At 70.1% G+C, this 54,394-nt stretch carries 59 protein-coding genes and 3 pseudogenes (1 of these 62 running past the window's edge); 28 read left to right on the forward strand and 34 right to left on the reverse strand.

Features of this window, described 5'->3' with window-relative positions; all coding sequences use genetic code 11:
• Positions 1 to 9: 9 nt before the first annotated feature.
• Positions 10 to 891 (reverse strand): RNA polymerase sigma factor SigF, encoded by an 882-nt coding sequence (locus AB0I98_RS31630; RefSeq protein ID WP_362947958.1) that lies wholly within the window; start codon positions 889 to 891, stop codon positions 10 to 12.
• A 244-nt stretch (positions 892 to 1,135) separates the two neighbouring features.
• Here AB0I98_RS31630 and AB0I98_RS31635 point away from each other — a divergent pair, with 244 nt between their 5' ends.
• The 4 genes from AB0I98_RS31635 (at position 1,136) to AB0I98_RS31650 (ending at position 3,950) form a co-directional block, all read left to right on the forward strand.
• Entirely contained in the window at positions 1,136 to 1,591 is a 456-nt protein-coding gene (locus tag AB0I98_RS31635; protein WP_362947960.1) for a MarR family winged helix-turn-helix transcriptional regulator, read from the forward strand.
• Positions 1,588 to 2,430 (forward strand): ATP-binding cassette domain-containing protein, encoded by an 843-nt coding sequence (locus AB0I98_RS31640; protein ID WP_362947962.1) that lies wholly within the window; start codon positions 1,588 to 1,590, stop codon positions 2,428 to 2,430. Before AB0I98_RS31635 ends, AB0I98_RS31640 begins: the two co-directional genes overlap by 4 nt.
• Entirely contained in the window at positions 2,390 to 3,238 is an 849-nt protein-coding gene (locus AB0I98_RS31645) for an ABC transporter permease (protein WP_362947964.1), read from the forward strand. The genes AB0I98_RS31640 and AB0I98_RS31645 overlap by 41 nt, the downstream gene beginning before the upstream one ends.
• 190 nt (positions 3,239 to 3,428) lie before the next feature.
• Positions 3,429 to 3,950, forward strand: coding sequence for a hypothetical protein (locus AB0I98_RS31650; RefSeq protein ID WP_362947966.1), 522 nt, complete (start codon positions 3,429 to 3,431; stop codon positions 3,948 to 3,950).
• A gap of 3 nt (positions 3,951 to 3,953) precedes the next feature.
• Here AB0I98_RS31650 and hemC read toward each other — a convergent pair whose 3' ends face one another.
• From hemC to AB0I98_RS31690, 8 genes are all read right to left on the reverse strand, one after another.
• Positions 3,954 to 4,889 carry a hydroxymethylbilane synthase gene (gene hemC / locus AB0I98_RS31655; protein WP_362947968.1) on the reverse strand — a complete coding sequence of 312 codons (936 nt, stop codon included), beginning with the start codon at positions 4,887 to 4,889 and terminating at the stop codon, positions 3,954 to 3,956.
• A 56-nt stretch (positions 4,890 to 4,945) separates the two neighbouring features.
• Positions 4,946 to 5,407 carry a GNAT family N-acetyltransferase gene (locus tag AB0I98_RS31660; protein WP_362947970.1) on the reverse strand — a complete coding sequence of 154 codons (462 nt, stop codon included), beginning with the start codon at positions 5,405 to 5,407 and terminating at the stop codon, positions 4,946 to 4,948.
• Complete coding sequence (locus tag AB0I98_RS31665) at positions 5,404 to 5,922, reverse strand: hypothetical protein (protein WP_362947971.1); 519 nt, start codon at positions 5,920 to 5,922, stop codon at positions 5,404 to 5,406. Before AB0I98_RS31665 ends, AB0I98_RS31660 begins: the two co-directional genes overlap by 4 nt.
• Before the next feature lie 38 nt (positions 5,923 to 5,960).
• Positions 5,961 to 7,544, reverse strand: coding sequence for a glycosyl hydrolase family 65 protein (locus tag AB0I98_RS31670; RefSeq protein ID WP_362947973.1), 1,584 nt, complete (start codon positions 7,542 to 7,544; stop codon positions 5,961 to 5,963).
• A gap of 78 nt (positions 7,545 to 7,622) precedes the next feature.
• Complete coding sequence (locus AB0I98_RS31675) at positions 7,623 to 8,399, reverse strand: NPP1 family protein (RefSeq protein WP_362947975.1); 777 nt, start codon at positions 8,397 to 8,399, stop codon at positions 7,623 to 7,625.
• A gap of 146 nt (positions 8,400 to 8,545) precedes the next feature.
• Entirely contained in the window at positions 8,546 to 9,508 is a 963-nt protein-coding gene (locus AB0I98_RS31680; protein ID WP_362948086.1) for an ATP-dependent DNA ligase, read from the reverse strand.
• A 96-nt stretch (positions 9,509 to 9,604) separates the two neighbouring features.
• Positions 9,605 to 10,507, reverse strand: a complete 903-nt coding sequence (locus AB0I98_RS31685; protein WP_362947977.1) for an SDR family oxidoreductase — start codon at positions 10,505 to 10,507, stop codon at positions 9,605 to 9,607.
• Positions 10,508 to 10,580: 73 nt separating this feature from the next.
• Positions 10,581 to 11,330: an SDR family oxidoreductase gene (locus AB0I98_RS31690; RefSeq protein WP_362947979.1), complete on the reverse strand. Its 750-nt coding sequence runs from the start codon at positions 11,328 to 11,330 to the stop codon at positions 10,581 to 10,583.
• A 113-nt stretch (positions 11,331 to 11,443) separates the two neighbouring features.
• On the opposite strand from AB0I98_RS31690, the gene AB0I98_RS31695 reads away from it, so the two are divergent.
• Together AB0I98_RS31695 and AB0I98_RS31700 are read left to right on the forward strand one after the other, a co-directional pair.
• Positions 11,444 to 12,133, forward strand: coding sequence for a TetR/AcrR family transcriptional regulator (locus AB0I98_RS31695; RefSeq protein ID WP_362947980.1), 690 nt, complete (start codon positions 11,444 to 11,446; stop codon positions 12,131 to 12,133).
• Between the two features lie 163 nt (positions 12,134 to 12,296).
• Positions 12,297 to 12,947: a TetR family transcriptional regulator gene (locus AB0I98_RS31700; protein WP_362947981.1), complete on the forward strand. Its 651-nt coding sequence runs from the start codon at positions 12,297 to 12,299 to the stop codon at positions 12,945 to 12,947.
• Between the two features lie 67 nt (positions 12,948 to 13,014).
• Here AB0I98_RS31700 and AB0I98_RS31705 read toward each other — a convergent pair whose 3' ends face one another.
• Complete coding sequence (locus AB0I98_RS31705) at positions 13,015 to 13,770, reverse strand: NAD(P)-binding domain-containing protein (RefSeq protein WP_362947983.1); 756 nt, start codon at positions 13,768 to 13,770, stop codon at positions 13,015 to 13,017.
• Between the two features lie 130 nt (positions 13,771 to 13,900).
• Here AB0I98_RS31705 and AB0I98_RS31710 point away from each other — a divergent pair, with 130 nt between their 5' ends.
• Together AB0I98_RS31710 and AB0I98_RS31715 are read left to right on the forward strand one after the other, a co-directional pair.
• The gene (locus tag AB0I98_RS31710; RefSeq protein ID WP_362947985.1) at positions 13,901 to 14,749 is read left to right on the forward strand and encodes a LysR family transcriptional regulator; all 849 of its coding nucleotides are present in this window, start codon (positions 13,901 to 13,903) and stop codon (positions 14,747 to 14,749) included.
• Positions 14,745 to 14,982: pseudogene (locus tag AB0I98_RS31715) on the forward strand (transposase); the annotation flags it as partial. The gene AB0I98_RS31710 and the pseudogene AB0I98_RS31715, both read left to right, overlap by 5 nt.
• On the opposite strand, the gene AB0I98_RS31720 reads toward AB0I98_RS31715, so the two are convergent.
• Positions 14,981 to 15,385 (reverse strand): RidA family protein, encoded by a 405-nt coding sequence (locus AB0I98_RS31720; RefSeq protein ID WP_362947986.1) that lies wholly within the window; start codon positions 15,383 to 15,385, stop codon positions 14,981 to 14,983. The pseudogene AB0I98_RS31715 and the gene AB0I98_RS31720 sit on opposite strands and share 2 nt — an antisense overlap.
• A 352-nt stretch (positions 15,386 to 15,737) precedes the next feature.
• Here AB0I98_RS31720 and AB0I98_RS31725 point away from each other — a divergent pair, with 352 nt between their 5' ends.
• From AB0I98_RS31725 to AB0I98_RS31755, 7 genes are all read left to right on the forward strand, one after another.
• On the forward strand, positions 15,738 to 16,163 hold the full coding sequence (locus AB0I98_RS31725; protein WP_362947988.1) for a MarR family transcriptional regulator: 426 nt from the start codon (positions 15,738 to 15,740) through the stop codon (positions 16,161 to 16,163).
• Positions 16,164 to 16,174: 11 nt separating this feature from the next.
• Positions 16,175 to 16,900: a response regulator transcription factor gene (locus tag AB0I98_RS31730; protein WP_362947989.1), complete on the forward strand. Its 726-nt coding sequence runs from the start codon at positions 16,175 to 16,177 to the stop codon at positions 16,898 to 16,900.
• Between the two features lie 288 nt (positions 16,901 to 17,188).
• Positions 17,189 to 18,430, forward strand: a complete 1,242-nt coding sequence (locus AB0I98_RS31735) for a cytochrome P450 (RefSeq protein WP_362947990.1) — start codon at positions 17,189 to 17,191, stop codon at positions 18,428 to 18,430.
• Between the two features lie 47 nt (positions 18,431 to 18,477).
• Complete coding sequence (locus AB0I98_RS31740; RefSeq protein WP_362947991.1) at positions 18,478 to 18,675, forward strand: ferredoxin; 198 nt, start codon at positions 18,478 to 18,480, stop codon at positions 18,673 to 18,675.
• Complete coding sequence (locus AB0I98_RS31745) at positions 18,672 to 19,931, forward strand: FAD-dependent oxidoreductase (RefSeq protein ID WP_362947993.1); 1,260 nt, start codon at positions 18,672 to 18,674, stop codon at positions 19,929 to 19,931. The genes AB0I98_RS31740 and AB0I98_RS31745 overlap by 4 nt, the downstream gene beginning before the upstream one ends.
• Positions 19,932 to 20,007: 76 nt before the next feature.
• Positions 20,008 to 20,373: a MerR family transcriptional regulator gene (locus AB0I98_RS31750; RefSeq protein ID WP_362947995.1), complete on the forward strand. Its 366-nt coding sequence runs from the start codon at positions 20,008 to 20,010 to the stop codon at positions 20,371 to 20,373.
• Between the two features lie 221 nt (positions 20,374 to 20,594).
• On the forward strand, positions 20,595 to 21,437 hold the full coding sequence (locus AB0I98_RS31755) for a zinc-binding dehydrogenase (protein ID WP_362948088.1): 843 nt from the start codon (positions 20,595 to 20,597) through the stop codon (positions 21,435 to 21,437).
• A gap of 2 nt (positions 21,438 to 21,439) precedes the next feature.
• On the opposite strand, the gene AB0I98_RS31760 is transcribed toward AB0I98_RS31755, so the two are convergent.
• The 4 genes from AB0I98_RS31760 to AB0I98_RS31775 all read right to left on the reverse strand — a co-directional run bounded on the left by AB0I98_RS31760 (position 21,440) and on the right by AB0I98_RS31775 (position 25,216).
• Entirely contained in the window at positions 21,440 to 22,366 is a 927-nt protein-coding gene (locus tag AB0I98_RS31760; RefSeq protein ID WP_362948090.1) for an alpha/beta hydrolase family protein, read from the reverse strand.
• A gap of 455 nt (positions 22,367 to 22,821) precedes the next feature.
• On the reverse strand, positions 22,822 to 23,187 hold the full coding sequence (locus tag AB0I98_RS31765; protein WP_362947996.1) for a hypothetical protein: 366 nt from the start codon (positions 23,185 to 23,187) through the stop codon (positions 22,822 to 22,824).
• A 142-nt stretch (positions 23,188 to 23,329) separates the two neighbouring features.
• On the reverse strand, positions 23,330 to 24,937 hold the full coding sequence (locus tag AB0I98_RS31770) for an MFS transporter (RefSeq protein ID WP_362947997.1): 1,608 nt from the start codon (positions 24,935 to 24,937) through the stop codon (positions 23,330 to 23,332).
• 105 nt (positions 24,938 to 25,042) lie between these two features.
• Positions 25,043 to 25,216 carry a hypothetical protein gene (locus tag AB0I98_RS31775; protein WP_362947998.1) on the reverse strand — a complete coding sequence of 58 codons (174 nt, stop codon included), beginning with the start codon at positions 25,214 to 25,216 and terminating at the stop codon, positions 25,043 to 25,045.
• A 98-nt stretch (positions 25,217 to 25,314) separates the two neighbouring features.
• Here AB0I98_RS31775 and AB0I98_RS31780 point away from each other — a divergent pair, with 98 nt between their 5' ends.
• Complete coding sequence (locus tag AB0I98_RS31780; protein ID WP_362947999.1) at positions 25,315 to 25,923, forward strand: XRE family transcriptional regulator; 609 nt, start codon at positions 25,315 to 25,317, stop codon at positions 25,921 to 25,923.
• A gap of 95 nt (positions 25,924 to 26,018) precedes the next feature.
• Here AB0I98_RS31780 and AB0I98_RS31785 read toward each other — a convergent pair whose 3' ends face one another.
• From AB0I98_RS31785 to AB0I98_RS31800, 4 genes are read right to left on the reverse strand one after another with little or no spacing between them, the layout of a single operon-like run.
• The gene (locus AB0I98_RS31785; RefSeq protein ID WP_362948000.1) at positions 26,019 to 26,588 is read right to left on the reverse strand and encodes an SRPBCC domain-containing protein; all 570 of its coding nucleotides are present in this window, start codon (positions 26,586 to 26,588) and stop codon (positions 26,019 to 26,021) included.
• On the reverse strand, positions 26,569 to 27,063 hold the full coding sequence (locus AB0I98_RS31790; RefSeq protein ID WP_362948002.1) for an SRPBCC domain-containing protein: 495 nt from the start codon (positions 27,061 to 27,063) through the stop codon (positions 26,569 to 26,571). The genes AB0I98_RS31785 and AB0I98_RS31790 overlap by 20 nt, the downstream gene beginning before the upstream one ends.
• A 43-nt stretch (positions 27,064 to 27,106) precedes the next feature.
• Positions 27,107 to 27,649 (reverse strand): dinucleotide-binding protein, encoded by a 543-nt coding sequence (locus AB0I98_RS31795; protein ID WP_362948003.1) that lies wholly within the window; start codon positions 27,647 to 27,649, stop codon positions 27,107 to 27,109.
• 56 nt (positions 27,650 to 27,705) lie between these two features.
• Positions 27,706 to 28,638, reverse strand: a complete 933-nt coding sequence (locus AB0I98_RS31800) for an NAD-dependent epimerase/dehydratase family protein (protein WP_362948004.1) — start codon at positions 28,636 to 28,638, stop codon at positions 27,706 to 27,708.
• Between the two features lie 135 nt (positions 28,639 to 28,773).
• On the opposite strand from AB0I98_RS31800, the gene AB0I98_RS31805 reads away from it, so the two are divergent.
• Positions 28,774 to 29,703 carry a LysR family transcriptional regulator gene (locus AB0I98_RS31805; protein ID WP_362948006.1) on the forward strand — a complete coding sequence of 310 codons (930 nt, stop codon included), beginning with the start codon at positions 28,774 to 28,776 and terminating at the stop codon, positions 29,701 to 29,703.
• A gap of 113 nt (positions 29,704 to 29,816) precedes the next feature.
• Here AB0I98_RS31805 and AB0I98_RS31810 read toward each other — a convergent pair whose 3' ends face one another.
• Together AB0I98_RS31810 and AB0I98_RS31815 are read right to left on the reverse strand one after the other, a co-directional pair.
• On the reverse strand, positions 29,817 to 30,086 hold the full coding sequence (locus tag AB0I98_RS31810) for a hypothetical protein (protein WP_362948008.1): 270 nt from the start codon (positions 30,084 to 30,086) through the stop codon (positions 29,817 to 29,819).
• A 195-nt stretch (positions 30,087 to 30,281) separates the two neighbouring features.
• Positions 30,282 to 31,139, reverse strand: a complete 858-nt coding sequence (locus AB0I98_RS31815) for an alpha/beta hydrolase (protein ID WP_362948009.1) — start codon at positions 31,137 to 31,139, stop codon at positions 30,282 to 30,284.
• 100 nt (positions 31,140 to 31,239) lie between these two features.
• On the opposite strand from AB0I98_RS31815, the gene AB0I98_RS31820 reads away from it, so the two are divergent.
• Positions 31,240 to 31,650: a helix-turn-helix domain-containing protein gene (locus tag AB0I98_RS31820; RefSeq protein ID WP_362948010.1), complete on the forward strand. Its 411-nt coding sequence runs from the start codon at positions 31,240 to 31,242 to the stop codon at positions 31,648 to 31,650.
• A gap of 21 nt (positions 31,651 to 31,671) precedes the next feature.
• Here AB0I98_RS31820 and AB0I98_RS31825 read toward each other — a convergent pair whose 3' ends face one another.
• Positions 31,672 to 32,124 (reverse strand): AraC family transcriptional regulator, encoded by a 453-nt coding sequence (locus tag AB0I98_RS31825; protein WP_362948092.1) that lies wholly within the window; start codon positions 32,122 to 32,124, stop codon positions 31,672 to 31,674.
• Positions 32,125 to 32,163: 39 nt separating this feature from the next.
• Positions 32,164 to 32,592: pseudogene (locus AB0I98_RS31830) on the reverse strand (cupin domain-containing protein); the annotation flags it as partial.
• Between the two features lie 90 nt (positions 32,593 to 32,682).
• On the opposite strand from AB0I98_RS31830, the gene AB0I98_RS31835 reads away from it, so the two are divergent.
• The 5 genes from AB0I98_RS31835 (at position 32,683) to AB0I98_RS31855 (ending at position 39,476) form a co-directional block, all read left to right on the forward strand.
• On the forward strand, positions 32,683 to 33,618 hold the full coding sequence (locus AB0I98_RS31835; RefSeq protein WP_362948011.1) for an MBL fold metallo-hydrolase: 936 nt from the start codon (positions 32,683 to 32,685) through the stop codon (positions 33,616 to 33,618).
• Between the two features lie 245 nt (positions 33,619 to 33,863).
• On the forward strand, positions 33,864 to 35,006 hold the full coding sequence (locus AB0I98_RS31840) for a Vms1/Ankzf1 family peptidyl-tRNA hydrolase (protein ID WP_362948013.1): 1,143 nt from the start codon (positions 33,864 to 33,866) through the stop codon (positions 35,004 to 35,006).
• 150 nt (positions 35,007 to 35,156) lie between these two features.
• On the forward strand, positions 35,157 to 36,020 hold the full coding sequence (locus AB0I98_RS31845; RefSeq protein ID WP_362948015.1) for a Rieske (2Fe-2S) protein: 864 nt from the start codon (positions 35,157 to 35,159) through the stop codon (positions 36,018 to 36,020).
• A 114-nt stretch (positions 36,021 to 36,134) separates the two neighbouring features.
• Positions 36,135 to 38,252 (forward strand): catalase, encoded by a 2,118-nt coding sequence (locus AB0I98_RS31850; RefSeq protein WP_362948016.1) that lies wholly within the window; start codon positions 36,135 to 36,137, stop codon positions 38,250 to 38,252.
• 123 nt (positions 38,253 to 38,375) lie between these two features.
• A complete protein-coding gene (locus AB0I98_RS31855; protein WP_362948017.1) occupies positions 38,376 to 39,476 on the forward strand; it encodes an aromatic acid exporter family protein in 1,101 nt (366 codons plus the stop codon).
• A 16-nt stretch (positions 39,477 to 39,492) separates the two neighbouring features.
• Here AB0I98_RS31855 and AB0I98_RS31860 read toward each other — a convergent pair whose 3' ends face one another.
• The 3 genes and pseudogenes from AB0I98_RS31860 to AB0I98_RS31870 form a co-directional block, all read right to left on the reverse strand.
• Entirely contained in the window at positions 39,493 to 40,521 is a 1,029-nt protein-coding gene (locus AB0I98_RS31860) for an SDR family oxidoreductase (protein WP_362948018.1), read from the reverse strand.
• A 211-nt stretch (positions 40,522 to 40,732) separates the two neighbouring features.
• A complete protein-coding gene (locus AB0I98_RS31865; protein ID WP_362948093.1) occupies positions 40,733 to 41,164 on the reverse strand; it encodes a zinc finger domain-containing protein in 432 nt (143 codons plus the stop codon).
• A gap of 15 nt (positions 41,165 to 41,179) precedes the next feature.
• Positions 41,180 to 41,512: pseudogene (locus AB0I98_RS31870) on the reverse strand (DNA-formamidopyrimidine glycosylase family protein); the annotation flags it as partial.
• Between the two features lie 146 nt (positions 41,513 to 41,658).
• Between AB0I98_RS31870 and AB0I98_RS31875 the strand changes: the two are divergent.
• Positions 41,659 to 42,180: a MarR family transcriptional regulator gene (locus tag AB0I98_RS31875; protein WP_362948020.1), complete on the forward strand. Its 522-nt coding sequence runs from the start codon at positions 41,659 to 41,661 to the stop codon at positions 42,178 to 42,180.
• A 1-nt stretch (position 42,181) separates the two neighbouring features.
• Here the strand turns inward: AB0I98_RS31875 and AB0I98_RS31880 are convergent, their stop codons facing one another.
• Positions 42,182 to 43,297, reverse strand: coding sequence for an MFS transporter (locus AB0I98_RS31880; RefSeq protein WP_362948094.1), 1,116 nt, complete (start codon positions 43,295 to 43,297; stop codon positions 42,182 to 42,184).
• Positions 43,298 to 43,375: 78 nt separating this feature from the next.
• On the opposite strand from AB0I98_RS31880, the gene AB0I98_RS31885 reads away from it, so the two are divergent.
• From AB0I98_RS31885 to AB0I98_RS31895, 3 genes are read left to right on the forward strand one after another with little or no spacing between them, the layout of a single operon-like run.
• Entirely contained in the window at positions 43,376 to 44,185 is an 810-nt protein-coding gene (locus tag AB0I98_RS31885; protein WP_362948022.1) for a helix-turn-helix transcriptional regulator, read from the forward strand.
• A 31-nt stretch (positions 44,186 to 44,216) separates the two neighbouring features.
• A complete protein-coding gene (locus AB0I98_RS31890) occupies positions 44,217 to 44,684 on the forward strand; it encodes a peroxiredoxin (RefSeq protein ID WP_362948024.1) in 468 nt (155 codons plus the stop codon).
• A gap of 55 nt (positions 44,685 to 44,739) precedes the next feature.
• Positions 44,740 to 47,088, forward strand: a complete 2,349-nt coding sequence (locus AB0I98_RS31895; protein WP_362948096.1) for a SpoIIE family protein phosphatase — start codon at positions 44,740 to 44,742, stop codon at positions 47,086 to 47,088.
• Here AB0I98_RS31895 and AB0I98_RS31900 read toward each other — a convergent pair whose 3' ends face one another.
• From AB0I98_RS31900 to AB0I98_RS31915, 4 genes are all read right to left on the reverse strand, one after another.
• Positions 47,089 to 47,523, reverse strand: a complete 435-nt coding sequence (locus AB0I98_RS31900; RefSeq protein ID WP_362948025.1) for a cupin domain-containing protein — start codon at positions 47,521 to 47,523, stop codon at positions 47,089 to 47,091.
• A 112-nt stretch (positions 47,524 to 47,635) separates the two neighbouring features.
• Positions 47,636 to 48,658 (reverse strand): non-homologous end-joining DNA ligase, encoded by a 1,023-nt coding sequence (ligD, locus tag AB0I98_RS31905; RefSeq protein WP_362948026.1) that lies wholly within the window; start codon positions 48,656 to 48,658, stop codon positions 47,636 to 47,638.
• Between the two features lie 5 nt (positions 48,659 to 48,663).
• Positions 48,664 to 49,278 (reverse strand): DNA polymerase ligase N-terminal domain-containing protein, encoded by a 615-nt coding sequence (locus AB0I98_RS31910; RefSeq protein WP_362948027.1) that lies wholly within the window; start codon positions 49,276 to 49,278, stop codon positions 48,664 to 48,666.
• Between the two features lie 32 nt (positions 49,279 to 49,310).
• The gene (locus AB0I98_RS31915; protein WP_362948029.1) at positions 49,311 to 50,141 is read right to left on the reverse strand and encodes an aldo/keto reductase; all 831 of its coding nucleotides are present in this window, start codon (positions 50,139 to 50,141) and stop codon (positions 49,311 to 49,313) included.
• 141 nt (positions 50,142 to 50,282) lie between these two features.
• Between AB0I98_RS31915 and AB0I98_RS31920 the strand changes: the two genes are divergently transcribed.
• A complete protein-coding gene (locus AB0I98_RS31920) occupies positions 50,283 to 51,347 on the forward strand; it encodes a LacI family DNA-binding transcriptional regulator (RefSeq protein ID WP_362948098.1) in 1,065 nt (354 codons plus the stop codon).
• Here AB0I98_RS31920 and AB0I98_RS31925 read toward each other — a convergent pair.
• The 3 genes in view from AB0I98_RS31925 to AB0I98_RS31935 are tightly spaced (at most 14 nt apart) and all read right to left on the reverse strand, a layout consistent with a single transcriptional unit that may run on beyond the window.
• Entirely contained in the window at positions 51,310 to 52,680 is a 1,371-nt protein-coding gene (locus AB0I98_RS31925; protein WP_362948030.1) for a glycoside hydrolase family 32 protein, read from the reverse strand. The genes AB0I98_RS31920 and AB0I98_RS31925 overlap by 38 nt on opposite strands.
• The gene (locus AB0I98_RS31930; protein WP_362948032.1) at positions 52,677 to 53,531 is read right to left on the reverse strand and encodes a carbohydrate ABC transporter permease; all 855 of its coding nucleotides are present in this window, start codon (positions 53,529 to 53,531) and stop codon (positions 52,677 to 52,679) included. Before AB0I98_RS31930 ends, AB0I98_RS31925 begins: the two co-directional genes overlap by 4 nt.
• A gap of 14 nt (positions 53,532 to 53,545) precedes the next feature.
• Positions 53,546 to 54,394, reverse strand: the 3' portion of a protein-coding gene (locus AB0I98_RS31935) for a sugar ABC transporter permease (protein ID WP_362948034.1). It continues 102 nt past the right edge of the window; the window shows 849 of its 951 coding nt (coding positions 103–951); the start codon falls outside the window, past its right edge — the gene reads right to left on this strand; the stop codon is at positions 53,546 to 53,548.

Genomic DNA, 54,394 nt, shown 5'->3' on the forward strand with positions numbered 1-54,394 from the left:
CGGTTTCGGTTATTGGTCGACGTCGGCCAATGGTTCTCCGGGGCTGCGCGGCTTGGTGGGTGCGTGTCCTGGGTTGTCGGCGGCGGCCCCGGCCAGGTGCCCCCCCCCCACGACGAGGAGTTCCTCGTGCAGCCGGGCGCAGCAGCCGCTGAGCAGCCGGGAGACATGCATCTGCGAGATCCCGAGCTGCTGGGCGATGCGGCTCTGCGTCATACCGCCGAAGAACCGCAGATAGAGGATGGTCCGCTCACGCTCGGGCAGCGCCCTCAGCACGGGCCCGGCGGCCACCCGGTCGACGACGACGTCATACGACGGATCCGGCCCACCGAGCCCGTCCGCCAGCGCGTACCCGTCCGTGCCGGGCATCTCCGCGTCCAGCGACAGCGCGGTGAAGCACTCCAGGGCCTCCATACCTGTCCGTACCTCGTCCTCGCTGAGCTGAGCGTACTCGGCGATCTCGGCGACGGTCGGAGCGCGCCCCGGAGTCGTGTGGGCCAGCTCCTTCGCCGCATGCCGGACCCGGTTGCGCAGATCCTGCACGCGGCGCGGCACGTGCAGCGTCCACATGTGGTCGCGGAAGTGCCGCTTGATCTCCCCGGTCACGGTCGGCACGGCGTACGCCTCGAAGGCCCTGCCGCGCGACGGGTCGTAGTGGTCGACGGCCTTCACCAGGCCCAGGGCGGCCACCTGGTAGAGGTCCTCCAGGGACTCCCCGCGCCCCTTGAAGCGGACCGCGATCCGCTCCGCCATGGGCAGCCAGGCCTCGACCAACTCGTCCCGGAGTGCCCTGCGCGCCGGCCCCTCGGGCAGCTGCGACAGCCGTTCGAACGCGGCCGCTGTGTCGGGGGCGTCATCATGCGGATGCTGCGTCGTTCTGCCGGCGCTACGCATCGTGCGCACCTCCCTCGGCAGGTGTGCTGGATGGACAGTCACCACGGGAGGCGCGGGCTCGGACCGGAACGAAAGGCACCGGGGACCCATCCCGGCCTCCACGGACGTGCCTCCGGTCCGAAGCACTGAAAGGTGGATTCCCCCACTCGGGGGAATCCAAACAATTTGGTGCATATCGACTCTTGACCTGACCTTGATGCAATGAGGAGGCGATTACCTCTGCTACAGAGCTAATCTCGACGGCATGGACGACGAGACCTTCCCGGAAGAGCTGGCCGACGCGCTCGTCGGGGTGCAGCGGCTGATCCGGCGCCGGCTGCGCCGGGAGATGGCCGCACCGCAGCTGCGCGGCGCCGAAGTGGAACTCCTGCGCCTGGTCGTGACCCGCCCCGGCATCGGCGTCTCGGACGCGGCCAAGGACCTGTATCTGGCGAGCAACTCGGTGTCGACGCTGGTCAACCGGCTGGCGACGGAGGGCTATCTGATCCGCGAGACGGACCCGGCCGACCGCCGGGCCGCGCGCCTGATGCCCACCCCCGCGGCGCGGAACCGGCTGCGCGCATGGCGCATCCGCCGCGCGGACCTCGTACGACAGCAGGTGGCCCGGCTCGACGAGGCGGACCGCGCGGCGCTCCGGGCGGCGATCCCGGCCCTGCGCACCCTCGCCGTCCATCTGCACGAGGAGGCCGAGGAGTCATGACCCCGGACGCATCGGCCGAACCGCCCGCCGCCATCTCCTGTACCGGGCTCACCTACTCCTTCGGCGACACGAACGCCGTGGACGGGCTCGACCTGGCCGTCCTGGAGGGCGAGTGCTTCGGGCTGCTCGGCCCCAACGGCGCCGGGAAGACCACGGCGATCCGCTGCATGACCACCCTCCTGCCGGTCCCCGCCGGCATGGTCCGCGTCTTCGGGCACGACGCCGCGAAGGACCGTATGGCCGTACGACGGCTGCTCGGCTACGTCCCGCAGCAGCTGTCCGCCGACGCCGGACTCACCGGCCGGGAGAACGTCGCCCTGTTCGCCCGCGTCTTCGACGTGCCGCGCCGCGAACGCGCCGAGCGTGTCCGGCAGGCCCTGGCCGCGGTCGGCCTCGCCGACGCCGCCGACCGGCTGGCCGGGACGTACTCCGGCGGCATGGTCCGGCGGCTGGAACTCGCGCAGGCTTTGGTCAGCGCGCCCCGGCTGCTCATCCTCGACGAGCCGACCATCGGGCTCGACCCGATCGCGCGCACCAGCGTGTGGGACCACATCAACGCCGTCCGTGCGGCCACCGGCATGACCGTGCTGGTGACCACCCACTACATGGACGAGGCCGATCAGTACTGCGACCGGGTCGGCCTGATGCACCACGGCCGCATCCGCGCCCTCGGCACTCCGGCGGAACTGCGCCAGGGGCTAGCGGCCCGCCGTGGCACGGACATGCTGCCCACCCTGGAGGACGTCTTCCGGGACATCGCCGGCAGCGGCCTCGACGACCAGTCAGGAGGTTTCCGCGATGTCCGAAGCACCCGCCGCACCGCCCGCCGGGTCGGCTGACCCCGCGTTCGGGCTGCTGCTGAAGACCCCGGAGCCCCGCGCGGGCTGGCGCCTGCTGCCCACCCGCGTCGTGGCGATGTGCGCCGTCGAACTGCAGAAGCTGCGCCACGACCGCACCGAGCTGTACACCCGCGCGGTCCAGCCCACCCTGTGGCTGCTGATCTTCGGCCAGACCTTCACCCGCTTCAAGGCGATCCCCACCGAGGGCATCCCCTACATCGACTATCTGGCGCCCGGGATCATCGCCCAGTCCGCGATGTTCATCGCCATCTTCTACGGCATCCAGATCATCTGGGAACGCGACGCCGGGATCCTCAACAAGCTCCTCGTCACGCCGACCCCGCGGGCCGCGCTGATCACCGGGAAGGCGTTCGCGGCCGGAGTGAAGTCGCTGATCCAGGCCGTCGTCGTGATCGCCATCGCCGCCGTGCTCGGCGTGGCACTGACCTGGAACCCGCTGCGGCTGCTCGGCGTCGCGGCGGTCGTGGTCCTCGGATCGGCCTTCTTCTCCTGCCTGTCGATGACCATCGCGGGGATCGTGCTCAGCCGCGACCGGCTGATGGGCTTCGGGCAGGCCATCACGATGCCGCTGTTCTTCGCCTCCAACGCCCTGTACCCCCTGTCCGTCATGCCGGGCTGGCTCCAGGCTGTCAGCAAGGTCAACCCGCTGAGCTATCAGGTCGACGCCCTGCGCGGCCTCCTCCTCGGCACCGACGCACACCTGGCGACCGACTTCGCGGTGCTCGTCGTGGCCGCCGCACTCGGCATCACCGCGGCCTCCGCGCTCCTCGGCCGGCTCGCCCGCTGATCAAGCCCGCGGACGTGATGTGCGGCACGCCCGCGAGGGCGGCCGCACGGCCCGGGAGCGGATTCTTCCTGCGCAGCGCTTGATCAGTGATCTAGGGGGCGAAATCGCTGGCCACAGCCCATTCCGCTCATTTGACAGTGCGCTGAGCGCACAGATAGGAAGCAGCTCTCTGAGGTCGAAGAGGTGCACCGTGTACGAGCCGAACGTGGTCGGGGACTGGCAGGAGTACGACGAGCAGGCCGGTCTGCGCGTTCGCGTCCACCAGCTCCGGGCGGCCGAGCCGCCGCGCGGACGTGACGACGCCGCCGAAGGGCTGACGTACTTCACTGTCCGGGTGACCGTCGAGAACCGCGGCGAGCGGCACTTCGGGATCCACCTGGAGGACGGGCAGATCGACGTGCGGGTCGGCCCCGACGGCGAGAGCGCGTTCATCGACTGGCGCAACTCGCAGTTCATCGAGGGCTTCGACGTGTACCCGCTGCGCCGCGCCACCGCCGTGCTGTTCGCGGCGGGCCCCGAAGCCGCCCTGAGCCAGGTCGACGTCCAGGTCCAGCTGCGGGTCGACGAGGAGTGGACCGACCGCAGGCTGTGGGCGGGCGGCGTCGGCCTCGACGAGGGACAGGCCGGTGCGCACACGGCCTCCGGCCGGGAGAGCCTGGCGCACCAGGTCAGCAACTTCCTGCGGGAGCAGGCGGAAGAAGGAACCGCCTGAGCGTCAGTGCGGGATGCCGTCGATGATCTCGCGTGCGCCCTGACGCAGCAGCGCCACGGCGACCGACGTGCCGAGAGTGGCGGGGTCGAGCCGCCCGGCCCATTCGTGGGCGTTGAGGCGGGTCTTGCCGTCGGGCGTGAACACACAGGCCCTCAGGGACAGTTCGCCACTCCGGTCGACCTGCGCGTATCCGGCGATCGGGCTGTTGCAGTGCCCTTGCAGAACGTGCAGGAACATACGCTCCGCGGTGGCCTCCCGATGCGTGTCCGGATGACCGAGGGCGCTGACCGCGTCGATGAGCTCGGTGTCGCCCTCCCGGCACTGCAGGGCGAGAACGCCCGCGCCGATCGGCGGCATCATGACCTCGGGGGAGAGCACCTCGCTGATCACGTCACGGCGGTCGATGCGTTCCAGCCCGGCGACCGCCAGCAGCAGCGCGTCCGCGTCACCTGCCGCCAGTTTCGCCAGCCGCCGGTTGGCGTTGCCGCGGAACGGCACGCACTGCAGCTGCGGGTGGGTGGCGGCCAGTTGGGCGACCCGGCGCACCGAGGAGGTGCCGATCCGGGTGCCGGCGGGCAACTCGTCCAGGGTGAGGCCGCCGGGATGGACGAGGGCGTCACGGATGTCGTCCCGCTTCAGGAACGCGGCGAACACCGTGCCCGCCGGGAGGGGGCGGTCGGCGGGCACGTCCTTCACGCAGTGCACCGCGAGATCGGCCTCACCGGCCAGCAGCGCGGCATCCACCTCCTTGGTGAACGCCCCCTTGCCCTCGACCTTCGACAGATCGCCGAGCCACTTGTCACCGGTCGTCTTCACCGGCACGACCTCGGTGCGCACACCGGGATGGACGGCGGTCAACTCGGCGCGGACACGCTCCACTTGGGCGAGCGCCATAGGCGAGTCCCGGGAGACGATGCGAATCAGATCGGGCACGGGCATGCGGACACGATAGACCCTCCGCGTCATCCGCCGGTCGCGGACGGCTCGACCACCGTTCAGTCGGCGACCTGGAGGCTGTACCGGAGTTTCTCCTTCGCCCGGGCGCCCAACCGGTCGTAGAAGCGGACCGCACCCTCGTTCCAGGCGGGCGTCTGCCACTGGACCTCGGTGATGCCCAGCCGCCGGGCCTCGTCGACCACCGCGTCCATCAGCAGGGGACCGAGGCCGAGGCCGCGATGGCCGGGGGCGAGGAAGAGGCAGTCCATGTGGAGGTACTCGCTCCCGTCCCAGGTGGAGATCTCGGGCGCGCAGGTGGCGTAGCCGACCAGTTCGCCGCCGGGCAGTTCGGCCACCAGGCAGCGCAGGCGCGGTGTCGGGGTGCCGAAGAGGAGCCCCGCGAGCCGTACCGCGAGGTCGGGAACGGGTGGCGCGGCGCGTTCGTAGGCCGCGTGCTGGGCGGCGAGTTCGGCCACGCGCTGCAGATCGGCGGGCTCGGCGGATCGGACGCGCGCAGTCACCGCAGTTCGCCCTGGACGGTGTCCGCGCTCCAAGCGGCGAGACGGTCCGCGACCGTCCCCGTGCCGTCGAGGACGCGCCGCGCATAGACGTCCCGTTCGTACGAAAGCACGGCCGCCTCCCACACGCACGGGGTCAGCCCGGCCCGCCCTGGCCGCAGCGACTCGGGCTGCCCCACCGGACCGGCGAACACGGCGAGATCGGACATGCATCCCTCGATCCACGTGTGGACCAGCACATAGTCCCCGTCGCCGCCCGCGTGCACGATCAGCACGGCGAGTCCCAGCGATCCCCGCAACCGGCCCAGCGCCAGGTGGTCTTCGGCGATCCGCAGCGCGGTTTCGGCGTCCCGTTCGGTCACCGTACGGCCGGGCGCCTCGATGGCGTACGACTTCACCAGGTGACCGGCGATCTCTCGCGTGCCCAACGGCCGGGTGGCGCGCCCGTGATGGCCCTCGGACAGACCGAGCAGGGACTTGGCGTCCACCGCCGAGGGGAGCCTTTCGTGCAGATCCATGCGCCCATCATCGGGTGCGGCGGCTTGATCGTCCACTGTCACGAAGGGTGCTCGCCGGGCGCCGGCAGATCGCCGTCGAGCACGAACTCGACCGTGTGATGCCCCGTCCCGTCCGCGGCCACCACGGCTTCGCCGCCGCGTCCGTCGACCATGCAGGACCGCACCCGGCTGCCGGACCCGGTCAGGGCGATGTCGAGCGTCATGCCCCGGTAGCGCAGTCCGCGCAGGCTCACCGGACCCCACCCCGCGGGCAGACAGGGACGCAACCGGAGTGCGTCCTCGGTGAAGGTCAGCCCGAACAGGCCCTCGTGCAGCAGTCGCAGATACGCCGTAGCCGACCAGGTCTGGTCGGGCTGTGACACGAAGTGCTCGGCGCGTCCGCTCCCGCCGGCCTGCCAGCCGCCGTCGACGGCCCCGCTCACGGAGTCGTACAGCTCGTGGAAACCGGTGCCGGAGAACAGCTCGGCGAGCAGGTCCACCGCGCGTGCGAACAGGTCGGTGCGGCCCGCGCCGGCGGCGGCCTGTCCGTACAGGCCGTGCACCATCGGCCAGACCATGACGTTGTGCCGCCCGGGTCTGGTGTCGTCGAAACGCGGGAAGTGCGGCCAGACGTTGACGATGCCGTGCGGCTGCCAGTGGGTGGTGTCCAGGACCTGTCGGGCCTGGTCGCGGTCCGCGACACCGAGGGCAAGGGCCAGCGCGAGCCCGGCGCCCTCCTGCGACGTGTCCGTCTGCCCGTTGCCATGGAGGAGGTAGGCGTACGTCCCGGCTTCGGGCCGCCACAGATGCCGGTCGACGGTCCGGCGCAGCTGTGCGGCGTCCGCACGCGAGGACGCCGCCCGATCCGGTTTTCCGAGTACGTCCGCCATGGCGGCCAGGGCCGACTGGGCGCCGTAGTAGAGGCAGTTGGTCGACAGGCACATCAGCCGGTCGGTGCCCGGATGGTCGAGGACGAACGAGGAGCGGACGCGGTCCGACGCGGGCGGGTCCGGGTAACCGGAGATTCCGTCGTTCATGAAGCCGGGTCCGCGGAACAGGCCGTGGGAGGCGTCGAGGTCACGCGCCCGGCGCGCGGCGAGGGTGTTGACGGACGTCTCGTACGCCTTGGCGAGGAAGGCTCGGTCGCCGGTGACGAGGTAGTGGTGCCAGGCGGCCGGGACCCACACGATCTGGTCCCACCACTGGTTGTCCTGCTGGACGATCAACCCGTCCGGACCGCGCTCGACGACCGACCACAGCGTGTTGCGGCCGACGTCCGGCGCCAGCAGGCTCACCGCGTGCCACGCGTTGACGGCCGCGTCCCGGGTCCACCGCTGTGGTGCGGGATAGCCGCCACCGGCCCGTACGACGGTGCCGGGAGGGTAGCCGAGCAGTCCGGCCCTGTCGTACACCGACGGGTCGGCGGGGACGGTGTGCGCGCCGGCCAGGTCCGTCAGCGCCTGTGCGTACAGGGCGCCGAGCCGCCGCTGGGTGGCCGGGTCTTCGAAGACGAGGGAGGGCATGGTGTACCCGTTCCCCACGGCCGCGGCTCGCGCACGCACGGGGACGGCGCCGGAACCGGCCGTTCCGAGCGCGGCCAGGAAACGCCGCCGTGAGATCCGCTGCTGCTCGTCGACCGCCATGTGCCGTCCTCCCGGACTCCCGGAGCCGGGGCGGCTCCGGGAGCTGGAGAACGAGCGGTCCGGCGATCGGTGCCGGGATCAGGCGTTGGGGTCGAACGCGATTCCGGACGGCTTGGCCGAGGCCAGGTGGGAGTTGAAGCTGCCGTCCTTCAGGCCGAAGTTGGCGCTGCCCCAGTTGGCCGCGACGAGCTTGTCGCGGACGCCCGAGGGGTAGCCGTTCCAGCCGACCAGCGGCGGGTACTGCCAGGTGCCCTCGTGGTTCTCCGGCGGCTCGTCGTTCGAGTTCGCCAGGCGGAAGCAGTGCGTGCTGATGCCGTCCTTGTGGTAGACGATCTTCGCGTGCGTGCCGTCGAAGCGGACCGACGAGGCGGCGCTGACGGTGAACGAGCCGTGGTTCGAGGTCGACACGTACTGCACCGCGTTGTTCTGCACCCACACCACGACGTGCTCCCAGTCGTGCCGGTGCCCGCCGATGCTGCTGCCCGCGACGGCCTGGTCCTTCTCGAAGTACAGGCCGTACATGTAGGCGCACCAGCCGTTGTTGCACTTGTAGCGGGAGTACCCGTTGGTGTTGTTCAGGTCCGAGGCGTCCCGGCAGCTGCCGTTCAGGGCACCGGTCGGGTTCAGGCCGCCGTTGAGAGTGCCGTCCGGGCCGATGGCCGGAGTGGAGTAGCAGCCGTCCGTGTCGTAGTCGAACGCGGGCTGATACGTCTGCTCGGCCGACTCCGCGTTGGCGGGCAGCGCTGTGGGGGGAGCCGCGAAGGCGGTGGTGGGGATGGCGATGACGAGAGCGACGGCACCGCCCAGGCCGGTGAGCCATCTCCGGCGGTGTATGGCGGACTTCTTTGACGACACTGCGTCCTCCTCTTGGTTCGGGCGCAGCCCAACGGCTGTGGGGGAAAGGGGAGTTCAGCATCCCGGACTCCTCCCTTCCGGCCAAGAGGTCACAGGCGTCCCAGTGGTGAAGCGCAGCCCAATAAACGGGAAGAGATGACGCCGTGTCACACAGGTTCGTCCGGTAGGTCCGCCGCCGACTCCTCCGGTGTGAGATCCGGCCTGAGCCGGAGCCAGGACGGCTGGCGCAGCATCCCCGCCCTGGTGCGGGTGCTGTAGCGGACCTCACCGACCAGCCGGGGCCGGACCCAGCGCGCGCCGGCCACCTGCGGGACGGGGTCGAAGGGGCAGACGTCCGATACGGCGGCCCGCAGCAGCCCGGCGAGCTGCTCCCGCTCGGGCTCGCTCCAGCCCGTGCCCACATTGCCGACGTAACGCAGCCGGCCCGCTGCCCGCTGGCCGACCAGGACGGCGCCGGGCAGGCCCGAGGCCAGGAGCCGGCCCTTGCCGGGCACCCAGCCGCCGACGACGACATCCGCACTGCGCATGTTCCGGATCTTGATCCAGAACCGGGAGCGCACCCCCGGCTCGTACACCGAGTCGAGCCGCTTGCAGACCAGCCCCTCCAGACCGTGCTCGCGCGTGGCCCGCAGGGCCTGCGCGCCATGGCCGACCATTGCGGCGGGCGTCGACCAGAACGGCCCCTCCAGGCCCAGCGCCTCCAACTCCCCGCGCCGCCGGGCATAGGAGAGAGGGAGCAAGGAGCGCCCTCCCAGGTGCATCACGTCGAACAGCACGAGATGGACCGGGCTTTGAGCAGCGAGACGGGCCGCGCGGGCGGGCGCGTGCGCCAGGCCCATCCGGGGCTGGAGCAGCTGGAAGTCGGCCCGGCCGTTGGCGTCCAGCGCCAGGATCTCCCCGTCCAGCACGGCTGGCGTGACGCCGAGCGCCGCACCCAGCGGCCGCAGTTCGGGGTAGGCGCCGGTGATCTCCTCCCCGGACCGCGCACGCAGCACCACGCTGCCGTCCCCGGCGAGATAGACCACCACCCGCTGCCCGTCCTGCTTGGTCTCGTAGGCCCAGCGGGCGTCCTGAGCGGCGGGCGGCAGGGTGCCCGGCGTGGCGAGCATGGGCGGGATCAGCGGCAGGGTGGTCACGGCTCAGTTGTCGACGGACCCGCCCGCCGCCACTCGTCCCGCCCGCGGGTTTCCCCTGAACGGCGCTGCCTACAGACTGCTCGCGGGCGTCAGCAGGTCGGCGAGGCCCACCCGGTGGAAGAACTCCGCCCGGATCCGGTCGGCCACCGCGGAGACCACCTCGCTGCCGTCGCGGCTGGGATCGACATGAACCCGGAACGGCCGTCGCCCCGCGGGCAGTTCGACGGCCCGTACGACGGCGTCGGCGACCTCCGAGACGTCCGCGTCCGGCGGGATCAGCCCGGCGAGCCGGATGTTGACGTCGTCCATCAGCGCCTTGTAGCGGGCGTCGTAGGCCGCGGCCCGGTCGGTGTCGGCGGGGGAACCGGCGTGCGCGAAGTGGTTCGTGCCGGAGGTGAAGGCGCCGGGGACCACGATCGTCGTGTCGACCCCGAACCGTATGAGCTCGGCCGCGTAGCTGACGGCCAGTGCGTCCATCGCCGCCTTGGCCGCGAAGTAGGGGGCGAGGAAGGGTGGGCAGCCGCCGCGGGTGCTGGAGGAGCCGATCCACACGAGGTGCCCCTCGCCCTGGCGACGCAGGTGGGGGAGCGCCGCGCGGTTGACGCGCTGGGTGCCGAGCACGTTGGTGTCGTAGACCTCGGCGAGCTGCTCGGGGGTGAAGGCCTCGGCCGGGCCAAGCACCATGTGGCCCGCGTTGTGGACCAGGGTGTCGAGACGGCCCTGCTCCTCGATGACGCGGGCGACGGCCGCGTCCGCGCTGTCCTGACTGGTGACGTCCAGCTCCACGGCCCGCAGGTCGACGCCGTGTTCGGCGGCGTGGGCGGCGAGTTCCGCGGCGGCCTGGGCGTTGCGGCTGCCGAGGGCGCGCATGCCCGCGTAGACGGTGTGGCCGCCAGGGGCGAGCGCGCGGACGGTGAGGGCACCGAAGCCGCTGGAGGCGCCGGTGACGAGGACTACCTTGCTGGCGTTCATGACGGGTCCTTGGGCAGTGAGAGGTGAGGAAGGGCCAGGGGCAAAGGGCTTGGTCGGCATGCGGCGGCAGAGGTCAGACGATGCCGCCGTTGGCGCGCAGCACCTGTCCGTTGACCCAGTGGCCGGCCGGGCTGACCAGGAAGGACACGACGGAGGCGATGTCCTGGGGGGTGCCCAGGCGCTCCAGTGGGGGCTGCGCGGCGAGGCGGGCGATGGTCTCCTCGTCCTTGCCGTCGAGGAACAGGTCGGTGGCGGTGGGGCCGGGGGCGACGGCGTTGACGGTCACGTCACGGCCGCGCAGCTCCCTGGCCAGGATCCGGGTGAGGGTCTCGACCGCGGCCTTGCCGGAGGCGTAGGCGCCGTAGCCGGGGAAGAGCAGTCCGACGACCGAGGTCGAGAAGTTGACGAGGGCGCCGCCCGGACGCAGCCGGCGCGCGGCCTGCTGGTCGACGACGAAGGCGCCGCGGACGTTGGTGCGGTACTGGGCGTCCAGCTCGTCGAGGTCGAGGTCCACGACGGGGGAGAGGGCCATCCGGCCGGCCGCGTGCACGACCGCGTCGACGCCGCCGTACGTGGCTTCCGCCAGGTCGAACATGGCGGCGACCTCGGCCTCGTCGGCGACGTCCGCGCGGGCGGCGACGGCGGTGCCCCCGGCGGCCTCGATGGTGTGCACGGCCTCCTCTGCCGCGTTCTTGTTGCCCGCGTACCCGACGACGACGGCGAATCCGTCGGCGGCGAGCTGCTGGGCGACCTGCCGTCCGATGCCGCGCGAGGCGCCGGTGACGATTGCGACGCGCTGGGCTGTCTGCTGCGGAGTGGTCATGACGGGTCCTTTCGTAGCGCTGCTACGTTGATTACGGATCGACGATAACACAGTTTCGTATCGCTGGTAACCCGCAACTCGTATCGATGCTACGAATGGCGTACTGTGAACGCATGGATGCGAGGGAAAAGATCCTGGAAGCGGCTGCCGAACTGCTCGCCGCCGCGCCGGTCGCCGATGTCTCGACGCGCGCCGTGTGCGAGGCGGCCGGAGTGGGGGCGCCGATGCTCTACCGGCTCTTCGGCGACAAGGCCGGGCTGCTGTCCGCGGTGGTCGACCGGGGATTCGAGCAGTACCTCGCGTCCAAGCGGGCGGCCCGCCCCAGCGACGACCCGGTCGCCGACCTGCGGAGCGGCTGGGACAACCACATGCGGTTCGCGCTGGACCACCCCAATTACTACCGCCTGATGTACTCACCCGAACTCACCGCACCGCCCGCCGCGGCCAAGGAGGCGCACGACCTGCTGCACGGCATCCTGGAGCGGTGTGCGGCGGCCGGGCGGCTGACCGTTCCGCCCGCCGTCGCGACCCGGGTGATCATGTCGGCGAACGTCGGAGCCGCCCTGTCGATGCTCACCCGGCCCGAGCAGTACCCCGATCCCCAGTTCTCGGCCCGGTTGCGCGACGCCGTGATCGATTCGCTGACCCGCCCGGGCGACGCGGCCGTACGCCATGAGGACGCGGCCGTGCCAGTGGCGGCTGCCACCCTCGCAGCCCGCTTGCGGGCCGAACAGCCACAGGAGCTGACCCCGGCGGAGGCGGCGCTGCTTCAGCAGTGGCTGGAGAGACTCTCCACGAAGTGACGCGTCAGTGGTCCGCGGGCGGCGGCTGTGCGAGCCCCACTGGTAGGCCCTTCCACGCCAGTAGGCTTCCGTCCTTGGAACTCGCCGTCGACGCGGCGGACCTGCGGCGGCTCGAGGGACTGGCCGTCGGAGGGCTGAGGGAAGTCCCGGTGAAGTGGTGATCATGGCGGGCAGGGCGATACGTGCGGAACAGGTCAACGCGACCCGCGAGCTGATCCTGACCGCGGCCGAGCGGCTGTTCGCCGAGCGGGGCGTGTACGCGGTGTCCAACCGTCAGGTCAGCGAGGCCGCCGGGCAGGGCAACAACGCCGCCGTCGGCTACCACTTCGGCACCAAGGCCGACCTGATCCGCGCCATTGTCCGCAAGCACGACGGGCGCATCGAGGAGATCCGGTCCCGGCTGCTGGCCCAGATCGGCGACTCCACCGACGTACGCGACTGGGTGGACTGCCTGGTGCGCCCCGTACCCGAACATCTCGCGGCCCTGGGCAGCCCCACCTGGTACGCCCGCTTCTGCGCCCAGGTGATGACCGACCCCGCGCTGTACGAGATCATGATCGAGGAGTCTCTCGGCTCGCCCACCTTGCGGCAGGTCATCGACGGTCTGCGGCGCTGTCTGCCCGACCTGCCGGCCGACGTGCGTGCCGAACGCGGCGACATGGCACGCCATCTGATCCTGCACGTCTCCGCCGAACGGGAGCGCGCGCTCGCCGAGAACGTCTCCACCCCGAGGGCCAATTGGAACGACGCCGCGACCGGGCTGACGGACGCGGTCGTCGGCATCTGGCTGGCTCCCGTGACACCGAGCCCCTGAGCTGAGCTTGGGTGGCCCCCAGGGATCCCCATGCCGCAGCGCCTGCGTCGGGGCGGATCAGCCGCTATTACATCCGGAAACCCGCGGGCCCTCGCACTGCGGCGGCGGCGAGTTCACTGACCCGGGCGACCGGTACGGGCACGCCGGGCGCCTGCTGGGCCCAGGCCACGAATTCCTTGGCGGTGAGGCCGGACGGCGGTTGTCCCACGTACGGGATGGCGTACAACGGGGTGTTGGGTTCGCTGCGCCAGCTGTCGACCAGTGTGCCGAGGTCTACCGCGTCGAAGCCGAGAACGTCCAGCAGGTCGGCCACCTCCTTCTTGGCGTCCGGATCGTCGCCGGAAAGTGGCAGCGCGGTGCGGTCGGGGGCTCCGGTCGGGCGGAACAGCTCCATCAACTGCTTGGGGCCGATGTTGTGCAATGCCTTCACCACCTGGGCATCCGCGAGGTGACGCTGCACCAGTTCGCTGGAGGTCAGCTCGTTGCTGTCGAGTTCCGGCACTTCGAAGTCGGAATGTGGCGCGTAGTTCATCGGGTCGATCACGGTCTTGCCGGCAAGCTCCGCCCGGGGCAGTTGCTCGTAGGCGGCCAACGGCACGGCCGCGAGGACCAGGTCACCGGCGCTTGCTGCTTCGGCCGGGGTGGCCGCGCGGGCCCGCTCGCCGAGCTCCGCAACGAGATCGGCCAGCGTCTCGGGGCCGCGTGAGTTGCTCAGGACGACGTTCAGGCCGGCGTCGACGGCGCGGCGGGCGGCCCCGAGGCCGACCATGCCGGTGCCGATGACGCCGAGGGTTGTTGTGCTCACTCTGTTCTCCGTTCGCATGTCCCCGCGTCGCGGCATCCGGCGGGTAGGGCCGCTCTGGCGGGCTCGTACCCATCACAGCCGGAGTGACCTGCGCGAACAATGACCAGAAACGCTCAGCAGCAATCACATCGTGTGATAGATCAGGCAGATGGAACTGAGAGCGCTGCAGTACTTCGTGACCGTCGCCGAGGACCTGCACTTCGGGCGCGCAGCGCAACGGCTGGGCATAGTGCAGCCGGCGGTGAGCCAGCAGATCGCCCGGCTCGAACGCGAGCTCGGCGTGCGCCTGCTCGACCGCACCTCACGCCGGGTACGGCTCACCCCGGCCGGCGAACGAGTGCTCGCTGCGGCCCGTAAGACCCTCGCTGCGGCGGCCCGGGTGCGGGTGGTTGCCGGAGAACCGGCGGCCGTCCTGCGGATCGGGGTGGCGTCCTGCGTCACCCGACGGCTTGACCGGGCGGTGGGCCGCCTGAGCGACAGCGAACGCCCCGCCGAGCCGACACTGGTCGACCTGCCGGTGGCCGCGCGACTCGACGCCGTCCGCGACGGCGAGCTGGACCTGGCGCTGGTGCGGGGCGCGCTCACCTCCGCGGCAGTGACGGTGGTGCGCGCCTGGTCCGAGCCGCTGCACGCGGTGCTCGCGCGTGAACACCCCGCCGCCTGCAAGCCCGCGGTCAGCCTGCACGACCTCGATCCGTACGGTCTGCGGCTACCTGCCCGCGACAGTGACCCGCCGATGCATGACGCGATCCTCGCCGCCCTGCCCGTGGCCCCGCTGCGGCCGCCTGCCGGGGACATGCTCAACGTGCTGTTCGAGGTGGGCCGGGATGCCGAGGGCTGGACGCTGATGCCGGCCGAGCAGCTCGACGGGTCCCGCTCCGAGCGGCTGCTCCAGCTGCCGCTCGACCCGCCGGTCACCGTCGACGGCCACGTCGTCACCTCACTGGCCACCCCAGAGCCGTGCGTGGCGTCGTACGTGGCCGCGTTCGCGGATTGAACTTCCGCCTCAAGGGGACACGCTGTTCGAGCTGACCGACGCGTTGCTGCACGCGGATGGACCGGTGACGGCGCCGGTGGAACCGCGGGAACGTCGATGTGCCGCGGCTGCGGCAGGTGCTGGCAGGGCTGCCGCAGCCCGAGGCAGCCGACGAGCGCCTGGTCCTGGCGGTGGGCGTCACCGACTGGCTCTGGCTCCGGCCGGACGCGCCGACCAGCCCGGAACGCTTGTTCAGTCAAGGACCGCGGTGGCTTCGATCTCAACCAGATGCTCGGGGACGTCCAGCGCCGCGACGCCGATCAGCGTGGCCGGCGGCACCGGAGTGACCACCAGCTTCGCGGCCGCCCTGGAGATTCCCTCCAGGAGCGGGGGCATCTTGTCGGCCGTCCAGTCGACGACGTAGAAGGTCAGTTTCGCCACGTCGTCGAAGGAACCGCCGGCCTCGGCCAGCGCGGTGGCGATGTTGAGGTAGCTCTGCTCCACCTGGGCGGCGAGATCGCCCTCGATGGTGACGCCTTCCGCGTCCCAGGCGACCTGCCCGGCGATGAAGACCAGCTTCGAGCCGGAGGCGATCGCCACCTGCCGGTAGACATCGATTTTCGGCAGTCCCTCGGGGTTTCTCAGGGTGATGGCCATGCTGTCCGTCTCCTTGTCCGGGCTCCTGAAAGCCTGTGTTCGTCAAACCAGGCAACGTGGTCTCTAGCAGTTACTCAGGAACCACAGGAGAGTGTGCGTTGACATGGAAGAACGCACTTTTCGGTGACTGGGGAACCTGATGGTGACCAAGCAGTTCGGCGGCTCGGCCGAGGATGCCGACCTGCGGCCTGCCGATTCCACGGACTGCGGGCGACGGTCGACGGGATGCGTGACTGGGCCTACCGGTACTTCTGGCACGTCGAGTCCGCCCGGCGGCGCTTCGAAGCCTGACGGTCGGTCAATGCGGAGGCGAATGCTTGAGTTAGGCAAGTAGAAGGGTAGGGTGCTCGGTATGTCGCCCTTGTCGCCGACGGTCGCCCCGTCACCGGAAGCGGTCGAGATCGAGCGGGCCCTCACCCGTGCCGCCTACCTGAACGCCAGTGCCCGGCGGCACGCCGTGCTGACGGCGCTGGCCCAGCTGCTCGCCGTGGAGGCATCCCATGTCACCCGGCAGGTGCGGCAGTTGGAGAGATCCGGTCATGTCGAGCGCGTCCGCGACCCGGATGACAGACGCGCACTGCGCGTGCGTCCGACGCCCCTCGGTATGGACGCCGTCGCCCGCATCCGTGACATCGGCACACGCGGCATGCAACTCGCCCTCGCCGACTGGTCGCCTGAGGAACTGCGGCAACTGGCCCTGCTCTTCGGGCGGATGGTCGACGCCCTCCTCACGTACGCCGCCGACGAGGGCCAGGCGCCCCATGCCCCTAGAGGCTGACGGACGTGTCCATGGATGAAGGCATCAGCCCGAAACCGGTACTCGCCCGAGGGTCCGGTCAGCGCGTCCTGATCGCCGCCGGCGAACCCGACACCACCGAACTCCTGACAACCACACTCACCTTGGCGGGCTACCGCATCAGCGTGGCCGACAGCGGGGCCTCCGCGCTCGCCCGGGTCCTGGAGAGCCGGTTCGACCTGGTGGTCTTCGACGCCACCCTGCCCGACGTGCCGGGCCTCGGCCGGGAACGCAGACCGCCCGCCGAGCTCCGCCCGCCGGTCCTGTTCCTGACGGCGTACGACACCCTCGACACCCTCCTGCCCGAACTCGGCCTGGGTGAGCGGGACTACGTCACCAAGCCCTTCCGTGTGGCCGAAGTCCTCGCCCGCGCCCGGGTCCTGCTGCGCGGCACCGGCCCCGCGCGGGCCCGTGACTGCGCCCTCCGTCACCAGGATCTGTCCCTGGACGACTCCCTGTGCCAGGCGCGGCGCGGGACTCGCGTGCTCGCCCTCACGCCCGCGGAGTACCGGCTTCTCCGCTACCTCCTGGTCAACGAGCACCAGGTGCTGACCAAGGAGCAGATCGGCCGTTACGTCTGGGGCGACTTCCGCGGCGACAACGCCATCGAGCAACTCGTCTCACGGCTGAGGCGCAAGGTGGACCGCGACGCCCCCGCGCTGATCCACACCAGGCGGGGCTTCGGCTACTGGCTGGGCGGCGAGGAGGGCGGAGCCTGACGGGCTCCGAGAGCAAATCGGGTGGCGTCGGCAGGCCCTTTGTGCGGGCGGTGTCGCGACGGGTGGCGCCGCCCGTTTCGCCGTTGCCGGAAAGATCTGGTGCCGTCAACTTCCTTGTTCGATAGGGGAGTTAGACGTGGACGAGATGTGATCCGGGTCACGTCAGCCTTCTGTCAGGGAACTGACCGGAAGGCGTCAGCCCAGCCTGTTTGCATGTGCTCATCGAGGCCTCGACGACTTGATCCCGGCGCTCCGCCTCCCACGGAGCCCCCACCACCGAGGAGAGCCATGGCCGACACCCTGACCGGCGCCCCGTCCGACACGGCCCCGGAGGCACCCCACTACCCCATGCAGCGCGATGCCCGGTGCCCCCTCGCGCCGCCGCCGGCCGTGCATCCGATCCGGGAGACGAAACCGATCAGCAGGGTGCGGATCTGGAACGGCACGACCCCCTGGCTGATCGCCCGGCACGCGGATCAGCGCACCCTGCTCACCGACCCGCGGGTCAGCGACGACGACCTCGACCCCGGTTTCCCCTACGTCAACGCGCACCGGGCGGACATCGCTCCCCGCACCCCGCGGCTCATCACCAACACCGACGCGCCCGAGCACACCCGGCTGCGCCGCTCGGTCAACGCCCCGTTCATCGTCAAGCGGATCGAGGCCATGCGGCCGTACATCCAGAAGCTCGTCGACGACCTCATAGACGCCATGCTGGCGGGGCCGAACCCCGCCGACCTGCTCACCGCGGTCGCGCTGCCCCTGCCCTCGCTGGTGATCGCCGAGCTGCTCGGAGTGCCGTACCAGGACCACGACTTCTTCCAGCGCAGCAGCAGCCTCGTCCTGGACAGCTCGGCGGACCCGGCGGAGGCACGGCGGGCGGGCGGTGCGCTGAGCAAGTACCTGGACGACCTGCTCACCGAGAAGCTGGACAACCCCGCCGACGACGTGGTGTCCGAGATGGGCGGCAAGGTCAAGGCGGGGGAGATGACCCACTCCGAGGCGGTCCATATGGGCGTCGCCATGCTGATCGCCGGGCATGAGACCACGGCCACCATGATCAGTCTCGGCACGCTTGCTCTGCTGGAGAACCCCGACCAGCTCGCCCTGTTCCGGGAGACCGACGACCCCAAGGTGATCGGGGGCGCGGTCGACGAGCTGCTGCGCTACCTGTCCATCGTGCAGACCGGAGTACGCCGGGTCGCCAAGGCGGACATCGAGATCGGTGACCAGGTCATCCGCAAGGGCGAGGGCATGATCTTCGACCTGCACGTCGCGAACTGGGACCCCGAGGCGTTCCCCGAGGCCGAGCGGCTCGACATCACCCGCTCCGCCCGCCGGCACCAGGCCTTCGGCTACGGCCCCCACCAGTGCCTCGGGCAGAACCTCGCCCGCCTCGAACTCCAGGTCGTCTACGGCACCCTCTACCGCCGTGTCCCCACCCTGCGCCTCGCCGCCCCGATCGAGCAGCTCGCCTTCGACCACACCGGGACTACATACGGCGTCAAGTGCCTGCCTGTGGCCTGGTGACCGACCTCCAGTACGGCGCAGCATCCCCACGAACGAAGGAAGCAACCATGCGAGTGGAACTCGACGAACCGAAGTGCGTGGCCTCGGGCCAGTGCGTCATGGCCGCCCCCGACGTCTTCGACCAGCGGGACGACGACGGTGTCGCCATCCTCCTGGAGGAGCACCCCGGTGAGGAACTGCTCGACGAAGTGCGGGAAGCCGTCGCGATCTGCCCGGCCGCCGCCATCCGACTGGTGGAGCGGTGAACCGGATCCTGGTCGTCGGCGCCTCGGCCGCCGGGCTCGCGGCGGCCGAGACGCTCCGCCGCGAGGGCTACGACGGCACGATCACCCTCGTCGGCGACGAACCGCACCTGCCGTACGACCGCCCGCCGCTGTCCAAGCAGCTGCTGAGCTCGGAGTGGGACGCGGGACGGCTGGATCTGCGCACCGCGGACGACCTGGCCGCCCTGGGCCTCGACCTGCGCCTCGGCGCGGAGGCCGTTCGCCTCGAACTCGCCGAGTACACCGTCCACTTGGCCGACGGCTCCAAGGTGCCGTACGACGGTCTGGTGATCGCCACCGGAGTACGGCCGCGGCGACTGCCCGGCGAGGGCGCGCATGTCCTGCGGACCCTGGACGACGCCCTCACGCTGCGGGACCGGCTGGGACCCGGGCGCCGGCTGGTCGTGGTCGGCGCGGGCTTCCTCGGCGCGGAGGCCGCCGCCGTGGCCTGGCGTTTCGGCGCCCGGGTGACCCTGCTGGAACCCGCCCCGGTGCCCCTGGCGCACGCTGTCGGCACCGAGGTCGGGCAGGTCCTGTCGCGGGCCCACCGGGACCGTGGCGTGGACCTGCGCTGCGGGGTGCGGGTCACGGAGGTGACCGAGGACGGGGTGATGCTCGACGGCGGTGAACTGGTCGAGGCCGACGAGGTGTTGGTCGCGATCGGCTCGTCGCCCAATACGGAGTGGCTCGACGACAGCGGGCTGACCGTCGGCGATGGCGTGGTCTGCGACGAGTACTGCGAGGCCGCGAAGAACGTGTACGCGGCCGGTGACGTCGCCCGCTGGTACAACCCGCTGTTCGGGACGTCGATGCGGATCGAGCACCGTACGAACGCCGCCGAACAGGGCATGGCAGTCGCGCGCAATCTGCTCCGCGCTTCTTCAGGCGAGGCGCGCAAGCCGTTCGCGCCGGTGCCGTACTTCTGGTCCGACCAGTACGACATGAAGGTCCAGGCGCACGGATTCCTGCGCGGTCACGACGAAGTCGCCGTGGTGGACGGCGACTTGGCGAAACGCCGGTTCCTGGCCGTGTACCGCACCGGTGACCGCGTGTCCGGCGTACTCGCGGTCGGTATGCCGCCCCGGGCCGTCCGGCAGTGGCGGACGGCGATCGCATCCGGTGCCGAGTGGCACGAAACCGTACCGGCCGAGGCGTCCGCCTCGACCGAACCGAAGGAGTCCGTTGTCGAGGCCATGGTTGCCGTCGTGACCCCCAGGGCGGGACGCGAACGTTGTTGACGCCTGAGCGGGGTCTTTGCCTACGGTGGAGCGCAGAGCGCAGGAAGATTGCGGGACGCCCAGACGTTGTCCGGGCATGAAGATCAGCGAAGCGTCCAAGGTCAGCGGCGTGAGTGCCAGGTCTTTGCGTTACTACGAGGACGAGGGCTTGATCGTTCCTGGGCGATGCGGCAATGGGTACCGGGACTACTGCCGGTCCACCATCGACCGGGTCCGTGTCATCCGCTCACTGCTGGAGTCCGGGCTGCCCGTGCGGTTGATCAAGGAAGTCCTGCCTCACCTCACTGCCGAGGCTGACGCCGACGCGGAGGCGGTGTGCGCGGAATTCCTGCAGGAGGTGCAGAGGTATCGCGATCGCCTCGCCGCACGCATCGTGAGTCTCAGCGATCAACGGGCGGCACTCGACGCCTACTTGCTAGAGGCTCGCCGGACTGATCGATGACCGTGACTTGACCTTGACATCGGTGTGAGGCTTCTACGGTCCCGTGCATGGAGATCGATGAGCAGCGGCACACCGCTGAGCAGACGATACGGGCACTGGTCCAGAGGTCGCGCCGAGGACCAAGGGACCTGACCCTCACGACAGATCACCCCCTCCCCGCCCCAGGGCCCGGCGAGTACCTGATCCGAGTGGGCGCGGCGGGGGTCAACTTCGCGGACGTGATGCAGACCCACGGCACCTACGGAGGAGGTCCGCAGGCGCCCTACGTGGCGGGTTTCGAGGCCGCCGGCGAGATTCTGGAGGTCGGCCCGGGAATCGAGAGCCCGCTCCCACTCGGCACCCGTGTCGTCGGCACGGGACCGGGCGCCTTCGCGCAGTACATGACGATGCCGGCCGCGGGGGTGCTTCCCGTCCCTTCCGGCTGGAGCGAAGCCGAAGTCCTGGGCCTGGTGCTGAACTGGGCAACCGCATTGGCGGCGCTGAAGCCGTTGGGCGAGATCAAGTCAGGTGACGTGGTGCTCGTTCATGCCGCGGCCGGAGGCGTAGGGCAGGCCGCTGTCCGCCTCGCCCGCCACTACGGTGCGCGCGTGATCGCCACGGCGTCACCAGCCAAGCACGACACCGTCCGAGCGCTCGGCGCCGACGAGGTCCTGGACCGCGCGCACCCCGATCTGGCCGAGGCGATCACCCGTCTGACCGGCGGTGGTGATGTGGTCCTTGAATCGGTGGGACGTGCCACGTTCGAGGCCAGCCTGGCGGTCGCCAAACCCTTCACTGGTCGCGTCGTCGTGTTCGGCGCCGCTTCCGGCGATGCCGGCCTCAGCACGCACGACCTGATCTTCACCCACCAGGTCCAAGTCAAGGGCCTGCACATCGGCGCGCTGGCGGCCGCGGCCCCGTCCATCTATCGATCGTTGCTCGTCGAACTCGAGGCACTCATCGCCCAAGGCGTATACCCGCCAGGCGCCCCCCAGGTTCATCCCCTGGCCGAGGGACCGACTGTGCTGTGGCAACTCGAAGCGGGCCAGAACCTTGGCAAGCACGCCCTCGATCCCTGGCGCTGAGGTCAGCGGCCCGGCTTGAGGGCGTGCAGCAGCAGGGGCAGGGAACGGTGCAGTTCGCGCTCCCAATAGGGCCAGTCGTGGGTGCCGGGTCCGTAGAAGTCAGTGGTGAGCCGCACTCCGGCGGCCTTCAACCGGCCGGCGACAACGTGGTTCATGTCGTTGAGCAGTGCCTCGAGATCGTCGTGGGCGCCGGGCGGGTCGAAGGGGCCGGCGGTGCCGTTGCCGCTCGACAGGAAAACGGGGATCGAACGCAGCCGGTTCGCGAGGTAGTACGGGTCGTGCGCCTCCCAGATGGCGCGCTGGGCCACCGGATCGCCCCACAGGGCGAGCGGGTCCACGCCGAACTCGGTCAACAGGTCCATCAGTCCGTTCGGGAAGTCGCCGTACAGGGGATGCACCACGCCGCTGTAGCTCGCCGCTGCCCGGAACATGCCGGGATGGTGCGCGGCGTAGAGCAGAGAGCCGAGGCCGCCCATGGACAGCCCGGCGATCACCCGGCGGTGGCCCGCACCGTAGCCGTGCTCCAACAACGGGCGTAGCTCGCGCAGGTGGAAGGTCTCCCACGCCGGCGAACCGCCGTCGCCGTGGTTCCACCAGTCGCTGTACCACCCGGCCGGTCCGCCCTCGGGCATGACGACCAGTGTGTTGCGCAGCTGCGGCAGCGACGCGACGTCGGTTTCGCGGGTCCAGCTGTCATACGTGTCGCAGCAGCCGTGGAGCAAGAACAGCACCGGCCACCGCTGGTGCTTCCGCCGCTCGTCCCAGCCGTCCGGGGTCAGCAGACGCACCTTGGCGGTACGCCCCAGAGCGGGCGACGAAACAGTCAGGTCGAGCAGGCGGGGCCCGACCTTCTCCTCTGCCACGACCCGGGCGCCACCCTCGCCCTTGCCGCCGACAGCCGCGGTCGCGGTCCCCGGCAGGACCGCCATGACCAAGGCGACCAGGGCTGTCCAGATCAACAGACGGGTATGGCGAGGGTGCACAGCGAGCCTCCACTCCCAGCGAACCGAAACCGGCTACGCATCAGTACCACCGGGGAGCGTACGGACGGCTGGGGCAGGGGTCACTACACTAGGCAGCTGAAGTTCGGCGAAAGGGCCGTGTTTCAGCCGTAGTTGAGTCGTGAGAGTCGCGTGGGTTGTGCCGTCGGGGCTGCCCTGGACTGCGTCCGCGCCACTCTTGCTGGATGCTGGCCCGTTGCCGAAGCAGGGCTCAGCTGCCTGCCCGCCGGGTCAGAGGGATGCCAGCCAGGCCGCCGTGTCATGGGGGTGGCCGAAGCGGAGGGTGTCGAGAGGGGCGAAGCGGGGATCGCGGACACGGTGCTCGACTTCGCGGCGGCGGGCCCCGTGTTGGGACCAGGCCCACCAGGCTGGGTGCTCCCGGCTCAGCCAGCCCGTCCAGGTTTCCCTGTTGCCGCCGAAGAGGCCTCGCGTCTGAGGCTGCGCCGGAAAGAACGGCGCAGTACGCGGGGCATGATGACGCGTTTGGGATAGTCCAGCCAAATCACGGTGTCGGCCCGGTCCCAGAGCAGGTCACGGACTTCCGGATAGCCGAGCGAGTCAATGATCCAGCGAGGCTCGGCGGTGAGCCTCGATACGTCTTCGGCCAACTTGCTGTTGGTGGCCCAGTTGGGGCCGTTGAAGTACAGCGCGTCCATCTCGTGGTAGGGCAGCCCCAGACGACTGCTCAAGGTCTGGGCGAGCGTCGATTTGCCCGCACCGGTGACACCCGCCACCAAGATCCGTTCCACGGGTGAACCCTATCCCGGCGCCCTGGGAGGAACGCTCCTGCGCCGCTGAGTTGGGGCAGGGCGGCGGCAGACAATGCCCGCCGCCGCCCTGCCTTGGATCCAAGAGGCCCTCTGTTCAAGCCGGCCGCTGTGTCCTACGCGATCACCGCGCGACGATCGCCTCGGCGACGTCGGCCTCGACATCGTCCACCGCCACGAGGGTGGAGTTCTTCGGGCCGCGCAGGGCGATGTAGACGAACAGCGCGGTCATGACCGCGACGCCTGCCCACATGGCCTGCTGCCAGCCGTCGACGAACGACTGCTGGGCGGCATCGACGATCTGCTGCGCGTGCGGGCCGCTGCTGCCCGAGACCTCGACGGCGTTGGCGACGCCTTCGCGGGCGGTGTCCGCGGTCCCCTGGGGGACGCCGTTCAGCCGGTCGTCGATCGCACTGCGGTAGCCGGCGGACAGGAGCGCGCCCAGCATGGCGACACCCAGCGCGGTGCCGAATTCGCGGGTGATGTCGTTGAGTGCGGAGGCGACGCCCTGCTTCTCACGCGGCAGCGAGCTGGTGATGGCCTCGGTGGAAGGCGTCATGGACAGGCCCATGCCGATGCCCATGGCGAGCATGCCCGGCAGGATGGTCAGGTAGCCGCCGTCCACGGAGACGAACAGCGCCATCAGCACCAGGCCCACACCGGCCAGGGCGATGCCCACGGCCATGGTCGACCGTGCGCCGATGCGGGCGGCCATCGTGGGGGCCAGGCCGGAGGTCATCATCATCATGACGGCCATCGGCATCATCGCCACCGTCGACAGCAGTCCCGACCAGCCGAGCACCGCCTGGAAGAACGGGAACAGGACCACGGCGATGCCCGCCTGGACACCGAAGACCACCAGCAGCGTGATCGAGCCGCCGGCCAGGCCACGCTCCCGGAACAGGCGTACGTCCAGCAGCGATGCGTCTCGGCGGCGCAGCTCCCAGGCCACGAAGCCGATGCCGGCGATGACGCCGACGGCGAGGTTGAAGAGCGTCGCGGGGGCGGTCCAGCCGCGATGCGGTCCCTCCTGGAGGACGAAGATGAGGCCGATGACGGCGACGGTGGAGACCAGCGCACCGACGGTGTCGAAGGAATGGGCCGAGCGCTCACGGGAGTTGGGCACCGACTTCAGTGTCATGCCCAGGGCCACGATGACCAGGGCCACCGGCAGCACGAACAGCCAGCGCCAGTCCGCGACATCGACCAGGAGCGCGGAGAGGAACATGCCCAGGATGCCGCCGCCTCCGGCGACGCCGGTCCACACGCCGATCGCCTTGCCGCGCTGCTCCTCGGGAAAGGTCGAGGTGATCACGGCGAGCGTGATCGGCATGATCATCGCGGCGCCGACACCGCCGGCCACCCGGGCCGCGATCATGACCTCGGCGGTCGGGGCCAGGCCCGCCAGGACGTTTGCGACACCGAAGATGCCAAGTCCTGCGATCAGCATGGGCTTTCGGCCCAGGCGATCACCGATCGCGCCGAGCGGCAGCAGCAGTGCGGCCAGGGCCAGGGTGTAGATGTTGATGATCCACAGAATGGTGTTCTGTGAGGCCCCGAACTCGACGGCCATGTGGGTCTGGGCGACGTTCAGCCCGGACACCGACGCGATGACGGCCATCAGCGCGATGGAGACGGCGATCAGGATGGTGCGTAGCTGACGCGCGTCCGGTGCGCCGCCCTCGCCGCCGGCTATGGCGGCGGCCCCCTGTGCGGGCTGGTTCGTACTCATGGATTCCTCTGGTTTCCTCTCAAAGGGGCATGGGGGAGTTCGGCGTCGGACTCTGCCCGGACGCCGGAATGCGGAGGGAAGGAGCGGCAGCGCGAGCTGCGGATGTCAGGCGGTGGAGGTACCGCTCTGGGCTGAGGCGAGGGCGCCGACCTGGGCAGTCAGGTCGGTCGGGAGTACCAGCGCACCGTTCAGGCGTGCGGCGCCGCCGCCGATCACCACGGCGTCCGCGGTCTCACCAGGCAGTGCGTCGCTCGCGTACGCGGAAGTCTGCACAGACATCTCCTCCCACCCTTTCTGTCGTGCGCGGACCCAGCCCATCCGGGCCATCTGCCTTCGACGTTAAGTCAGAGTTGCATCCAAGGCATACTCTGTTGCCTATGACGCAAGAAGATGGTGCGCTGGACAGCCTCGTACGCAAACGCATCCGCGCTCTGCGGGTCGCACAGGGTTTGTCCCTGGAGGAACTGGCCACCCGCGCCCACCTCAGCCAGTCCTCGCTGAGCCGGATCGAGAACGGCCAGCGCCGCCTCGCGCTGGACCAGCTCGTCACCCTGGCCCGCGCTCTGGACACCACCCTCGATCAGCTCGTCGAGAACGCCGCCGACGATGTCGTCATCAGCCCCACGATCCACGGCGCCCACGGCCTGATGCGCTGGCCGATAAAGGGCGAGCCCGGCATGAGCGTCATGCGTCAGCGGCTGACCGAGCCGCCGCCGGACAACCCGTCACGCATGCGCGCCCACCCGGGCCGGGAATGGCTCGTCGTGCTGTCCGGCACCGCGATCCTGATGCTGGGCCACCGCCGCTTCCGCATGGAGACCAACCAGGCGGCCGAGTTCCCGACGATGATGCCGCACGCCATCGGCGCCGACGGCGGCCCCTGCGAGATCATGGGCATCTTCGACCGCGACGCCCGCCGCGGACATCGCGACACCGGCGATCACCCTGACAACGGAGACTCTGACCCGCAAGGCACCCGCCCGTAGCCGCACCGGACGACCTGGTTCCAGTTTTCGGTGTGCAGCACGTACAGGATCCCGCACAGCACGTCCCGGTCCGCGCCCATGCATGTATGCGCGGGTCAGGCCGCATGCTTGGCCACTTGCCCCTCTGCGGCACGGGCGAGGCGTTCGACCCAGTCCTGGTGATAGTGGTAGAGCGCACCGGGATGCTTACGGCCGAGCTCCTCGAGGAAGAAGGGGCCCTGCTGCGTTTCCTCGGTCAGCACGTGGCAGCCATTTTCCGTGGGCGTGATGACCCAGCCGTGGTACGCGCTCGAACCGGTTTCGTCGCCGTCGACTGTCGTCTCCCACGAGAGCCTGGTGAAAGGCTCATACTCCGTCACGTTGAGAGTCATGGGAAATCCAACCGTCACGCGGCTGTACTTGGTTCCGAGCGCCAGTTCTGACTCACCGCTCAGGATCTTGACGTGATCTTCGGGAGGAAAGTAGCTCGACCAGTTCTCGGCGTCGACGAGCAGCTTCCACACCACCTCGGGCGGCGCCTTCACGTCGATATCGTTGAGCGCGTAGAGAGCCGACGTTTTCGGGTCATGCCGTTCGGGCCAATTCACCTTGTCATACATGCGGTACTTTTCCTTTCTGGATTTTCTTGGAGAGAACGCCTGCGAGTTAACCGGCGCGATTTTCACGCTCGGTCGCTACCTTGGCGAGCGCCGCGAGAAGGTTCTCGTGTGTGCGCCAAAAGACTTCAGGATCCTGCTTCGCCAATTCGATCCAGAGCGGGCCCTGCATCGTCTCTTCGGTCCAGAGGTGGCTCCCCCTCGATGTGGGTGTGATGATCCACGCGTGGTAAGCCCTGGATGCTTCCGACGCCTTGGGGTAACCGCCCCAGGCGATACGCGTCACAGGTTGGAACTCCTGTACGGATGCGAAGACGTCCTGGCCGGCCAGGTTGGTCTCGAATCGAGTTCCGAGGCGCAGCGAGTCATGGCCGTCAAGCAGCTGGACATATTCGACGCCTGGGTAGTAGGTGGGCCAGGTTTGGGGGTCTACGAGCAGGGGCCAGATCGTTTCAGGAGAAGCTTCGACCTCGAGCTCGTTGGTGAAGTGGATCGGGGAGCGGCTGGGGGTCATGCCCTCCGGCCAATTTACTGCTTCGAACATGGAAATCTCCAGACAGTAGAATGCGCATGCCCAACCGGTTCGGTCAGAGTTCGCCGGGAACGGCAAACCGATAAAATACGCCGCCGACCGGCTGGATTCCCATGAGCAGCCAGACCGCGTTTTCGAAGTCGCGGGCTCGTGAGAGGTCTCCGACACGTACTGGGTCGTAGCCGGCGTCGCGGATGAGCTGCTCGGTGACGTCGAGGGCGCCCTCGTCCGCGACGTACCAATTACTCGGCCGCACTCGCTGCTTGCGCACTTCGCCGTACAGGGCTCCGAAATTCATGTTGAAGCTCTTGGCCACCGGGGCGTGGGTGAAGGACTTCACCTCCTCGGCGTATGAAGGAAAGTCGCCATGACGCGCGGGCATGATGTTGGTCGCGTCGATCGCGATCTTCCCCTCGAGTCCGGTCACCTTGCTCAGGGCGTCCGAGATCTTTGCGCCGGGTACCGCGACCAGGACAGCGTCCGCGTCCGAGGCATCCCCGCCGTCACGGCCGAGCTCTTCGACCTCATGGCCTGCGTCTCGCCATAGAGCGGCCAGTCCTCTGCCGATCATTCCTCTTCCGATCGTGACGATCTTCATTCCGTGTCTTCCCTCAACTGAACGTTGATGTATGTCGGTTGAACGTGGATGACGCTTTATGCGCGGCTGACGGCCACCGACTTCCTGACGGCGTCCAGGCCGGCAGCGTGCGAAACAACGGGCTCGTATCCGAGCTCGGCTACTGCCTTTTCCGTCCGCAGGGTGCACTGCTGCCCGAGGAACCATCGAGCGGGAACGGGGACCTCGCGGGCGGCGGTCTCGGCGTCCAGGTCGGGGATCGGGAGATCCACGCCGTAGATCGCGAACTGGGTCTCCATGAACTCGCGCAGGGTGACGCGGTGCCGGTCTGTGACGAAGTAGGCCTGACCCGGTCGGCCGCGCTGCCATCCGAGGATGAATCCCTCGACGGCGTTCTCGACGAACGTGATGTCAGTTGTGTGCCGGCCGCCGCCGATCCAGGCGAACTGCCCCGCCTTCGCCGCCGCCACCAAGCCTTCGATGAGGAAGCTGTCGGGACCCCAGACGAACCTCGGGCGAATCGAAACGGTGGCGAAGTCCGGGGTATGCGCGTCGAGCACGATCTTCTCGGCCATGGCCTTCACCGCGCTGTAAGCGGCTTCTGAGTCGGGCCGCAGCGGCGCGGCCTCATCGACGTCCACGAGCGGGTCGCCGGCGAGGAGCGCGGCTTCGGTCCCGCAGTGGACAAACCGTGGAACCTGCGCGTAGCGGGCCGCATCGACGGCCGCCTGGGTGCCGTGAACCGTCACAAGCTCATGACGCTCACGGTCAGCGGTGATGTCCGTCTCGGCAGCGAGGTGGAACACCACATCACTGCCCGTCACCTCGTCGCGCCACGTGGTCGGGTCGGTCAACTCGCCCCGTACGGGCTGGGCGCCCAGCGCCGAGACCTTTGCGGCCGATGCCTCGCTTCGGACCAGAGCACGGACCGAGTGCCCCTCGTTGAGGAGTCGTCGTACCAGCACCTGGCCGATGAACCCCGAACCGCCCGTGACGAACGCCTGTGCCATGAACCTCTCCTTCGCTCTGTGCCGGCCCTCTCGCCTGCCTTGAGCGAGAAGGTGTCGTGGGTTGGAGCAATCAGGGATCCCAAGGTCTTCCCTCAACTTCATTCATACTTTCGAGCTCTGCGATAAGGTTTTTGGATGGCTTCTCTTCGGGCGCTCGAGTGCCTCGTCGCGGTCGCGGACTCCGGATCGATCACACAGGCCGCACAGCTGCTGCATTCGTCGCAACCCGCTGTCTCTCATCAGCTCGCCTCGTTGGAACGCGAGACCCGAACGGTCCTGCTTCGCCGCGAGCCCCGAGGGGTCAAACTCACTCCCGCGGGGCGTGCCGCTGTGGCGGATGCCAGACGAGCGATCGAAGCGGCCGCCTCTGCGGTGAGGTCGGCACGTGCGGCGGGTCAAGCGGCCGGCGGGGTCTTGCGGTTGGCCTGTGCGCAGAGCCTCACGGTGCCGCTGCTCGCCGCGGTCATTCGCCGGTGGCATCGCCGCCACCCGGAGGTCGCGATCACGCTGCGCGAGTCCACGGCGATGGACGAGGCGCTCGGCCTCGTCGACTCCGACGAAGTCGACGTGGCAGTGCTGACCGCTCCCTCGGCCGACCGCTTCACGATCACCGCCGTCGCCGAGGAGGAGATCGTGCTGGCGGCGCCTACCGGCCACCTGCTGGCCGAGCAGTCGGTTGTACGGCTTGAGGACCTCGACGGTGCGCCGCTCGTTCACTTCGCGCCGGACAACGGCCTCAGCGCCTGGCTCGACCAGGCCTTCGCCCGCGCCGGAGTCCACCCGGAGACGGTGATGAGGACATCGGTCACTGCGGCGGCACCACAGCTCGCGGCTGCTGGTCTGGGAATCGCCGTGTGCCCTGTGAGTGCGGTCAGTGATGGCTTTCCGGGAGCAGTGCGATCGTTCTCTCCGCGCTGGGTCAGGCAACTGGCGGCGGTGACGTCCGCGGAACCGGATCCGCTCGTCGCACGGTTCATCGGCGACCTGCGCAGTCACGGCATGCGTGTGCCTCGCGGTGTGCGGGCTCAGCTCGCACAGGACGGTCCTCCGGCCGAGAACGGATGAACCGACGGTCAGGGCGCCCGGTTCCCCGATTCCGCGAAAGCCAGATCGCCTGAGATGAGAACACCGGTTCGCGGCGATCTCAAACGATCTGGCACAGCAAGGTCAGAGGCTCGCTACCTGGCAGCCTTCACGAAATGCTGGAACTGCTTGTCGAAGTCGCGAGGATCGTTGCTCAGCGACGCCTTGACCATCGCGGTGAACTCGTCGACGACCCCCTCGAACGCGCCGGTGTCGACACCGTCGAGGGTGATACGGGCGACATCGGCCGGGTCCATCTTGGGTACGTCGTAGCCCTTCATCATGTCGGTATCCGCCGCTCCGAGGTGCACCGAGGTGACGAGCGTGCCCTGCGCGGCCAGTTCCTGGCGCAGCGCGTTGCTCATGCTCCAGACGGCGGCCTTCCCTTAGCCTCGTTCGAACACCCCGGGCACCTCGGTGGTTCCGGCCCTGCCGAAGGCGAGGGGGCCGCTGGCGGCTGCGGTCAGCGGGGCACGTCGATGCGCAGTGTGCCGATCACCGACAGCAGCTGCAGGGCTTCTGGCCCGAACCGCCAATCGTGGTCCTTCGGCCCGCTCATGTCACTTCGCCAGATCGGTGGAGAGGAAGGGAGCAAGGAGCGCGAGCAATGCGTCGGGGCGGTCGAGGGGGATGATGTGGCCGCATTCCTGGAGATGGTGTCCGACCAGGTCATCGGCGATGGGACGGAGTTGGCGTTCGAGCCCGGTGCCGATGGGGTGAGAGCCGATGGCCATGGTGGGCATGGTCAGCCGAGCCGTCGCGACGGCGTCCTGAATCTGCTGCGCGCTGGTGGGCAGGGCCCGGTAATAGGAGAACGCGCAGCGCAGGGCCTCGTTCCCGGTGAAGGCGTGGACGAAGGCCGCGCGGATGTCGTCGGGTACTCCTCGCCCGAGCGTCCCCGAGTCGAGGAACCAGTCGATGTACGAGGCCTCGTTCCCGGCCAGGACGGTCTCGGCAAGGCCGGGGACGGCGTGGAAGCCGAACCACCACGGGGCGCCGCCCGCGATGGCGTGTTCTGCTCCGGGCAGGCGGCCGAGCAGTGCCTCCATCACGACCAGGCGCCGGACGAGGCCGGGCCGGCGCAGCGCGAGGAGGACGGCGGGGGCGGTGCCCGCGTCGATGCCGACCACTGCTGCCGAGGGATCGCCGAGAGCGTCGAGCAGCCCTTCGGCGTCGGCGGCGAGGGTGCCTGCGTCGTAGCCGTCGACGGCACGCGCACTGGCACCGAAGCCTCGCAGGTCCGGGGCGATGACCCGGTACTGCCCGGCCAGTCGGTCCATGATGCCGCTCCAGAGCTGCCAGGTGTGCGGGAAGCCGTGCAGCAGGAGAACCGCAGGTCCCTCCCCGGCGATGGCGACGTTCAGTTGGACGCCGTTCGTCGTGATGCGGCGCAGTTGGTGTGTGGTGGTGACGGGCATGACGGCTCCTCGGTCTGGTTACCATTGGTGACCACGAAACGATAGGTAACTGGCCAGCCGCTGCCTAGACGGCACTTTCAAGGAAGGTGGTGAGCCACAGGTGACCACCCGAGGAGCCCGGGCCGCCGGTCGGGGGGTGCGCGGCGATCTGTTCGATCCCCAGTGCCCGACGCGGCAGTTGCTGGACCGCGTAGGTACGAAGTGGACGTCCATGGCCGTCAAGACGCTCGCCGATGCCGCACCGGACGAGGTGCGCTTTGCGGAACTGAGACGCCGGATGCCCGGCGTCTCGCAGAAGATGCTGTCCGTGACGCTGCGAAGTCTGACCCGCGACGGGCTAGTGTCGCGCCGTGTCGAACCGACCGTGCCGCCGCGGGTCTTCTACCGACTCACCGGGCTCGGGCTGTCTCTGGAAGCCGCGCTTGCGGGGCTGCGGACCTGGGCGGAGGAGCACATGGCCGAGATCGACCGCGCCAACGAAGCCGCCAGCCAGAAGGCCGACGGGGAATAGGCAGGCAGGCCGGTTCGTCGCTCAGGACGGGTGGCCCGGGTACTCGACGTGGCCGGCGTTGCCGCCATCGGATCCACTCGTCCGGCTCTGGTCGCGGTGCCGCAGCCGGTAGCGGCCCGGAGAGACGCCGTACTCCCGCTTGAAGGCGGTGGCGAAGGCGAAGGGGGAGCTGTAGCCGACGTGTTGGGCGATCGGAGCCAGTGCGGTGTCGGAGTTGCGCAGGAGCCGTGCCGCCACGGTGAGCCGCCACCAGGTCACGTAGGTCAGAGGGGGTTCACCGACCACTGCGGTGAACCGGCGGGAGAACGTCGCTCGGGACAGGTTCGCCTTCTTGGCCAGGGCCTCGACGGTCCAGGGCTTTGCCGGGTCGTCATGGATGGCGTGCAATGCGTTGCCGATCGCCGGGTCGGCGAGGGCGGCCGGCCAGCCGGTGGTTCCGCGTGCCGACTCGTCCTCGATCCAGGCGCGCAGCACGTAGAGCAGGAGCAGATCGAGCAAGGTGGGCAGGGCGGCGTCCGTGCCCGGCCGGGGATTCTGCAGCTCGGCGCCGAGCAGGGAGACAGCGGCACTCAGGTCCTGGTGTCGTCCGATCTGGGAGGGACGATGGATGATCTCCGGCAGGGTGCCCAGCAAGGGGTGCGGCCGTGAGCGATCCAGCTGGTAGCCGCCGCACAGAAGCGCCGTCGCCCCCTATGCACCGGCGTGGCCGGGGTCGGTCAGGGTGTGCCGGGTTCCGTGCGGAGTGAGCACGACGTCCCCCGTGGTGAGGTTCACCGCGGGCCCGTCCTTGGGCACGAGCAGGCAGGCCCCGTGCAGGACAACGTGGAAGCCCGCTCCGGCGAAGGACTCGAAGTGCGTGCGCCACACGCCCTCTCTGTCCTCACGGTTGGCGAAGGGGCTGCCGGTCCGCATGGCGGCGACGACATCACTGAGGACATCCATACCCGCAACGATAGGCGGTGAGACGAACGCGTATCGGGCGAGCACGATCTCTTATAGCCCGTCTCGTCGCGCGTCCATAGGCTCGAGAACATGGAAACGATGGAGATCGGCAACGTCGAGGTCACGCGCATCGTGGAGTGGCAGGGGCCGATCGCTCCGGTCGGGGTGGTCTTCCCGGACTTCGCCCCTGAGAAGTGGCACGAGCACAGGTCGTGGATCGCCCCTCACTTCTGGGACACCGAGACCGACAACTATCTGGCCGGCGCGCAGACTTGGGTGGTGCGCAGCGAGGGAAGGACCATTCTGGTCGACACCGGGCTCGGCAACCACAAGGAACGCTCGTACATGCCGGCGTGGACTCATCTGGAGACCGACTTCCTCGACCGCCTGGCGGCAGCAGGCGTGCGGCCCGAGGACGTGGATGTCGTCGTGAACACCCATGTGCACGCCGACCACGTGGGCTGGAACACCGTGCTGCGCGACCGTGAGTGGGTGCCGACATTCCCCAACGCCACGTATCTGATCCACCGGGATGACTTCGAGTACTGGAACCCCAGGAACGGCGTACCCAAGCGAGGAGGCATCGGAGGGGTCAACGCCGGTGTCACCAACGGGCCGATGTTCGAGGACAGCGTCGATCCCGTTCACCGCGCCGGCCAGACCCTGCTGTGGGAGACCTCTCATCGCATCGACGGCAATCTCCAGCTGGAACCCGCCCCTGGGCACACTCCGGGCTCAGCGGTGCTTCACCTGCGGTCCGGTACCGAACGAGCCCTGTTCGTCGGAGACTTGCTCCACACTCCCTTGCAGATCCTGGAGCCGCACGTCGATACGTGCCTGAGCGAGGATCAGCAGGCTGCGGCGAACTCCCGTCGGCGTGTCCTGGAGTACGCCGCGGACACCAACGCCCTGCTCATCCCTGCGCACTTCACCGGTCCGGGAGCCGCTGAGGTCCGCCGTGACGGCTCATCCTTCGCCATCAAGAAGTGGGCGCCATTCAGCGCACCCTTGGAAGTGACCATCTAGCGGCCACCAACAACGCGGTGGTCAACCGGATCCTCGACATCACCCCTGGCCACGCGTCGCCCGCCCTGGCCGACGCCGTCTGCCGGGGGAATGAAGCCGCATGCGGAGCAGCAACGCTCCTCGTGGGGGCCGCACGAGGTCGTTGCGGCAGGAAAGTGACTGTCTGACTCCGGCAGGCGGCTGCCGCGTGTCTCTCCTCGTCCTCCGGGAACCCGGCCCGGGAACAGGATGAACGAGGAGGAACCGTGCAGCTGTCATTTCTGGCACCACTGTTCGACCGTCGTGGCCCATGGGCCAGCGTGTACTTCGACCCCGCTCAGAATGACGAGTCGGGGGCCAAGCGGCGTGAGCTGTCCGTACGGGAAGCCTGCCGGAACCTGGAGGAGGAAGGCGCCGACGCGGCGACCGTGCAAGCGGTGCGCGAGGCCCTGACCGACATCCGGCCCGCGGACGCCCCGGCCGGCCGAGCGATCTTCGCCGCCGGAGGAGAGGTGGTGCTCAGCCTCAACCTCTCCCGGCCGCCGCAGCGGCAGATCGCCCGCTGGACCGCCCTGCCCCGGCTCACACCGCTGCTGGAGCTCTCCGCTCAGGATCCGGTCTGCCTGGTGGCCTACATCGACCGGACCGGCGCCGACTTCGAACTGCGCGGGGCAACCGGCCCGCAGGACGCCGGGCAGGTGGCGGGCCGGCGCTGGCCGGTGCACCGTACGGCCTCGGCGGACTGGTCGGAGCGGCATTTCCAGCTGAAGGTCGAGAACACCTGGGACCACAACGCCCGTGAGATCGCCGAAGCGCTGAGTTCGGCGTACGCGGAGTCCGGCGCCGACCTGGTCGTGCTGGTCGGCGACCCGCGCGAGCGGCCTGCCGTGCGGGACAAGCTGCCCGAGGCCGTTCGGGAGGTCACGGTGGAAACGGAGCATGGTGGCCATGCCGCCGGCTCCTCCTCTCCCGCACTGGAAGAGGCTGTCGAGCAGGCCCGCCGGGAGTACAACCGGCGTCGCATCGAGGAGGCGCTCGACCGCTTCCGCGCCGGACGGAGCGGCACCGACGGGCCGGCGGACGCGGTGGAGGGCGTCCCGGCCCTGGTGGAAGCCGTCAGGGAGCACCGCATCGATACGCTGCTGATTCGTCCCGACGGGGCGGATCTGGCCCGCGAGACATGGGTGGGTGACGACCCCGACCAAGTGGCGGTGCGTCGCACCGATGCGCAGATCCTGGGCGAGGGCGATCCGTTCTCGGTGCGGGCCGACGACGCACTGCTGCGGACAGCGGCGGTGACCGACGCCGACGTGCTGATCATTCCCCCATCGGACAGCGAGGGCAGGGACGACGTCCCGGCGGGTGGCCTCGGCGCCCTGCTGCGGTGGACGTACGCCTCGGCCGGCTGAGGCGTACGTACCCTCGCGGCGCGAACCGGCGACCACCCGCACTCAGCCCGGCGATCACCCGCACTCAGCCCAGATGATCACCACGCCGATGAGCTGGAAGGAACACCTGCTGCCAGGTTTTCGCCGGAGTGATCGGGAAACCCGGCGCACATGCGCAATCCCCTGTCGAAGATCGAAGTCCTGGAGGACGCCGACCTGCTCGACCGTGTCGCGGCCCCCGTTCGGACGGGCGTCCACGCGCTGCCCCTCGGGCCCCTGCGGGACGTGCTGCGCGGCCGTTGGCAGGGCCACCCCCTGCACCCGGTGCTGGTGCAGACCCCCATCGGCGCCTGGACGTCCGCCGCGCTGCTCGATCTGACCCGCGGCAATGAGCGGGCGGCCCGGCTGCTGGTCGCCGTCGGGCTCGCCGGTGCCGCCCCGGCCGCGCTGGCGGGGGCCGTCGACTTCGCGGACCAGCTTCCCGAGCAGGAGCGCGTGGGCGTGGTGCACGCGGCGGCGAACACCGCGGCCGTCGCCCTCTACGCCGCCTCGCTCGCGGCCCGCAGCAGGGGCCGGAGCGGCCGGCTGCTCGGCTTCGCCGGACTCACGGCCGCCACGGTCGGCGGGTATCTCGGCGGCCACATGGCGTACCGGCAGGCCGCGGGGGTGAACCACAGCGAGGCCGTGCCGCATCTGATCGACGCGGGCTGGCACGCCGTCGGTGACCCGGAGGAGTTCCCGCGGGGCAGTGTCGTCCGGCGGATGGTCGGGGAGGTGCCCGTGCTGCTCGTACGGGACTCCGACAGTCCCGGCGAGGTACACGCGCTGGCGGAGCGGTGCGCCCATCTCTCGGGCCCTCTGTCCCAGGGCGAGATCAGTGACGGATGCGTGACCTGTCCCTGGCACGGCAGCACGTTCCGGCTCGCGGACGGCGCCTGCGTGGCCGGACCGTCCACGGCACCGCAGCCCTCCTTCGACGTACGCCTCAGTGACGGCCTGGTCGAGATCCGGCTACGGGAGGGACACGCGCATTGAACGGGCGTGCGACCGCTTGAACGGGCGGGTGACTGCTTGAACGGGCGGGCGACCGCGCGACGACCGACCAGCCAACCAGCCCACCCAGTCGATGAGCCGAGGGAGAAAACCGTCATGACCACGCACGAACGCCGTCCCGCCGACGACGCGAAGCAGCGGCAGCGCGACGCCCACCGCGCCCCCGACCCGGCCGGTGGCCCGCTCACCACGGATCAGGGAGTGGTGGTCGATCACACCGACGACTCTCTCCAGGCGGGGGAGCGCGGCCCCACGCTGATGGAGGACTTCCACTTCCGGGAGAAGCTCACCCGCTTCGACCACGAGCGGATCCCGGAGCGCGTGGTGCATGCGCGAGGGGCCGGCGCGTACGGCTACTTCCAGCCGTACCAGTCCTGTGCGGAGTTCACCAAGGCCGCCTTCCTCCAGGATCCGTCCGTGCGGACGCCGGTGTTCGTGCGCTTCTCCACCGTGCAGGGCCCGCGCGGCTCGGCGGACACGGTGCGTGACGTCCGCGGCTTCGCGACGAAGTTCTATACGTCGGAGGGCAATTACGACCTCGTCGGCAACAACATGCCGGTCTTCTTCATCCAGGACGGCATCAAGTTTCCCGACTTCGTGCACGCCGTGAAGCCGGAACCGCACAACGAGATCCCCACGGGCGCGTCCGCGCACGACACCCTCTGGGACTTCGTCTCCCTCCAGCCCGAGACCCTGCACATGATGATGTGGCTGATGTCCGACCGCGCCATTCCGCGCAGCTACCGGACGATGCAGGGCTTCGGCGTGCACACCTTCCGGTTCGTCGACGCCCAGGGCAGGGGCACGTTCGTGAAGTTCCACTGGACGCCCGTGCTCGGCGTTCATTCGCTGGTGTGGGACGAAGCGCAGGAGACGCAGGGCCGGGACCCGGACTTCAACCGCCGTGACCTGTGGGACAACATCGCGGCCGGCAACTACCCGGAATATGAACTCGGTGTGCAACTGGTGCCGGAAGAGGACGAGCATTCCTTCGACTTCGACCTTCTGGACGCCACGAAGATCATCCCGGAGGAGGAGATCCCCGTCCGGCCCATCGGGCGGATGATCCTCGACCGCAACCCGGAGAACTTCTTCGCCGAGACCGAACAGGTCGCCTTCCACACGGCCAACGTCGTGCCGGGCATCGACTTCACCAACGATCCGCTGCTCCAGGCCCGCAACTTCTCCTATCTGGACACCCAGCTGATCCGCCTGGGCGGCCCCAACTTCGCCCAGATCCCGGTCAACCGGCCGGTCGTGGACGTCCGTACGAACCAGCGCGACGGCTTCCACCAGGGACAGATCCACAGCGGTACCAGCTACAGCCCCAACTCCCTGAGCGGCGGCTGCCCGGTGCTCGCCGGGGCCGCCGACCCGAGCGCGTACAGCCATCTCCAGGAGCGGGTGGACGGGAACAAGATCCGCAAGCGCAGCGAGAGCTTCAAGGACCACTACACCCAGGCGGCGCTGTTCTTCCTGAGCATGTCCGACTGGGAGAGGCAGCACATCATCGACGCTTTCCGTTTCGAGCTCGGCAAGGTCGGGTCGACGCAGGTACGGGCGCGGACCGTCGAGCAACTGGGCCATGTGCACCACGGGTTGGCCGCCGCCGTGGCCGAGGGCATCGGTGTCGAGCCGCCCGAGAAGGAGGACACCCCGCAGCCGGAACCCTCCCCGGCGCTGAGCATGACGAGCGACAAACTCCGCGGCGACGGCAGCATCCGTACCCGGCAGGTCGCGGTCCTGGTCGCCGACGGCGTGGACGCGGCCCAGGTCGGCACCGTGCGGGAGGTTCTGGAGGACGGCGGCGCGATCGTCGAGGAACTGGCCTTCCACGACGGCACGGTGCGCGACAGCGACGACGGCCGGCACCAGGTCGACCGGGCGCTGCCCACGGTCGCGTCCGTGCTCTACGACGCGGTGGTCGTCCCGGGCGGAGCGCGCGAACTCGCCGGCGACGCCACGGCCCAGCGGTTCGTACGGGACGCCTACCGGCACGGCAAGCCGGTCGGCGCCCTGGGCAGCGGCGTCGATCTGGTCGCCCTGCTGGAACCGGACGGACTGCGCCTGGCCGGAGACGGCGACAGCACCGTGGCCGACCGCGGCGTGGTCACCGAGACGTCGACCGGGCCGGCCAGCGAGGTGTTCCTGTCGCAACTGACAGCCGCGATCGCCGCCCACCGCCACTGGGACCGGCCGCCGGTACGCCACTGAGCGCCGGCGCCGGTGCCCACCGGCCCTGCTCGTTCCCGAAAACCGCCGCGATCTCAACACCACCAGCCGCACGCCCCTGCCCCGAGGAACTCGAGGAACCCGAGGAAGGAGTCGAGCGTCATCGTGTGGCACTCACTCACCTGGGAAGCCACATCCGTCTGCCGCTCGGTCCGCAGGTGCGTCGCCGCTGGCGGCCCTGAGCGCTACACCACGGTCCAGTCCCTCAAGACGGCGGGCGCCGCACTACTGGCCTGGGCGCTGGCGGGCTGGTGGTGGGACGCGCCGATGGCCCTGCTGGCGCCATGGACCGCGCTGTTCCTGGTGCAGAGCACCGTCTACCGCTCCCTGCTGTCCGCGCTGCAGCAATTCGTGGTGGTCGTCGCGGGAACGCTTCTCGCCGCCGGCGCCGGCGTGCTCACCCACAACACCATGGCCGCGATGGCGTTGGTCCTGCCCCTGACGGTCCTGCTCGGCAACTACACCCGGTTCGGTTCTCAGGGTCTGTACGCACCCACCGCCGCACTGTTCGTCCTCGTGTACGAGTCGTACGCCGGCTTCGACATCCTGCACCGCCTCCTGGAGACCCTGCTCGGAGCGACCATCGGGGTCTGCGTGAACGCCCTGGTACTGCCGCCGGTCCACACCGACCGGGTCCGTCGCCTGCGCAGCCAACTCCCAGGGGACTGCGCCAAGTTGCTGCAAGAGGTCGCCGAAGGCATCGAGGGCCCGTACGACGACGGCCGCGTGCGGAGCTGGTACGACAGGGCCGTGCGACTGACCGACGTGGTCGCGGAGCTGCGGGACGCGCGACGCTGGTCGGACGAGAGCTTCCGCTTCAACCCGGGGCACAAGCTGCGCCGGACCGTTGTCCCACCGCCGTCGCCCGACTGGGACCTCACCTGGGACCGGATCACCGAACACATCAGAGCGACGATCCGTACGCTGAACGACGCCACCACGCTTCCGGACTGCGTACCGGGCATCCTCTCGCCCCTCTTGCAGTCGGCCGGCGACGTGCTCGACCCCGACAGCGCCGACGAGCGCGACCGCGCGCTGAACGAGATGACCGCCGCGCACCGGCGTCTGACCGCCGTACTCGCCGACGGCCGCTACGAGACCACCCCCGCCCTCGGCGCTCTGGCCCTGGACACGCAACGGCTCCTGGACGACCTCATCACGGTCGCCGACGCGCAGGACGTGCCGCAGCTCCGCCACCAGGCGTGAGGGAGATGGCTCAGGCTCAGCCCACTTTGCGGCCCTGGAGGGGCTCGGTGTCCGCGCCGGCTCCCCGTTGCAGCCCGTGCAGGAACTCCTCCAGCACCTCTGCGGCCGTCCGCTCCGGCTGCCAGTGGAGTTCGGTGTGGGCCCGTGAGCAGTCCATGAGGGGGAGCCGGAGCACGGCGTCGAAGAGGTGGGGTGAGGCGGGCAGCAGATGCATGCCCCATGCGGCCGCGATGGCGGAGCGGGCGGCCGGGCGTGGCAGCCGTACCGGGCGGGCTCCGAGCATCTCGCCCAGCATCCGCGCGTCGACGGGCGGCTCACCCGCCAGGTTGAACGCGCCGCCCAGGTCGCTGTGCACCGCCAGCCGGTAGGCCTGCGCCGCGTCGTCGGTGTGCAGGGCCTGCACCCGAAGGCCCGGGATGTCGGGGAGGACGGGCAGCAGCTCGGGACGCGCCAGCGGTCCCGGCAGGAAACGGCCGCCGAAGATGCGGCGCTGCTCGCTCGCCGACTCCCGCTTGAAGAGGAAGGCGGGCCGCATCCGGACCACCCGGATGCCCGGGTGCTGCTGCTCGAAGGAATCCAGAGCCCGCTCCAGGTAGGCCTTCTCACGGCAGTAGGCAGCATCCGGCCACCCGTGCGTCGGCCACGACTCGTCCACCGTGCGGTCCTTGGGCCCCGGCGAGTACGCCCCCACGGAGGAGGCATGGATCAGCGCCGGTACCTTCGCCGCAGCCACCGCCTCGAACACCCGGATGCTGCCGAGCACGTTGGTGCGCCAGGTCGCGGCCGGATCGTGCGTGGGCTGGAAGGCCCAGGCCAGATGGACCACGGCGTCGGCGCCTTCGAACTCCTTGACCAGGTCCGCGTCCTCGGAGGCCAGGTCCACCGCGGACCACTCGGTCTTGCCGGGCGACCAGTCCGGAATCCGACGGGCGAGACCCCGCACGGATCCGACCTCCGAATCCTCCACGAGCAGGCGCACCAGGCTGGTGCCCACATTGCCGGTAGCTCCCGTGACGACGACCTTGCCGCCGGATTCGCTCCTCACGACCGGCTCCTTTCGGGCGAAGGGCTGATCCACGCGTCATGAGCGTGCTCCGCCCCGAGTACCCGGTGGCCGGGCACGCACGCGAGCGGTGTGTTTGCTCGCGTGGCCCTGGGGCACTCGTGCCGTGGCTGAGCGGCCGTGGGAACGAGGCCGCGGACGCGGTGGGACCCGCGCCCGCGGCCTCACCTTTCCCGGGAGCGCCAGGCGCCGTTCAGGTCTGACACCGCGGGCACCAGACCGTACGGCGTCCCGCGCTGCGACTCGAACGCAGGGGATCGCCGCAGCGGGGACACTGCGGCTCATTGTCGTCCCGGCATCCGGTGAGCCAGGAGCGTCGTGGCGGCACCCGCCCGTCGCGCACGGATGTCTTCAGGACACGACCCATCGCCGCGTGGATACGCCGGAGTGTCTTCTCGTCCAGGTTCCGCGCCGCATTGCGCGGGGCGACACGAGCCCGCCAGAGGATCTCGTCGCACAGGAGGTTTCCGAGGCCCGCGATGACGGACTGGTCCATCAGCGCACTCTTGACGGCACCCCGCCGCCCCGACAGCAGTTCCAGGAACTCTTCTCGGCTCACGGCCTGGGCGTCCGGGCCCAGACCGTCCAGAATGCGGTCCACGGCGGCGTCGTCGGCCAACTGCACGCCCTGCAGTTTGCGTTGATCGCGATAGCAGAGATTCCGAGTACCGTCGAGTGTCAGGACGATGCGGTCATGCGCCTCGATCGGTTCTTCCTGGTCACAGCACCGCAGTGATCCCGTCATTCCGAAATGAAAGACAAGGGTCGGGCCACCGTCGGTCGGCACGAACAGCCATTTTCCGTGCCGCCACGCCTTCCCGAGACGCTTCCCCGTCAATTCCTTCCGGAGTCGTTTCTCGGTGACACCTCGTAGAACTCCGGCGTCCCGCACCTCGATGTCCGTGACGGACCGGCGGCTCCCGCAATCGAGCAGGACCTGGCGGAATCCTTCGACGTCCGGGAGTTCGGGCACGGCTCTTCTCCGGCTTTCCGTGGCGTACTGACGACGCTACCGCTCGCGATGGATACGCGCCCTCGCACGGGCCGTCTCCGGCACGGCACAGGCTGACAAGGCCGCAGATTAATTGAGTTACGCAACAAGATGGTAAAGTGGCTCGTATGCCCACACCAGAGCTGCCTGATGCCCCCGCGTCCCCGGAAGTGATCGAGATCGAGCGGGCGCTCACCCGCATCACTTACCTGAGCACGCGCGCCCGGCAGCACGAACGGCTGATGGCCCTGGCCGGCGTGCCGCTGGACCGGGCCGCCGTGGCGCTGCTGCGCCAGATCGCCGACTCGGAACCACTGCGCCCCGGGGAGCTGGCCACCCGACTGGGCGTGGAGGCCTCGCACGTCACCCGCACCGTGCAGCAACTGCAGAAGGCCGGCTACGTCACCCGCGTCCCGGATCCCGACGACCGCCGCGCCCAGCGCATCCAGCTCACCGACGCGGGGCGCCAGGCCATCGACAAGATCCGCGACGCGGGCGCGCGCGGCATGCAACTGGCCCTGGGCGACTGGTCTCCGGAGGAACTGCGCCAGCTCGCCACCCTCTTCCATCGCATGGTCGACGACTTCCTGTCGTACGCCATCGACGACGACTCGGAACCCGAGACGGTGGCACCGGCGGGCACTGCCTGAGCTAGGCCTGAGCTGAGCGGCCGGGCTCGTGCAGCCCCCGCAGCAGCAGGTGCCCCAGTGCGGGCAGGACGATCAGCGGGAGCAGCGCGATCCGCAGGGACGTGGCATCGGCGACCGCGCCGAGGACAGGGGCGGCTAGCCCCCCGACGCTCACCGTCAGACCCAGCGTGACCCCGCTCGCGGTCCCCACACGCCGGGGCAGATAGTCCTGGCCGAGCGTGATGTGCAGCGAGAAGGGCACGTACAGGCCCGCTGACGTCAGCGCGATGAAGAGGTAGACCGCGGGGCCGGGTACGAGGACGATCCCGGCGACGGTGAGGACCGTCAGGGCATACGACCACCTCACCACCGTGACCCGGCCGTACCGCTCGGCGAGCCGCCCGCCCGCCACGGTCCCGACTGCGCCGCCGACGTAGAGCACGCACAGCGCGGCCGTGCCCGCCACCTCCCCACCGCCCACGCGCTCACGGACGTACAGGGAAACGAACGTGCTCAGCCCGACGAAGACGACCGACCGGCAGATGATCGCCCCGGACAGCCGGAGGAACGACGGCCAGTCGTCGCTGCCGCCGGCCTCGGACGCCGTGGCGGCCGAGGCGGTCCGGGCCGAGCGCAGTGCGGCCGCACACAGGACGGCTCCCATGACGCCGGGCACGATCAGCAGGGGAGAGGCCCGCAGTCCGCCCGTCGCGATCACGGCGGACACCAACAGGGGTGCGAGCGCGAAGCCGATGTTCCCGCCGAGCGAGAACCACCCCATGGCCACATGGCTGCCGCGCGCGGCAGCCCGTGCGGCGCGGGCGGCCTCCGGATGGTAGGCGGCGACCCCGATCCCGGACACCGCGACCGCCACCAGGGTCACGACGTACGAGCTGCCGACCCCGCTCAGCGCGACCCCCGCACCCCCGGTCACCGCACTCAGCGGCAACAGCCACGGCATCGCCCACCGGTCGGTGAGCGCCCCGAACAGCGGCTGCACCACCGACGACAGCAACGATGCGGCCAGGACGATGCCCGAGGCAGCGGCATATGTGTAGGCGCGCTCGGCGACGAAGAACGGCACCAGGGCCGCCACGGCCCCTTGGTACACGTCCACGCAGGCGTGCCCCAGAGACATCAGCGTGATCGGTTTCGTGGTCACCCTGCGATCGTCGCGGGGTCGGTCGACGGCCCGCTTTCGATAAACTGCCCACTTGTGCCGGACATCCGCCATACGCCCCAAGCGCCGACCCGCGCCCAGAGCCTGGCCGCCGGTCAGCGCATCGACGCGCACCGGCACGACGAGCACCAGATCGTCTACGCGGGCTCCGGCGTCCTGGCCGTCACCACCGACGCCGGCACCTGGTTCGCGCCCGGCAACCGCGCCATCTGGATTCCGGCGGGCACCGTCCACGCGCACCGCGCCCACGGCCACCTGGACCTGCACCTGGTCGGCCTGCCCGCTACCGACAACCCACTCGGCCTCGACGCCCCCACCGTCCTCGCCGTCAGCCCCCTCCTGCGCGAACTGATCCTCGCCCACACCCGCGGCCCCGATGACGACAGCCCCGAACGCCACCGGCTGCTCGCCGTCCTGCGCGACCAGCTGCGCGCCTCACCGCAGCAGCCGCTCCGGCTGCCCACCGCCACCGACCCGCGCCTGGCCGCGGTCTGCGACCTCATCCACGCCGACCCGGCCGACGTACGCACCCTCGCCGCACTCGGCGCCGCGACCGGCGCGAGCGAGCGCACGCTCAGCCGGCTCTTCCGCCGTGAGTTCGGCATGACCTTCCCGCAGTGGCGCACCCAGTCGCGCCTCTACCACGCCCTGCGGATGCTGGCCGACGGCACGCCCGTCACCACGGTCGCCCACCGCTGCGGCTGGTCCTCCACCAGCGCGTTCATCGACATCTTCCGCCGCTCGTTCGGCCACACGCCCGGAACGCACAACCGCCGTTCCCAGAAGCCCCTTTCGAGGCCCGCCCCCCTTCGGGAAGGGGCGGACGACCGCGCTACGCTCCACTGATCGCGCGCAGGAATCACATGAGGGGCACACAGTGAGCGGACGCACAGGGGTCGGGGACAAGGTCGAGGACTTCGAGCTGGCGGACGAGACCGGTACCCGCCGTCGCCTGTCCGAACTGCTCGCCGAGGGACCGGTGGTGCTGTTCTTCTACCCCGCCGCCCTCACGCCCGGCTGCACCGCCGAGGCCTGCCACTTCCGGGACCTGGCCGCCGAGTTCGCCGCCGTCGGCGCCCGCCCGGTCGGGATCAGCGGGGACCCCGTCGAGCGCCAGCAGGAGTTCGCCGACCGGCACACCCTGGGCATGCCGCTGCTGTCCGACGTCGACGGGACCGTCCGGGAGCAGTTCGGTGTCAAGCGCGGCTTCTCCATGGCGCCCACCAAGCGCGTCACCTACGTCATCGCCGAGGACCGCACCGTCCTCGAGGCCGTCCACAGCGAACTGCGCATGAACACCCACGCCGACCGCGCCCTCGCGGCGCTGCGCGCCCACCGGAAGTGACCTCGGACCGGCACGGGGGCGCCGTCGCCGGTTGATACGGCCCCACAAGAGGGCCATTCTGGACGATATGGAGCACGCCTCCGCCACGGTGATCATCGATTCCTCGGGTGTCGTCACGGGGTGGAGCGAAGGTGCCCGGCAGCTGACCGGATACCCGGCCGAGGAGGTCGTGGGACGGGACGTGCGCGATCTGCTCGCCGAGGACCCGTCGCCGGAGACCCGGGCCGCGCTGTCCGGCCCCGTCGTCCTGCGGCACCGTGACGGCTCCACCGTGGCGCTCCCTGTGCAGGCGACCGCCGTGCTGGGCCCGGACGGCGCACCCGGCGGACATGTGATCACCGCCCGGCCCGACGGCCCCGACACCACCCTCGCGGGACAGGCCTTCCAGCAGGCATCGATGTCCATGTCGGTCTTCGACACCCGGCAGCGCTATCTGCGCCTCAACGACACGGCCTGCCGGATCATGGGGGTGCCGGAGGAGACGCTCCTGGGCAGGCCCTTCCTGGAGACCGTGGAGGACGCCGAGCACAGCCAGGGCTTCCACAGCAATCTGCGCAGCGTCGCAGAGACGGGCCAGCCGGTGCATTACGAGAGCTTCACCGGCGCGCCCGCCCTCAACCGGGAGCACGCCTGGAACATCGAGATGTGGCCCGTGCGGGACGATTCCGGTGACGTCACCGGAGTCGCCCTGGCCGCCCTCGACAGCACCGGGCAGTACTGGGCCCGGCAGCGGCTGGCCCTGCTCAACGAGGCGGCGGCCGCCATCGGCACCACCCTGGACGTGGTGCGCACCGCGGAAGAACTCGTGGAACTCCTGGTCCCGCGCTACGCCGACTTCGCCAGCGTCGACCTGCTCGACTGGGTCCTCGGGGCGGACGAAGCCCCGACGGCACTGGACCAAGAGATCGTCCTGCGCCGCGTCGCCCACGGCTCCCGTACCGAAGGCACTCCGGAGGCGGCCGTGCACCTGGGCGACACGGAGATCTACCCCGGGTACTCGCCGCCCGCGCGGGCCCTGCGGGAGGGGCGAGCCGTCCTCGGCCAGGCGGGCGAGCCGGACTTCATGCGCTGGGTCGCCGAACGCAACGCGCGGGCCCCGGCCGGCCGCCCGCACCGCCAGGGCGTCCACTCGATGCTCGCCGTGCCGCTGCGGGCCCGCGGCACCACGCTCGGCGTCGCGGTGGCCGTCCGCATCGCCAACCCCGACGACTACGACGCGGACGATGCCGCCGTCGCCGAGGAACTCGCCAGCCGGGCCGCCGTCTGCGTCGACAACGCCCGCCGCTTCGCCCGCGAACGCACCACCGCACTGGCCCTCCAGCACAGCCTGCTCCCCCGCGCACTGCCTGGACAGGCGGTGGTCGAGGTGGCCCACCGCTATCTGCCCTCCGGCTCCCTCGCCGGCATCGGCGGCGACTGGTTCGACGTGATCCCGCTGTCCGGCAGCCGGGTCGCCCTGGTCGTGGGCGACGTCGTCGGGCACGGCATCCCCTCGTCGGCGACCATGGGCCGCCTGTGCACGGCCGTGCGCACCCTCGCCGACGTGGACCTGCCGCCGGACGAACTCCTCACCCACCTCGACGACCTGGTCACCCACCTGGCGTCCGACGACCGCGACGAAGAGGCCGCCGAACTCGGCGCCACCTGCCTGTACTCCGTCTACGACCCTGTCACCCGCCACCTCACCATGGCCGCCGCCGGACACCCCCCGCCCGTCGTGGTCCTCCCCGATGGCACCACGCGGCTGGTCGAGATCAATGCCGGGCCCCCGCTCGGCGTCGGCGGGCTGCCCTTCGAGTCGGTGGAGCTGGAGCTCCCCGAGGGAGCCGTCGTGGCCCTGTACACCGACGGCCTCATCGAGGACCGGGACCGCGACGTCGACCACGCCACGTCCGAGCTGTGCCGGGCGCTGGCCGCCCGCACCGACACCCTGGACGCCCTGTGCGACACGGTGCTGAAGGCCGTACTGCCGGAAGAGCCCAGCGACGACGTGGCCCTCCTGCTCGCCCGCACCCGGGCGCTGGGTGCCGACCGGGTCGCCACCTGGGACGTGCTCCCGGACCCCGCGCACGTGGCCGTCACCCGGCAGGAGGCCACCGAGCAACTGGCCGCGTGGGGGCTGGACGAGGCCTCCTTCGTCACCGAGCTCGTCGTCAGCGAACTCGTCACCAACGCCATCCGCTACGGCGAACCGCCCATCCAGCTACGGCTGATCCGCGACCGCACCCTCATCTGCGAGGTCTCCGACGGCAGTTCCACCTCACCGCATCTGCGTCGGGCACACGCCTACGACGAGGGCGGCCGTGGCCTCCTCCTGGTCGCCCAGCTCACCCAGCGGTGGGGCAGCCGGCAGACGGCCCACGGCAAGACCATCTGGGCCGAACAGCCCCTGCCGCCGCACTGATCACTCGAACGGGCAGCCCGGATTCGCCGCGTCCTGCGAGAACGGCGCCCCATGCGGCAGGACGTACAGCACATCGAGGACGACCGCCGTGTCGCCCAGATTGCGGCCGATGTGGACATTGCCCGCCCCGGCCGGTTCCTGAATGGTGCTGCCCTTCGGATACACGCCGTCGGACGCGCAGGTGGAGTCGTGGTGGCTGAGCGTGCCCTGCTGCACGACGGCGTACAGCGGACCGTCGTGGTAGTGCCAGCCGGTCGCCTGCCCGGGCGGGATGGTGATCTCCCGCAGGATGTAGTCGGTGCCGCCGACCGTGGTCTGGGCGATCACCTTTCCGGTGACCCCCGGACCGGGCGGGGTCGCCACAGCGGCACCACAGGTCGCGAAAGTGGCGGCTGCGACCGCCCCGGTTATGGCGGTGCGGAGGAACATGCGCATGGGAAACGGCCTCCCGGCGTGAGCGGACGATCGACGACGTGCCGCTGTGAACATAGAGGCGCGGACGGCCAGTTGGGGGCAGAATCCGGTGACGGGCATCGGGGAATGCCGGTCAACCCGCCACGCGGTCCGGCACACGCTCCCGTACGACATCCTTCGGACGCTTGTCGTCGCGCAACCCGAGGTACCGCGGATGACGCAGCATCCCGTCACGGGTCCATTCGGTGAAGGCGATCTGCACGACCGGCGTCGGCTCCACCCAGCGGGCTCCCGACTCGCGCACCGGGTCGTCGAAGGGCGATGACGAGGTGCGCAGTTCGTCGAGGCGTTCGCGGAGTGCGAGCAGCGTACGGCGGTCGAAGCCGGTGCCGACCTTGCCCGCGTACCGGAACCTGCCCTCCTCGTGGTAGCCGAGCAGCAGGGCGCCAAGCCCCACGCGGGAGCCGGCCGGTTCGGTGAAGCCGCCGACGACGAACTCCTGTCCCTGGGAGCACTTGAGCTTCAGCCAGTCCGTGGACCTGCGCGGACGGTAGGGGCCGTCGGCGCGCTTGGCGATCAGCCCTTCCCAGCCGCGGGCGCAGGCGTCGGCGAGCAGTTCGGCACCGCCCTCGTTGCGGTGGGACGTCACCCGCAGCGGAGCGCGATAGGTCAACGCGCGGCGCAGCAGGGACTTACGGGTCCGCAGCGGCAGCCGGGTGGTGTCCGACCCGTCCAGCCTGAGCAGGTCGAAGACGTAGTACGTCACGGCGACTCCGCTCGCCGCGATGTCCCGCGGCCGGGTCAGCCCCATGCGCTGCTGGAGCCGGGAGAAGTCGGTGCGGCCGTGCGAGAACGCCACGATCTCCCCGTCGATGGTGAAGTCCGTGCAGTCCTGGGCCGCGAGCGCCTCGACGACCTCCGGATAGGTGTCGTTGAGGCGGTGCCCTGCACGGGACAGCAGCAGCGTCCGGCCCTGCTCGCGGACGGCGAGCACCCGGACGCCGTCCAGCTTCCGCTCGAAGATCCACTCGCTGGAGAAGTCCCGCCGGTCACTGAGCGTGGCGAGCATCGGCTGCGCGGCCAACTCCGCCCCGGGGCGCGCCTTCCGCAGCAGCCGACGCTGCTCGGCGGGCAGCGTGGCCGGCAGGCCCGACACTCCGTTCACCCCTCACGGTCGTCCGCGGCGACCTGGGCAAGGGTACGGCCGGTGCGTGCCGAGCGAGCCCGCCGGGGATCCGGGGTGCCATGCCCACGGGCCCGTCCGCCGGACGCCTTCACCAGAAGCCACGCTTCGCCCTCGCCGTCGTCCTTCCCGCCGCGGAACCGGGTGAGCGCGTACTCGCCGTGCAGCTTCGAGCCGTTGAGGCGGAACGTGGCGTGGCCGTGCGCCAGCGACTCCTCGAAGTCGACGGGTCGCCCCTTGCGGTCATGGCTGAGGGGCTCGTAGGTGCCGTGGTCCCACACGATCACGGTCCCGCCGCCGTACTCGCCCTCCTGGATGACGCCCTCGAACTCCTCGTACTCCAGGGGGTGGTCCTCCGTGGGCATGGCCAGCCGCTTGTCCTGGGGATCCGCCGATGGCCCCTTCGGCACCGCCCACGACTTCAGTACGTCGTCGACCTGCAACCGGAAGTCGAAGTGCAGGGTGCTCGCATCATGGATCTGTACGACGAACCGGGGCTTCTCACCGGAGGGCGCCCGGTGGCCCTCGGGCTCACGGGTCCGGTCGAAACGGCGCTTGCCGCGGTAGTCCCGCAGCCGTTCGTGATGGCCCATGGGCCCCGGGTACCCCTCCTCGAGGAGCTGACTCAGAACTCCTCGTGCACCTCGGGGTCCCCGCCCAGGCGCCGGTGCGTGCGGTCGGCGAGCGCGTCCAGCTGCGCGGCAGCGAGTTCGAAGCCGAAGATGTCGAGGTTCTGGCGCTGCCGCTCGGGGCTGGCCGACTTCGGGATGGGCAGCGCGCCCAGCTGCGTGTGCCAGCGCAGTACGACCTGGCCCGGCGTCACCCCGTGCGCCTCGGCGATACCGATGACGACGGGATCGTCGAGTAGCTGGGAGCCACGGCCCAGCGGGCTCCAGCTCTCGGTGACGATGCCCTTGCCGGCGTGGAAGGCCCGCAGGTCCTCCTGCGGGAAGAGCGGGTGCAGCTCGATCTGGTTCACGGACGGCAGGACCCCGGTCTCCTTCTCCAGCCGCTCGATGTGCTCGGCCGTGAAGTTGGAGACCCCGATCGACCGCACGAGGCCGTCCTCGCGGAGCTTGATCATGGCCTTCCAGGAGTCGACGTACTTGTCGACGCGGGGGAGCGGCCAGTGGATGAGATACAGGTCGACGTAGTCCAGGCCGAGCCGGCCCCGGGACTCCTCGAAGGAGGCGAGGGTCTCCTCGTAGCCGTGGTGCCGTCCCGGAAGCTTCGTGGTCACCACGACGTCCTCACGGGGTACGCCGCTGTTCGCGACGCCCCGGCCGACTCCGGTCTCGTTGCGGTAGTTCGTCGCCGTGTCGACGAGCCGGTAGCCCATCTCCAGCGCGGCGCCGACCGCCTGCTCGGCCTGTGTGTCGTTCATCGGCCAGGTGCCCAGGCCGATGGCGGGGATCTGCGTACCGTCGTTGAGCGTGTGTGCCGGGATGCTGAGCACGGTCGGACCTTCCCGTTGACTGTGTCGTCGTCCAGCCAGTATGCGATTTCCCGCCGGAGCGGGCAGGGCCGATGCCTCCGGGTGCCGGATAGGCTGAGGAGTGATCAACCGGACGGGTGGGGGATGAGGGCGGCGGACGGCATGGGCAGCGCCGAGGACAGGCAGACGAACGGCACCGCGCGTCCCACGTCACGGGACGTGGCCCGGCTGGCCGGCGTCTCGCACACCGCTGTCTCCTTCGTGTTCAACGGCCGCGCCCAGGGCAACCTCTCGCCCGCCACCCAGGAACGCATCCGGCAGGCCGCCGCCCAGCTCGGCTACCGGCCCGACCCGGTCGCACGCGGTCTGCGCCGCAGTCGTACGGCCGTGATCGGGCTGGTCACCGACGAGATCGCCTCGTCGCCGTTCGCGGGCCGGCTGCTGCGGGGCGCGATGGAGACGGCCTGGAGCAGCGAGCACCTGGTGCTGACCGTCGACTCCGGCGGCGACCCGGCCAAGGAGGACGCGGCCGTCGCCGAACTCCTCGACCGCAGGGTGGACGGCATCATCTACGCGGCCATGTCCCTGCGCCGCGTCCGTGTCCCCGAGGGCCTGCACCGCACCCACTCGGTGCTCGCCAACTGCCTGCCCGAGGACGACTCGCTGCCCTCGGTCATCCCCGCCGAGCGCGCCGGCGGCCGTACGGCGGCGAGGCTGCTCCTTGAGCAGGGCCACCGCAGGGTCGCCCTGGTGGGAGGGCAGGACGACATGGCGTCGGTGGAGCGGCTGCGCGGCTTCCGGGACGCGCTGCGGGCCGAGGGAATCACCGTCCCCAAGGAGTGGGTCGTACGGACCGGAGGCGAGATCTCCGGCGGCTACCGCGGCGCCGAGCAGCTGCTCGCCGACGCCCCCGCCGCACGGCGGCCCACCGGCATCTTCTGCTACAACGACCGCGTCGCGGCGGGCGTCCTGCACGCCGCGACCCGGCTCAGGATCACCGTCCCCGACGAGCTGTCCATCGTGGGCTACGACGACCAGGAGCACATGGCCGCCTTCCTGACCCCGCCCCTCACCTCGGTCGCGCTGCCGCACCGGGCGATGGGCGAGGCCGCCACCCGGCTGCTGCTCGACGCCATCGACACCGGCCGCACCCCGCCCGCCACCACACGGCGCCTCGCCTGCCCGGTGATCAGCCGGGCGTCGGTGGGACCAGTTCCCACCCGCTGACGGAGGCCCCCCACCCCGTCACGACCAGCTCGGCCACCTCGTCCGGGCGCCGGTAGACCCGCTCGGTGACCACGGCCCGGTCACCGACGAACAGCTCCAGCAGCGAACCGTCCACGAGGATGCGCACCTCCAGCCGCTCCCCGCCCGGCACCCGCACCACGATCGGCGCGGAACCCTCCTCCCCGGAGTCGAACACCACGGTTCCCGCGTCCGGGTCCAGCCGCACCGTCGAGCGCGGCAGACTCACGCTCGTCCGGCCGACGGCGGTGACCGTCACGTCGTACGACGGTGGAAGCGGTACCCGGCCCGGCGCGGTGACGAACGGCTCCGGCGCACGCAGCAGTTCGAGCTCGGGGGCCGGGGCGACGCGCAGCGATCCGTCGGGGTGTACGTCGACGACGCGGGGCGCGGTCAGGACACCGGCCCAGCCGGCACGGTCCACCTCGCCCTGCTCACGGGACTCCCAGGACCAGCCCCACATCAACGCCCGGTCCGATTCCTGGAGTACGGCGGGAGCATAGAAGGCGCGACCGTGGTCGAGGGGGCCGCCGGTGTACGGCCGGAAGCTCAATCCCCGTTCGCCGCTGGTCTCCAGACGCCCCGTCAAGTAGCCCGTGGTGCACGGGTTCCCGTCCCACAGCGACACGACCAGCACCCACTCTCCGGCCTCGGTCGCGAACAGTTGCGGGCACTCCCAGCCCGTCGCCCGGTCGCCGAACGCTTCGGCGGCCACCTGGTCGTTGCCGTCCAGGAGCACCCCGGCGAACCGCCAGTCGGTCAGGTCGTCGCAGTCGTAGAGCAGCACCGACGGAGTGCCGTCCCCGTGACCCGCGCCGACCAGCGCCCAGCGGCGGCCTCCGTGCCGGAAGACGAACGGGTCGCGGAACATCACCACGTCCAGACCGGCGGGCGGGCCGCTCACGACGGGTGTGGGCAGCGGCTTCCAGTCGGTGAGCGTCTCGTCCTCCGGGACCAGCGCCCGCGCCAGGCAGATCGTGCCGAGGCCGGTGTGATGGCGGTCGACGCCCGTGTACACGGCGGTCGGTACGCCGTCGTCGTCGACCACGCACCCGGACCAGCAGCCCGCCTCGTCCGGGCCGCCGGGGTTCGGGGTGAGCGCCAGGGGGTGGTGCTCCCAGTGCGCCAGGTCGGGGCTGGAGACATGGCCCCAGTGGACGTTCGCGTGGACCGGAGCCTCGGGGTTGTGCTGGTAGAAGAGGTGGTAGCGGCCGCGCCAACGGAAGGGCCCATTGGGGTCGTTGATCCAGTTGGCGGGCGGACGGACCCGGAAGCGGGGGGCGTTGGGGTCCTGGGGTGGAGCGGCGACGCTCAACGGTTGACTCCTGCGGACGTGATGCCCTCACGGAGAGGGCGCTGGCCGACGATGAACACGGCGACGGCGGGGAGCATGGAGAGGACGACTCCGGCGAGTACGACCGAGATGGAGCCGGTCCCGAGATTGCCCTGGAGGGAGACCAGGCCCAGCGGGAGCGTGTAGTTCTGGCCGGACGTCTCGAGGATCAGCGGTCGGAAGAATTCGTTCCAGTGGTAGTTGAAGGCGAGCACACCGACGATCGCGAGCCCCGGTGCGGCCAGCGGCGCGTAGACGGACCGGAAGATCCGCCAGGGCCCGGCGCCGTCCAGCATCGCCGCCTCGCCGAGGTCCTTCGGCATGCCGAGGAAGTACTGGCGCATCAGGAAGGTGCCGAAGGCGGTCGGGAAGGCGGGGATGATCAGGCCGAGCAGGGTGTCGGTGAGGCTCAGCTGCTTCAGCACCAGGAACACCGGCACGATGGTGACCTGCAACGGCACCATCATGGTCGCCAGGACCAGACCGAACAGCGGCTTCTTGAACCGGAATTCGAGGCGTGCGAAGGCGTATCCGGCCAGCCCCGCCGTGATCATCTGGCCGACGGCGATCAGCGCGGTGACCAGTGTCGAGTTGAGGGCGAGCAGCCAGACGTCGATCTGGTCGAAGACGCCGCTGTAGGCCTCGGTGGTGGGGCTGGTCGGGATGATCTGCGGCGGCAGGTCGAAGGACTCGGCCGGGGTGCGCAGCGAGGTGGAGACGGTCCAGATGACCGGGCCGAGGGTCAGCAGGGCGCACACCGTCAGGGCGGCGATCCGCGCCCAGGGCGCGAGCGAGTACCGCGCACGGCTCAGGGACAGGGTTGCTTGGCTCAAGGGACTCACCCGGCTCACTCGTAGTGGACGAAACGCCGGCTGAGCCGGAACTGGACGGCGGTCACCGCCATGATCAGCACGAACAGCAGCACGCCCACCGCGGACGCCTCGCCGAAGCGGAGCTGCTCGAAGGCGCTCTCGTAGATCACCATCACGACGGTGCGGGTGGAGTCGCCGGGCCCGCCGTTGGTGAGGACGTACGGCTGCTCGAAGACCTGGAGCGCGTTGATGATGCCGACCACCGACGCGACCAGCAGCGTGGGCGACAGCAGCGGCAGCGTGACGTGCAGGTGCTTGCGCAGGCCGGTCGCGCCGTCCAGGGCGGCGGCCTCGTGGATCTCCTTGGGGATGTTGTTGAGGCCGCCGACGAACAGCAGGAAGGAGAAGCCGAACTGCTGCCAGACGTAGACCAGGACGACGGTCGCCATCGCCGCGTTCTCCGACGTCAGCCAGGGCACCGGGGCGATCCCGACCGTGCCGAGCAGCCAGTTGACGAGGCCGAAGTCCTGGTTGAACAGGTACTTCATCACCACCGAGATAGACGCGGCGGACAGGACCAGTGGGAAGAAGAACGCCGAGCGGAACACCGACCGCAGCCACACCGGCATCCGCCCGTTCACCGCGAGCGCCAGCACCAGGGCGATCAGCAGTTGCAGCGCGACCGCGAACACCATGAACACGAGCGTGTTGCGGAAGGACACCAGCACGGTCGAATCGCCGAACACCTCACGGTAGTTGGCGGCTCCGGCGAAGCTGGGCGAGTCGATCACGTTCCAGTGGAAGAGGCTCAGCACCACCGAGCCGACAATCGGTACGACCGTGAAGACCACGATGCCGACGATCGTGGGCGCCAGGAACAGCGT

Source organism: Streptomyces sp. NPDC050211 (assembly GCF_040656035.1).
Lineage (GTDB): Bacteria > Actinomycetota > Actinomycetes > Streptomycetales > Streptomycetaceae > Streptomyces.

Coding starts and splice junctions, on each gene's coding strand:
- AB0I98_RS31630 (WP_362947958.1), bottom strand. CDS start 891: ATGCGTAGCGCCGGCAGAACGACGCAGCATCCGCATGATGACGCCCCC.
- AB0I98_RS31670 (WP_362947973.1), bottom strand. CDS start 7,544: ATGGCGGTCGACGAGCAGCAGCGGATCTCACGGCGGCGTTTCCTGGCC.
- AB0I98_RS31920 (WP_362948098.1), top strand. CDS start 50,283: ATGGGCAGCGCCGAGGACAGGCAGACGAACGGCACCGCGCGTCCCACG.
- AB0I98_RS31795 (WP_362948003.1), bottom strand. CDS start 27,649: ATGAAGATCGTCACGATCGGAAGAGGAATGATCGGCAGAGGACTGGCC.
- AB0I98_RS31835 (WP_362948011.1), top strand. CDS start 32,683: ATGGAAACGATGGAGATCGGCAACGTCGAGGTCACGCGCATCGTGGAG.
- AB0I98_RS31695 (WP_362947980.1), top strand. CDS start 11,444: ATGGATGCGAGGGAAAAGATCCTGGAAGCGGCTGCCGAACTGCTCGCC.
- AB0I98_RS31770 (WP_362947997.1), bottom strand. CDS start 24,937: ATGAGTACGAACCAGCCCGCACAGGGGGCCGCCGCCATAGCCGGCGGC.
- AB0I98_RS31750 (WP_362947995.1), top strand. CDS start 20,008: ATGAAGATCAGCGAAGCGTCCAAGGTCAGCGGCGTGAGTGCCAGGTCT.
- AB0I98_RS31780 (WP_362947999.1), top strand. CDS start 25,315: ATGACGCAAGAAGATGGTGCGCTGGACAGCCTCGTACGCAAACGCATC.
- AB0I98_RS31640 (WP_362947962.1), top strand. CDS start 1,588: ATGACCCCGGACGCATCGGCCGAACCGCCCGCCGCCATCTCCTGTACC.
- AB0I98_RS31725 (WP_362947988.1), top strand. CDS start 15,738: ATGTCGCCCTTGTCGCCGACGGTCGCCCCGTCACCGGAAGCGGTCGAG.
- AB0I98_RS31700 (WP_362947981.1), top strand. CDS start 12,297: ATGGCGGGCAGGGCGATACGTGCGGAACAGGTCAACGCGACCCGCGAG.
- AB0I98_RS31845 (WP_362948015.1), top strand. CDS start 35,157: ATGCGCAATCCCCTGTCGAAGATCGAAGTCCTGGAGGACGCCGACCTG.
- AB0I98_RS31760 (WP_362948090.1), bottom strand. CDS start 22,366: ATGGCGGTCCTGCCGGGGACCGCGACCGCGGCTGTCGGCGGCAAGGGC.
- AB0I98_RS31635 (WP_362947960.1), top strand. CDS start 1,136: ATGGACGACGAGACCTTCCCGGAAGAGCTGGCCGACGCGCTCGTCGGG.
- AB0I98_RS31880 (WP_362948094.1), bottom strand. CDS start 43,297: ATGTCTCTGGGGCACGCCTGCGTGGACGTGTACCAAGGGGCCGTGGCG.
- AB0I98_RS31665 (WP_362947971.1), bottom strand. CDS start 5,922: ATGGATCTGCACGAAAGGCTCCCCTCGGCGGTGGACGCCAAGTCCCTG.
- AB0I98_RS31790 (WP_362948002.1), bottom strand. CDS start 27,063: ATGTTCGAAGCAGTAAATTGGCCGGAGGGCATGACCCCCAGCCGCTCC.
- AB0I98_RS31710 (WP_362947985.1), top strand. CDS start 13,901: ATGGAACTGAGAGCGCTGCAGTACTTCGTGACCGTCGCCGAGGACCTG.
- AB0I98_RS31850 (WP_362948016.1), top strand. CDS start 36,135: ATGACCACGCACGAACGCCGTCCCGCCGACGACGCGAAGCAGCGGCAG.
- AB0I98_RS31815 (WP_362948009.1), bottom strand. CDS start 31,139: ATGCCCGTCACCACCACACACCAACTGCGCCGCATCACGACGAACGGC.
- AB0I98_RS31910 (WP_362948027.1), bottom strand. CDS start 49,278: ATGGGCCATCACGAACGGCTGCGGGACTACCGCGGCAAGCGCCGTTTC.
- AB0I98_RS31735 (WP_362947990.1), top strand. CDS start 17,189: ATGGCCGACACCCTGACCGGCGCCCCGTCCGACACGGCCCCGGAGGCA.
- AB0I98_RS31810 (WP_362948008.1), bottom strand. CDS start 30,086: ATGAGCAACGCGCTGCGCCAGGAACTGGCCGCGCAGGGCACGCTCGTC.
- AB0I98_RS31720 (WP_362947986.1), bottom strand. CDS start 15,385: ATGGCCATCACCCTGAGAAACCCCGAGGGACTGCCGAAAATCGATGTC.
- AB0I98_RS31755 (WP_362948088.1), top strand. CDS start 20,595: ATGCAGACCCACGGCACCTACGGAGGAGGTCCGCAGGCGCCCTACGTG.
- AB0I98_RS31900 (WP_362948025.1), bottom strand. CDS start 47,523: ATGCGCATGTTCCTCCGCACCGCCATAACCGGGGCGGTCGCAGCCGCC.
- AB0I98_RS31705 (WP_362947983.1), bottom strand. CDS start 13,770: ATGCGAACGGAGAACAGAGTGAGCACAACAACCCTCGGCGTCATCGGC.
- AB0I98_RS31775 (WP_362947998.1), bottom strand. CDS start 25,216: ATGTCTGTGCAGACTTCCGCGTACGCGAGCGACGCACTGCCTGGTGAG.
- AB0I98_RS31740 (WP_362947991.1), top strand. CDS start 18,478: ATGCGAGTGGAACTCGACGAACCGAAGTGCGTGGCCTCGGGCCAGTGC.
- AB0I98_RS31800 (WP_362948004.1), bottom strand. CDS start 28,638: ATGGCACAGGCGTTCGTCACGGGCGGTTCGGGGTTCATCGGCCAGGTG.
- AB0I98_RS31685 (WP_362947977.1), bottom strand. CDS start 10,507: ATGAACGCCAGCAAGGTAGTCCTCGTCACCGGCGCCTCCAGCGGCTTC.
- AB0I98_RS31680 (WP_362948086.1), bottom strand. CDS start 9,508: ATGCTCGCCACGCCGGGCACCCTGCCGCCCGCCGCTCAGGACGCCCGC.
- AB0I98_RS31690 (WP_362947979.1), bottom strand. CDS start 11,330: ATGACCACTCCGCAGCAGACAGCCCAGCGCGTCGCAATCGTCACCGGC.
- hemC (WP_362947968.1), bottom strand. CDS start 4,889: ATGCCCGTGCCCGATCTGATTCGCATCGTCTCCCGGGACTCGCCTATG.
- AB0I98_RS31645 (WP_362947964.1), top strand. CDS start 2,390: ATGTCCGAAGCACCCGCCGCACCGCCCGCCGGGTCGGCTGACCCCGCG.
- AB0I98_RS31875 (WP_362948020.1), top strand. CDS start 41,659: ATGCCCACACCAGAGCTGCCTGATGCCCCCGCGTCCCCGGAAGTGATC.
- AB0I98_RS31730 (WP_362947989.1), top strand. CDS start 16,175: ATGGATGAAGGCATCAGCCCGAAACCGGTACTCGCCCGAGGGTCCGGT.
- AB0I98_RS31805 (WP_362948006.1), top strand. CDS start 28,774: ATGGCTTCTCTTCGGGCGCTCGAGTGCCTCGTCGCGGTCGCGGACTCC.